We start from the raw sequence: 57671 nt of genomic DNA on the forward strand, positions 1-57671 counted from the left end.
ACTACCCATGCGCGCTTAACACCTGTGAGTAATAAGGCTTGAGCTATCGGGTTAATTAACTCAGGGATATAAACGCCGAGTAACATAACATCCGGTTTTGCAGGGTTGACTAATGGGCCTAAAATATTAAACAGTGTTCTAATCGCCATGGCTTTACGAACAGGAGCGGCATGTTTAAAGCCACTATGGTAAGCCGGTGCATATAAAAAGCAGATATTGGCTTGTGCCAAACATTGACTAGCCACTTCAGGTGACATGGTTAAGTTAACACCTAAGGCTTCTAGTAAATCAGCAGAGCCCGACATACTCGAAACACTTCGATTACCATGTTTAGCCATTTTCAAACCACAAGCCGCTGCTAAAATAGCTGCTGTGGTGGAGATGTTAATGGTATTTGCACCGTCACCGCCTGTACCCACACAATCAGCAACGCTGTTGGTTTGGCTTGGAAAAGCGGTAGCATTTGCTCGAATAGCGATAGCAGCACCAGCAATTTCAGCCGGTGTTTCACCTTTTATTTTTAATGCAGTCAGTATCGCGGCTAATCGTTCAGGGGCAACATGGCCGTTGATCACCTGTTCAAATACATTTTGGCTTTGCTGTTGCGTTAATGAATGACCGTCAACTAAGGTATTAAGTGCACTATGAGTCATGTCATCGTTACTTACTGCCTGAGCATTTTGTAAAGCTGTGCTACTAAGTTCAGTGGTTTTCATGAGTATTCCCCTGTGCTTTATAAAGGTTTTTATTCGCTAAAGCTGATAAATGACGTAGGCTTTGTGCTAATAAGTTGGTGCCAAATGTGGTGAGTATCGATTCAGGATGAAACTGAAAGCCAATGGCGGCATCCGTGCTATGTTCAATGGCCATAGGTAAAATAACTTCTTCATTGTTGTGCAGTAAACTAACCTGTGCGGTCATAGTTAATTGTTTAGGCATAACACTCGCAACCAGCGAATGATAACGCGCCACAGGTAAAGGGCTAGCAATATTGTTGAAAGCGCCTAATTGGTTGTGGATGATGTTTGATGATTTACCATGCACGACTTCAGGTGCGCGCGCTATAACGCCACCATAATATTGAATTAATGCCTGATGTCCCAAGCAAATACCCAGTATAGGGAATGTTCCCGCGCAAAGTGTTAGTAACGCCATTAAACAACCGGCATGTGTTGGGTCGCCAGGCCCAGGTGACAGTACAAGAATAACACCTGCGCTGTTGCTTTGCTGTTTCTCTTGCAGCTTTTTAAAAATAAAGTCAGCACTTAAGGTATTGCGATAAATAGTGTGCTGATAGCCCAAACAACGAAATTCATCCACTAGGTTATAGGTGAACGAGTCAAGATTATCTAACATGACTATCTCTGGAAGAGACTCTGGCAGAGCGTCTGTTACAACGTCAGATGATTTCATGATTTAACCTCCGGCTGTAATGTTTCGCTATTTACTATCGTTGCAGGTCTTTTTTGATGAGAAATTATCAATACTTTACCTTCTGCCTCTTTAATCGCGCTAATCACCGCTTGCGCTTTTTGTCGGGTTTCGTTGGTTTCTGATTGCGGATCAGAATCAAAAACTACGCCGGCACCGGCTTGAATTTGTGCGCGCTTATTTTTTACAAATGCTGAGCGAATAACAATGCAGGTATCCATATCACCTTCACCCGTTAAATAACCCACGGCTCCGCCATAACTACCACGGCGCTTGCCTTCAACTTCACGTATCAATGAGGTTGCTTTTACTTTTGGTGCGCCTGATAAGGTGCCCATATTCATACAAGCTTGATAAGCATGCAGCGCGTCTAATTCATCTTCTAACGTACCGCAGACACGAGAAACCAAATGCATGACATGGGAATACCGATCAACCTTTAATAATTCAGCTACGTGACGAGTGCCAGGTTGGCTAACGCGTGCAATGTCATTACGGGCTAAATCAACCAACATAATGTGCTCGGCTAATTCTTTTTTGTCTAATCGTAAGTCTAATTCGATACGGCTATCCAAGTCGGGTGATAAGCTGCCATCAGGATTAAACCCCCGTGGACGGGTACCGGCAATAGGATAAATTTCAACTTGTCTGTTACTCTGTTGATATTTAAGCGCTGACTCTGGAGAAGCACCAAAAATACAAAACTCACTATCTTGCAAATAAAACATGTAAGGACTTGGATTACTCTGTTTTAAGGCTTTATAAGCATTAAGGTTATTTGAGCAAGTTAGGCTAAAGGTGCGAGAGGGAACTACCTGAAAAATATCACCGGCTAAAATGTTCTCTTTTAAGTCATCCACTATCTGGCAAAAAGCGTCATCGTCGATGTCACATTTTAGTGTATTATCCTGACTTGCACTGACTGTGGAATTAATGTCTGGAGATTTAAGCTCAAATGTCGCTGTTATATCAGTACATAAACTGGCTTTTATTTGTTTGATTCTAGCTAATGCCGCTGTTTTGGCCGTTTCATAACCTGTGCCGGTAAATTGGTTAGTAATCACTTCACTTGAGCGTTTTTCATGATCAATAATAATCAGCGTTTCTGCTAGGTAATAAACAAAGTCAGGACAGGAGTTTTCGCTATCCTCAACTTCGGGCAACGACTCACTTATGGCCATCATATCGAATGCAAAGGCACCACCCAGAAATACGGCGAACGGGTGTTTGTTGATGTTTTTCAGTTGATTAAACAAGCGCAAACTTTGAAATGGGTTAACAGCCAGTAGGCGTGAACGTTCATCGAGTTGTTCAGTTACTTGTGCAAAGCTTGCGGTGAAAGCCTGATTGTTACCGGTAATTGATGCGACTGATGCTAAGGCTTGTTTAGCAAAGGTAAGCGCATTTTCGCCGTTTTTACTTAAGGCAGTAAAGCTGACTATATGACCATTACAAACAATTTTAACCGCGGTATCTGTGAGCAGTAAACTTTTCAATTGATGCTTTTTATCAATTTCCGCTGACTCTAGTAACAGGGTGTTTTCTTTGTCAGCGCAAAGCGTGTGAAAGACCGCAAGTGGGTCACTTTGATAACTTAAGGTATCAGTAATAGTAACTACAGCACCAGATTCTTGATTGTTGTGTGCCGCTTTTAACGGTATTTCTTTAGTATTTGTTTCAGTGTTTTGTTCGGTTGTTTTTTCGGTGTTACTTTCTTGTGTATTGCTCATGGGTATTCCTACAAATAATCTATTTAAAAAAGGTCATCCAGCGTAAATAGGCAGAAGCCACCATAAGAACCAACGTTTACCTTTAATGCGCAACATAGTTATTCTCTTGTTATGTTAATTAATTCAAAATTTAAAAACAAAAAACCCGCAATAGGGTGCGGGTTTTCGAAGTTTTTACGTACAAGTAAACATCACAACCCAGTTATCTAGAGTTATGCCACCACCAAATCAAAGAAATAGTTTTTTTTACTTGTATCATTATCTGTTTTATCTCAGTAAAATCGTTGTTATTCACTTGCCTAATTAGCGACTTGCACTTGTTTTAAGCAGTTTTAAGTCCCTATAGAAGAACCGATTCACGTAATGATGTCAACTACTGATTCTACAAATGAGAAAGATTTTTCAAACTTGCGCGTTGATCTGCACAGCCATACTAATTGCTCTGATGGCGCATTAACGCCAAAAGAGCTAATAGAACGGGCAGTTAACTTTCAAATTGACGTATTAGCCATCACAGATCACGATACAGTTAAAGGTCTTGATAGTGCAAAACAAACTATTATAGACAAAAATATTCCATTAACTTTGATTGATGGCATTGAAATATCGACGCAATGGCAGGGTTTTGAAATTCATATCGTTGGTTTAAATATTAATACTGAGCACGAGGCATTGCAGACGTTAATTTCAGCACAACAGCAACGTCGAGAAGCGCGCGCTATTTCGATGGGCGAAAAATTAACCAAGTGCGGTTTTAACGACGTTTATAGTCAAGCTAAAGCATTAGCGGGTGAAGGCTCTATTACCCGAGCACATTTTGCTAAAGTACTTTTACACCGCGGTATTGTGAGTAAAATGCAATCAGCCTTTGATAAATATATTGGTAAAGGTCAGCGGGCTTATGTTAATCCAAATTGGTGCAGTATCGAAGAAGCCGTAACCGTTATTCATGCTGCGGGTGGTGTTGCTGTGATGGCGCATCCGATCCGGTACGACTTAACCGCTAAATGGTTACGGCGCTTAATTGTTGATTTTAAAGCAGCACAAGGTGATGGCTTAGAAGTGGTTTTACCGCAGATGAACAACGAACAGCGTAAAATAATGTTAAGCTATTGTGCAGAATATGATTTACATGCTTCGATGGGATCTGATTTTCATCAACCAAGTCGCTGGAGTGACTTAGGGCGAAATTTAGTGATGCCTGAGCAGGCCAAACCTATTTGGCAACTTTGGCAAACACAAGCAATGAGTTAATTGTCTATTTTAGTCGTTGGTAGTTAATCACTTTAAAGTACGTGAGAAATTTTATTCACAGGTCAGTGTAATTAAGCGGTATAGCTAATTTTAATTAATCACTTAATTTAACGCCACCTTTCATGATAAACCTGTTATTTAGTTGGAGCTCATTATGAGTCAGTTTTTTTATGTTCACCCTGATAACCCGCAAGGTCGTTTAATGAAACAAGCGGCTGCCATTATTCGCCAAGGTGGCGTCATTGTGTATCCAACCGACTCTGGTTACGCTTTAGGCTGTCATATCGGTGATAAAAAAGCCTTAGATCGAATCTGTAATATTAGAGATATTAATAAAGATCATAATTTCACCTTAATGTGCAGCGACTTATCAGAATTGTCAGAATATACTCGTGTTGAAAACAGTGTTTTTCGATTGCTGAAAAATAATACCCCGGGGCCTTATACCTTTATTTTTAAAGGCTCCAAGGAAGTCCCTAAACGGTTATTAAATCCAAAGCGTAAAACTATTGGTATTCGCGTACCTGACAATAATATTGCCCAAGCATTATTAGCTGAATTAGGTGAGCCAATCATGTCGACTACCTTGATCATGCCCGGTGATGCAACCGCAGAATTTGATCCTGAGCATATCCGCGATATTTTAGAACACCAAGTTGACTTGATTATGAATGGTGGGCATTTAGGCGAAAAGCCAACCACTGTGATTGATTTTTCTAATGATGAAGTTGAAATTATTCGTTTTGGTGAAGGCGATCCAACACCGTTTCAATAAAACGGCTTAGCATAATTAACGATTAGCCATGATCTTTTGAATATGAGCCTTTACTTGCTGATCTATGAAACAAAAATTTTTAATGTTGAAAGCTACTGATGTCCGATAGTACAGATAAATTATCTAATAAGATTACCCAAGGTAATAGTCCAGCGTCTGGTGTTATGTTGCAGCAAGTATTACCCTTTGCCTTGTTACGCGGTGAGGCCATCATTGAAAAACCACAAGATTTATTTATTCCCCCTGACGCTTTAGAAGTTATTCTAGAGTTGTTTGAAGGGCCGCTCGATCTTTTATTGTATTTAATTCGCAAACAAAAATTTGATATTCTAGATTTACCTATTTTCCCTATTACCACGCAATATATGGCTTATGTCGATTTAATGAAAGATATTAAGTTGGAACTAGCCGCTGAATATTTGCTTATGGCAGCGATTTTAGCCGAAATTAAATCACGCTTATTATTACCCAAACAAGCCGTGACAGAAGATGAGGGTGATCCAAGAGCCGAATTGGTTAGAAAATTACAAGCATATGAAGTGATCAAAAAAGCGGCTGAAAACCTTGATGAATTACCGCGAGTTGACCGAGATAACTTTGTTGCCAATGTAGAATTAGCCGAAAACTTTGTCCCTGAAATACTGAATAGCCAAGTGGATTTAGCTGAGTTAGTAACGGCCCTGCAAGGAGTCATAAAACGCAACCAAGCTTATGAACATCATCATATTCATAAAGAGTCATTATCGACTAGAGAGCGTATGGCAGATATTTTGGCAACGCTTACACAGACTAAAAATGAGCAAGCTTATCAAAATTTTAGCGACTTATTTACCGTGAAAGAGGGTAAGCAAGGTGTTGTGGTAACATTTCTAGCCATTCTTGAACTCATCAAAGAGTCCTTGATTGAGTGTGTTCAAACGCAAGTTTATGGTGAGATACGCGTTTGTCTTCCTCGGCATGCTCAGTTCTAGCAAAACCTGCAGCAGCACTTATAGCAAAATTTATAACCGAATTTATAATAGAATTTATAATAGAACTTATAAAAGAATTAAGGGCGAGATTAGCCGCAATGATAACCGATAAAATACGCCACAAAGACATCGACGATGCCAAGCTACAACGCTTGGTTGAAGCCGCATTATTTATTGCCGATAAGCCGTTGTCGGTGCAATTACTTAAACGTGATTTTTTAATTGAATATCGTATTAGTAATCTTCGTATTCGTGATATAATCATTGCCATTCAGGCCCAATATAAAGGCCGTGGTGTTGAACTTAATAAAGTAGCCTCAGGCTATCGTTTTCAAACACCCACAGAGCTTAGTGATGATTTAGCGCATTTATATAAAGAAAGAGCACCGAAATACTCACGTGCTATTTTAGAAACATTAGCGTTAATTGCTTATAAACAACCGATAACTCGTGGTGAAATAGAAGACATTCGCGGTGTTGGTGTTAGTAGTCAAATCATTAAGACATTAACGGAAAGAAATTGGATTAAAACTGTAGGTCATAAGGAAGTGCCAGGTCGACCTGTATTGTATGCAAGTACGCAAGAATTTCTTGATTACTTTTCGCTAACATCACTCGACCAATTGCCAGAGCTAATGCCGATGGCAGATTTTACTAGTTAAGGTGTTTAACACTTAGCTATAATCACCATTAGAATAACTAAACACCGGGGTTATTTACCCTAAACTTAAAGAGACAGAGACGTAATAGTAGCCGGTTTTATACCCTGTTATCTGTGAAGTTACTGACGTAAGAGAGTTAAGACCTATGTCTGAAAAATTACAAAAAGTATTAGCACGAGCAGGTGCTGGTTCACGTCGTGAAATGGAAACCTACATTAGCGCTGGTCGTGTGAGTGTTGAAGGTAAAACCGCTTATTTAGGCGATCGTGTTGAAGGCAATGAACTTATTCGAGTTGATGGCCATCAAATTAAGCTTAAGGCATTAGAAGAAGACTTTTGCCGGGTACTGATGTACAACAAGCCAGAAGGTGAAATGTGTACCCGCAAAGATCCCGAAGGTCGCCCAACAGTATTTGACCGTTTACCTAAGTTAGATGGTAGTCGTTGGGTTGCGGTAGGTCGTTTGGATATTAACACCTCAGGCATGTTACTTTTTACCACTGATGGTGAGCTTGCCAATCGTTTAATGCATCCTTCAAAACAGGTTGAACGTGAATATGCCGTGCGTATATTTGGTGACGTTAATGAAGCTATGTTACAAACCTTGCGCCATGGCGTTAAACTAGAAGATGGCACGGCGAAGTTTCAAAAAATCACTTACCGAGGTGGTGAAGGTCGTAACCATTGGTTCCATGTTGTGCTGTCTGAAGGACGTAACCGTGAAGTTCGTCGTTTGTGGGAAAGCCAAGATGTACAAGTAAGTCGCTTGATCCGTGTTCGCTACGGTGACATGGAAATGAAGCGTCAGTTACCTTTAGGTGGTTGGACAGAATTAAACTTAAAAGATGTTAACTACTACAGAACACTGGTTGATTTAGCGCCTGAAATACAAAGTAAAGTTAAGGTTGACGAAAAAGCCATGGATAACGCGAAAAGTCGCAGAATTCGTCGCTCAGTGAAAAAACATCAACACCGCAGTAAACAAGCCACTAGACGTAAACGTTAAAAATTGTATTATGTTAGTGCTGAAAGTTAGTGCTGAAAAAAATGACAAGTTCAATTAACTCTCGAACTTGTCATTTTTATTTGTGCTGAGCTATTAAATATCATCTTAGCAATCGTTAGAAAACAATTAGAAAATAGGCTATGGTACGCTAAAGACCAAGTTGATTAATTATCTGCTTATTTTTAATGGTTAAAATGAAAAGCTACTGACTAAATTTTAGGCCTCGTATTTATCCATTTTTCCTGATGAGTCAGCTGATGATTTAATGAGTCAAACTTAATGAGTCAAATTGGTATAATGCAACTTCCCATTACCCGCTGTTAACGTTTCAATGTAACAACAAGCGATTTTCTTAGTATTTGGTTTATATAGGATATTACGTGCAAGCAACTCTTGAAAGAATTTATGTCGAAGACTCTGAGCAATTACATCTAATTTGTCAACGCTATTCCCAAGCAAGTGTACTGGCTATCGATACTGAGTTTGTGCGTACACGAACGCTCTATCCAAAATTAGGGCTGATTCAAATAAACGACGGTAAAACCTTAGCCTTAATTGACCCAGTCGCTTTACCAGACTTATCACCTTTTTGGCAATTACTTGAAAATCCGAATGTGCAAAAAGTGCTGCATGCCTGCTCTGAAGATCTTGAAGTTTTTCTTACCGCAGGTAATTGTCAGCCTTTAAACTTAATTGACAGCCAAATTATCATGTCATTTTTAGGTCATGGCATATCCATGGGCTATGCCGCTATGATCGCGCATTACACGGGTATAGAAGTGGACAAGTCTGAATCTAGAGCCGATTGGATGAAAAGGCCGCTAACACAAAAGCAACTGAGTTACGCGGCGGCTGATGTTGAACACTTGTTTGATATTCTGCCTAGATTAATGGCAGATATTGAACAGTCGGGTTGGCTGGCGGCAGTAAAAGAAGAAAGTGATGTCATGGTTGAACGTAAGTTTAAAGCTATTGATGAAAGCCAGTTGTATCTCAATGTTAAAATGGCTTGGCGTTTAAACCCACCGCAACTTTATCGACTGCAGCAATTAACCATTTGGCGTTATCAACAAGCTAAACTAAAAGATCGGCCCATTGGCTTTATTGCCAAAGATCATACTTTATTGGCCTTAGCGCAAATTAACCCCAGTAATGTCGGTGCTATGTCGAGCATTGAAGGTGTTGAATTACTTGATATTCGCCATAAAGGTAATGCTATGCTGACGGTATTAAAACGTGTAGCTGAAGCACAAGATATTAAATTACCTAAGCAAATAACTCGTCTTGACGAATATCCTGGATATAAACAGAACTTTAAAAAAGTTAAAAATTATATTAACGAATTAAGTACACAAACCAACTTATTGACAGAGAACTTAGCGTCTAAAAAACAAATAAATCAATTTCTTTCTTGGCATTTTAAGCTCAATGATGCAGAGAACAATCCCAACATGGTGGATATTATGCGCGGTTGGCGTAAGCCCTTGTTAGGTGATAAATTGCTCGCATTTGTTGAGAATGACTTTCAATAACTTAAGTATCAGTTAGGCATAAATTGCGCTTAACTGCTGCTTGAATTACGCTGAGTAAAACATCATATAACAAGTAAAGATGCTGTCGTCTTGTGATGATAACTTTACTCAAAGTTTGCTAAGATAAAGTCAAGTTAGCAAGCTTTCATAACCCATTTTTAATCATAGGTCTCCATTATGCTGTGTAGTGTTTATAAAAGTTCCAAAAAAGTACAAACCTATCTCTTTATTAATAAACGAGATGATTTTTCTGATGTGCCTGAAGCCTTAATGAAAATGTTTGGTAAGCCCGTGATGGTTACTGTGCTTAACCTTGCAACAAAAGTGAAGCTGGGATTTTCTGACCTTGATAAAGTAAAAGTAAGTTTAGCCAAACAAGGTTATTACTTGCAACTAACGCCTCAGGAAGAAGATATGTTAAAAGCGCACAAAGTTAATATGCAAGGTAGTGATGATAGTCAAGGAGGTGAATCATAATGCGCTCTATCAACGCGATAAAATCAGTGAAAATATTATTACTTTCACTTTGTTTAGCCTTATGTTCACAAACTAGCTTTGCTGCTGACAAAGCACCGACAATCTCAGAGACTAAAGTCAGCTTTGAGCAATATATTGTTAAGCTCAAGCAAGAGGCGCTAGCTAAGGGCTTTGAGCAAGCATTAATCGATGAAGCTTTTACTAATGTTGTGTTTCATCAACGTGCGGTAAAAGCCGATCGCAATCAGCCTGAAACGGTTGAAACACTTGATACTTATTTGCCAAAACGCTTACCCGATTGGAAAATAAAGCGTGCTAGAGCAAAATATAAAGAACACGAAGTGCTGCTAAAAAAAGTAGCGGCAGAATACGGTGTGCAACCGCGTTTTATCGTCGCACTTTGGGGGCTAGAAACTAACTTTGGCAAAATAATGGGTAACTATAATGTTATTTCTGCGTTATCAACTTTAGCCTATGAAGGACGCCGCGAAGTTTTCTTTAAAAAGCAGCTTTGGGCCGCGTTACAAATATTAAAAGAGGGCCATATTGATAGCGCCAATATGAAAGGCTCTTGGGCCGGTGCTATGGGGCAAAATCAGTTTATACCCACTTCTTTTGTCGGCTATGCCGTTGATGGTGATGGCGATGGCAAAAAAGATATTTGGGCTAACCAAGCTGATGTCTTTGCTTCAATGGCAAATTATTTGAAAAAACAAGGCTGGAGTGATCAACTTACTTGGGGCCGCCAAGTTAAACTACCCAGTGGTTTTGATAACTCGTTAGCTATTCCTAAAAATACTGGCGGTCGCAAAAACTGGCTAAAAGCTTGGGCTAAAAGTGAAAAAACCTTGGCACAGTGGCAAGCTTTAGGCATTCGACGCAGCGACGGTACTAACTTACCTGTCGTCGATATTAAAGCCGCCTTAGTTTTTCCTGATGACGAAAAAGGCCGAGCTTATTTGGCTTATAACAACTATAAAAGCTTGATGCATTGGAATTTATCTTACTACTTTGTTAGTTCAGTTGGACATTTATCAGATCAGATTAAATATCCACCTATTCAATAAAAAGTATTAAAAATAAAGTAGTAAAGAGTACGCATTAAAAATAATAGAAAGTAATAAACAGCGATAATTAGCCCTATGAGTAAAAAAAGTAACCGTTCGATAATAAAATCAAAAAAAATGCCGGTCGAACGTTTTTGGGAAACCAAATCATTAGATGAAATGAGCAGACCCGAATGGGAGTCATTATGTGATGGTTGTGCTAAGTGCTGTTTACATAAATTTATTGACGATGAAAGCACCACAGACGAAATGGATCTGATGCCGACAACGCATATTACTGAAAGCGAGCAAATGAGTTACTCGAGCATTGCTTGTCATTTACTTAATGATAAAAGTTGTCAATGTTCTAAGTACGAGCAACGTACTGAGCTTGTGCCAGATTGTGTGCAGTTAACCCAAGATAACTTAGATGATGTATTCTTTATGCCAACAAGTTGTACTTACCGTCGTTTAAAAGAGGGCAGAGGCATGCCGTCATGGCACCCGCTGTTACATAATGGTAAAAAATCAGCTATGCATCAGGCGGGCATGTCAGTTCGTGGCAAAATTGTTAAAGATAACGACGTTCAATTAGAAGATTTTGAAGACTACATTGTTCTATGGCCGCTACACGATATAGATTAAATCGGATCATACCTGGCTATTTATATTTTGCTGATTAGGTTAATAGCCAGCTAAACAGTTGACGGACTAAAGTTAGACCTACAAAAGATCACAAAAAAATTCAACGCGTCATGATCACACTCAGGCATGATGTAGGTTGCACTTTAGTTCATCAGGTTAAATGAAATTTGCCCTTTTTTTGGTTTAAACGCCGAAGACAAAAATAATACTTGCTGCAGATAGCTGTGATCCCATGACGTTAACCACCCGCTTAACGGTTGACGGACTAAAGTCCGACCTACAAAAGATCACCAAAAAATTCAACGCGCATGATCACACTCAGGCATGATGTAGGTTGGACTTTAGTCCATCAGGTTAAATGAAATTTGACCTTTTTTTGGTTTAAATACCGAAGAAAAAAATACTACTTGCTGTAGATATTTTTTGCTCATCAAGTTTATTGCCAGCTTAACGGTTGACGGACTAAAGTCCGGCCGACAAAAAAATCAATGAACACTAGGTTACCCGCTGTTGTAGAAGCTAAATAAAGATAGAAAAATTTGGCAGTAAGTCTTATTTAATAAAAAAGTATCAAAAACATTCCAAATAAAGTTGGAACCTGACTTTGTGGTGCGCAAGAGCGGAAGAAAAATTTTGAAATTTTTTATATAGGTAAAAGTCGACTGTACACCCTTGATTTGACTTAAGCAGGTCGAAAGTTAACTTGATTATCATTGGCATAGCAGCCATTCCAAAAATTGATTTTTAGACTTATATCATGATCAAAAAATAAAATACAATTGTAGAACGAGAATAATCTCTATGACTGCTGCAACCTCATGCTGCCGGTGGTAACCCCTATCAGAACGCTAACTGATGCCACGAAGCTAATCTATTCTTCAATTAAAATTAACTAATCTAATGATAACTTAGATACGTAAGAGGACTTTATATGTATATTTATATATCGCTAATTAGGTAGATATATTAACGTTAATAAAGTAGTATTCTATCTTTAAATATATGAAATATATGAAATATATGAAATTAATAAAAGTGATTGAATTACTTGGCAGGTAAAAAAGTCACCAAATAGTGAGAGTTGTACTGTCGTTGAGCTTTAATTTCAAACTCTATCATTTTTTATTGATTCATATGTTTATTTTAAATTCAAAAAATTAACATCAAGGAGTAGTTAATTTGAACCATCTATCTTTAAAGAGCATTTCACCTTTTGTTTTAGCACTAATAATCACAGCCTGTGGCGGAGGAGGTGGTTCATCGTCAACCCCTTCTACACCTGAACCAGTAAAGAATCAGTCACCATCAGCAAATGCTGGTGCGAACCAAATAGTAAATGAAAATACTGAGGTATCCTTATTAGGTGCAGGCTCTGACTCAGACGGAACTATTGCTAGCTATATCTGGACACAAAGCAGTGGAACAGACGTAATATTGAGCACTAGTGACTCAGCTAGCACTTCGTTTATAACACCGGAAGTTACCAATAACGAAGTATTTACTTTTACACTAACGGTAACCGATAATGAAGGTGCAACTGAGACCGATACCATTACGATTAATGTTAATAATGTCAATATATTGCCATCAGTTGACGCAGGTGAAGACCAAAGTGTTTATAAAAATGATGTAATAATGCTTAGCGGTATTGGAAGCGATACAGACGGAAGCATCGCACAATCCAACTGGATTCAAACGGGTGGCACGAGCATTACCCTAGAGAATAGTGATACCGCTTCAGCTTCTTTTATCCCAAGCAATCTCACCGCAGACGAAACGTTAATCTTTCAATTAACCGTTATTGACAACGATGGTGGAGAAGCATTTGATTCCGTAAATATTACTGTTTTTACAGATTCAATACCAGAGTTGTCAGCAGATAAAATCCTTGTAGAAGTAGAGCAATCGAGTAGAGAAACAATAAGTTTTACAGCTATAGATGATTTAATGACAGAAGATGACCTATACAACAGTTTAACCTTAGAATGTGATAGAGATCCAAATGAAAGCTTTGATATCAATATAAACTACAATCAAATTAGGTTTAGAACGATGGATTCAAAACCTAATTATGAAGAAGATTGTGTTGTCTCAGTTACCGATACTATAGGGCAAACTGCCAGCGTAACCTTTACCCTGAAAAAACTTGAAGATACGCCAGCTGAGATACTATCATTTGATGGTCCTCAAATACTAATGTCAGGGCAAACGGTTGAAGTAACAGTCATTGGCGATGGCAGTAAAATAGAATTACCACTAGAAATAACGGACAGCAATTTCGACCCTATTGAGGGTATGCTAACCGCATCTTATGAAAATAATAAGATTACAATTATAGTTGCAAGCGACGCACAAACCCCCGATGAAGGTTTTGTTTTTTATATTGTAGCGAATACACGGTCTGAGCTAGGGTCAAGAGGAAGAGGTAATACCCATGGTATTCGCTTAGTCAAAAGTACAACACCTTATGACAATTTAAAAGTGGCTTTTGAAAGAGCTAAAAACGAATTCAAACATTCGCAAGATTATTACCATCTAAAAATGTTCACGCTTGATTATGCACAAAACAATCAACTAATCACCGTAGATGAATACGAAGAGCAGGTTGCGATAACTTATGCACCTTCAGCGCCATATGAGTTCAATCAAGCTGAAAGAGCTATTAATAATCTAGTAAACTACTTACCTAGCGAAGTCACTGACTTAGCCGTCAAACTAAATAATGTTGATCCTAACTTCTATGAGTTTGATTATTTTTATTGGCAAACTGCCGAATTTATTGAACTTTATGGCAAAAGTAATTTTCCAGCGCCACCTGAATACAATAGTAAGAAGTTACTCAGCGACAATAGCTATTCAAACCTAATAGGTGATACGGCTATCGGAGCTTACGTAGATGATGTTTGGACGTTTAATGCCGGCTATGAATATTTGCAAGCCGTGGTTGATATGAAGTATTGGCTGAATGTAAATGATGCATCACAAACCAGTAGCGCTGTAACCCGTGAAATGGCGATGCAACTGCGTGACCGCGCTAAAGAAGATAAATTAAAACTTGGTTTAGCAAATGACGCAATGCAAGAGCGATTAGTTTATCCACTTGGCTTTCGTTCAGAGAAAAAAATTACACCACCAATTAATGTAAATAAAAGTTCAGTGATGGCGCAAAGCAGCGTAGATCCAATATTTAATGATCCCTACTTTAAAGACCAATTATGGATGAAAAATCAACCTGTCTATAAAGGCGCGCAAAGCCTGTTGAAGTTAAAGGATACTTTCACTGAAACTCGCACCTCTCGTATTGCCGTTATTGATGGTAACTTTATTCCTACGGATGAAATTAACTTTGTTGAAGGTTTTGATGCGATTGAAATGGATAATGAACCATTTGTGACTTTTGAAGAAGCTCAAGCGGGTGATTATGCCTTTCATGGCATGGCAGTATCATCAGTTATCGGCGCAATTAGCAACAATAATTACGGCATTGCTGGCGTTTTAGCAAACGTAGAAATAGTACCTATTCGCGTTTTTGAAAATGGTCGATTTGGTAGTAGTAATGATGCGGCTAATGGGATACGTTGGGCTGCTGGCTATAGCTTTGAAGGTGTGCAAGACATTAGCTCACCGGTTGATGTTATCAACCTTTCTTTAGGGAGTGGCGGCGAGTGTAATAGTGAGTACCAAACAGCCATTGACTATGCGTTGGCAAAAGGCGTTATTGTCGTTGCCTCGTCAGGCAACGATAGCGATAAAGTTGCCAATGCGCCTGCCAATTGCCGTGGCATTGTTGCTGTTGGCGCCAATGATATTAATGGTAACCGAGCTGATTTTAGTAATTACGACATCAATGGCATCATTGACGCAAGTGCTGTCGGTGTTGAAGTACCTGTTTTAGATATTATTATTGGAGACACCGCCTTTGAAGAAACCATCAGTTTATGGGACGGAACGAGTTTCTCAGGGCCCATCGTTGCTTCAGTACTAGCTTTAATTAAACAAAACTTAGAAGGGTTTCCTACAGCCCTCGCTCAACAACATATTAAAAATAGCTCAGGTAATTTTAACCGAGAATGTGCTGATTGTGGGCCGGGTGTTGCTAATAGCGACGCCGCGGTGAATTCAGCTATTGCTCAACCCGTAAAAGTAACAGCTGAAATCGTCAATAAGTACCACGACTACACTGATGGGTATAAGCAAGGTTACTTGAAAGCGCAAATAGATAATGGAGCTGATGCTTGTACCTGGTGGGGCGTTACGCTCGATAACGATATAGTGTTTGACGACGAATACGCATTGAAGCTTTCAAGTGCTAGCCAGGGTTATGCTTTATCTGGGGTAGATAATCAGTTCAACGATGGATCCCTTGGTGATGTGACGCTGGAGCTATGTAGTAATAGTTCTTGTATTGCTACGTTAGAAACCACGAACAATCTAACTAAACCAGGAATTTGCCAGTAAATAACCATTAAATGAAAGCAAACTAATAGACGTTTATGTTAATGAAAACGTCTATTAGTTTATAATTTTAATTCCCCTGGAACCTAAATGAGTTTAATGCATGAATCGAGGGTAATAGCTCTATTTTAATATATTTTTGTTAAAAATAACGAGAGGTTACCTTTAATTCCAATACTAATGACGTCCACTTATAGCGAGAAGTGGAATATTTAAGATCTGCACTCCTACCTTCCGTTTTGCGCACAAAGTGATCGTTAGTAATTCAAAAGTATATGACCTGCTTTGGTAGCTTAGTTGTCTGTTAGTCTAGATGACTCAATGTGGTTGTTCAGCCGTATCCAATCTAGATAAAAGTTAACTTCAATTTTTTGAAAGGTATTTTCATACCTAAATGTAATAATTCCAGTTTCCGACTTTATTTAACGGTTTCCAACTTTATTTAGAACCCACAGCTGTAAAAGCCGCTTTGACTAAAATACTCATTTTCTCCCTAAAGCTTTAAGCAATTCACTTTATAACCGAATAAGGGTTGTTCAACAGAGCCAAATAAGTAAACCCGGTTTGCCATGAAAAAATTCACCTAACGCAAGATAACGACAAAGTTTGTGAACATATCGGTCAACTCTAATGTGCATAAAAAGTGCTAACTTGTCGTGCTAATCAGGAGTTAAGCGTCGGTATACTTGCACATAATTAACCGCTAGGCTGGATGTTGTAGACCAGGTTTTAGTGAATAAGTTATATGCCATGCCAATGCCGGTTACTAACTGTAATCGACCGTTTGCAGCCATGTTATTTAATTCAATCGGTTTAACAAAAGCATGCCAGCTGTGGGTGCCAATGGGTAAATATCGCATAATATATTCAGCACCAACAATGGCGACCAAGTAAGATTTAATCGTGCGATTGAGTGTTGCCATGATGACACAGCCATTTACTTTACATAATTGACTACATTGCTTCAGTAAGTCTTGCTGATTGGGTATATGTTCAATGACTTCAGCATTAATCACTACATCGTAGCGATTTTCATCGTTTGTACTAGTGTGTTGAGCATGCTCGTGACGATACTCAATATCAAGTTGAGATGTTAAAGCATGACGTTTTGCGACTTCAACACTCATTTCGCTAACATCGATGCCCACCACGGTAGCGCCTGCTTTTGCCAAAGGCTCACAAACTAAGCCACCACCACAGCCCACATCTAAAATATGTAAGCCTTGCAGAGGATTTAGTGTGTTGGGGTCACGATTATAAAATGTGCAAATTTGCGCTATAAAATAAGCTACTCGCACCCGATTAAATTCAAGTGCGGTTTTGTACTGGCCGTGTGGATCCCACCAACTTTCAGCTAATTTATCAAATTTGGCAATTTCTTTAGGACTATAATTACCGGTAGAAGTGCGTTCAGTGCTATCATTTTGGACGGGATTAAGCTTACTTTTGTCTAGCATGGTAATATTATCCTTTTAATCTAATGTTAATTAACACAAGGCATATTCATGGAAAATCAATTCAATGTATTAGGCACGCGTTTAGAGTTATGTTGTAGTAATACGGGCTTCACCCGAAAAGGGTTCTGTTATGTACCCGAAAATGATTTCGGTAACCATAGTGTCTGTGCGGTTATGACCGACGAATTCCTAGAATTTTCAAAGGCACAAGGTAATGATTTAATCACGCCTAATCATATGTATAACTTTGCCGGCTTAAAAGCGGGTGACAAATGGTGTTTGTGCGCTGTTCGCTGGTATCAAGCGATTGCAGACAAGGTTGCACCACCGATTATACTTGCGTCAACTAACCAAAAAGCGCTAAAAGTTGTCTCATTAGAGGTTTTAAAAGCTCATGAGTATGCTGAGTAATCCTCTATACTCTTGCTAATATAAGTGTTTAGTACTTATGTTCATCTTCTCCTCTTTTGCTGTTTGACACTGTTATTGAGTGAATGATCCAGCGCTTAGCATTTTAGCTATTTTCAGATCTAAACAAGGAAGTTTTTTACCTATTTAAACCACTATTTCAAACCCTTTTTCTTGACTGGTAAATCCCCAATAAAAAATTACAATGCTTTTTCTGATCTTTCGATAACCTATATCAAACAGTTTACGCTATGTTAAGCCTGTAATCTTTGCTAGCTTATTCACTAATTTTTCATTGGTTTGTCGATAATATCAAGCAACTGATGAAAAAACACATGGCGGTAGTCGACTTAATGTCGGTTGAAAATTAACCAGCCAATTTAGCGCATCAGTAGCGAACTTAGCAAAATAAAAATGTGCTACAAATATCATCAGCGACTAATATCATAGGCGATAAATTAATCGCATTCATCTGATGGCTATTAATTAGTCAAGGTCTGACTTATAAAGCTTATAGACAGTATTATTGATTGTATCTAGTATGCATAAGGCCTTAGGTTAATGGGGTATTAGGTTAACCTAGCAGTAGCGAGCATAAGCCTTGTTTTTATAAAAAACGTTATCTTAAAATAAAGCCTATTTAATAGGAGAGGTAAAGCCTACCGGTTTTAACGTTAATACTGAACATGACACTTCACTTAATATTGACTCAGCCGTGTTGCCAATAAAAAGTCCAGCAATACCGGTACGACATACCGTGCCCATGACGAGCAGATCAATGTTTTGCTCGGCGATGTATTTAGGGATTTCTTCTTGAGCAGTCCCCTCAATCAATTCTGTTATGGGCAAGTCGCCATCAACAAAGTGATTGTTGATAAAGTCATCAAAACGTTTTTGTCTATCCAATTGCTGCTTCATGATTAATTCAAGGCGATCAACTTCAGAGTTATGGCCCCAGCTTTTTAAATAATCTTCATCAGGCAATTGCCAAGCATGTATAACATGTAATTCTGCTTTTTCTGACACCGCTAAATGGGCGGCCCATGTTAAAATGGTATTATTAAGCGCGAGTCCTTCTTCGCTTGGCGCATAAACATCTATAGCCGCCACTATGCGCTTAATGGGCTCATCTGTTTTTGTACCAACCGCTAGTAGCGGACAAGGGCATTTTCTCATGAGGTGAATGGTGGTACTACCAAAAAACCTTCTACGACTTTGCTCACCCGTTCTGGCCGCTAATATCACCAGATCATAGTTTTCTTGCTGTACTTTTTTAATCACGGCGATAAAAGGTACGCCGATTGCATTTTGTGCGTCAACAGCAATAGCAGGGTGATAAAACTTTTCAATATTCTTTTTTAAAACTCGCTGTTGATCTTTTTGTAAATTGTCCATTAGCTCCTTCGAGGGCAATAGGGTAACCAATGCGAGCTGATCTTTAGGAAGTTCTTCTACCACACTAAAGAAGGTGATGTGTGAGTGATGACTTTTTGCTAATTTCATTGCTTGTGAAACAACTGCAGCTTGAATTGAGTTTGCCGGGGTTACGAGTAATAACTTATTTAAAGAAACCATTGTTTTCTCCTATCATGATCAAATTCAGTAACACTGTGATTAAGTTGTCGTTATATCTTCGGTGCTTATGCTCTTTTTCAACTTGCTGAAATCTCCAGATTGAACTGGAGTCGGTATATATGCTCAGGCTTAATATATGGGTGAGACCCAATTCTCAGGTTTTAAGGTGATGACTGAAGAATTAATCGCTTGAAGTACCGATTCAGAGGTATTGCCAATTAAAAATCCAGGAATACCAGAGCGGCCAATAGTGCCCATAACGACAACATCGATGCCCTTGTCATTAACAAAAGCAGGAATAATAGTTTTTGGATCACCTTTGGCTAATATTTGCTCAAACTTGCACTGGGTATACTCGTTTACCAGGATATTAAGGCTCTCTTGGTATTCGCGTTCTTCATGCTTTAATAAGCTTTCAATTTTAGCGGGTGACACTCTGGTGAATGCGCCATGTTTGAGAGCTTCTTCACCATATAACGACCAGCATGACAAGATTGTTAATTTGGCATCTTTATACTGACTTAATGATGAGGCGATATCGATTATCATGCGATTTTGGGCACGACCTTCTGAATGCTGTTCCATTGATAGGTCGACGGCAGCTAATACCTTTTTAACTGTATCCTGCTGCGCTTCTTTAATTAACCAAACTGGTTTGGGGCATTTACGCATGATATGAAAGTCATTGCTGTCAAAGCTCTTTTCACTTTTATTTGCCACTTTGATCAGTAAATCAGCTTTGTTTAAAATAACGGCTTTAACGATTTCGATAAAGTTTTTACCTTTGGCGACACTGACTGAAATGTCTACACCAGTGCTTTGTAATTGCTGTGCTAAATCAGTTAATTGGTCGAGTCGCTGGGCGATAATAAATTCGGTTAGCTCTGCAGGACCGACAATATCGGCATAACTACTGAGGATAGTTTCATGCGGTTCAACTACGTCAAATAAAGTTATTTTTGCTCCGGTTTTACTGGCCAGTTCAATGCCTCGCAATACGGCGATATCCAGTTCAGGCTTAGTTTGCTCATTAACTTTTATGATTATATGTTTAAAACGTTTCATAGGGTTATCTCCTGCTGTTGATTAGACAAATTGGCTTAAGTTAAAAAGGTATAGAGTAGAGCGGCTAGCATAACAATCATGACAGTGCCTGGCGTATCAAGCGTTAATTGTTTGCTTAAACGCCTTGATACGCTTAGTGACCATAGGTGTAGATGACCCAGCGTCATGTCGATATATAGAGCAATACTGGCGTTTAAATTAGCAATTTTTTGCCAAGTTTTAGCGCTTAAACTTGCTAATGCTTGATAGACAATTAACAGATCGCCGGCCGGAGGTACGGGTAATTTAGCGCGTAGTTTTGTGCTAGCAAAAATGATCAACAAACCGGTAAACGCTGGCCAAACAGAAGACCAATTTAGCGTTGAAACGATTGTCTGAAACTGCCTGAATTCAAACGGTGGCGTGTAAAAATAGCTTAAACACATCAAGGCTGAAAGCGCTGTTGGCAAGATAAGTCGCCAATTGGGTTTAGCGCTCGATGCCTTTAATATCGCCTGCTCTCTCATCAGTTCGATAAACCGGCACATTAGCAATGTGGTACCTATAGCGGACATAACCAGTAACGTGGAGAACAATGGCCAGCTCGAAGTGGCATCTTTGAGTGCTGCTTTGGCTAAGGCACCACTGCTTAGTGGCAAGCCGATTAATGATAGCGCTGGCACTAATACCAGTAGCCACAAAAACGGAGTGAGCTTATGGCCGGGTTTTAATGTTGAACTGAGCCCAACACAAAAAAACAAGCTTGCCTTGGCAAAACCATGATGCATAGCAAAAAGTACTATGGCAGGCAACAATAATGCCCAGCTGTCAGGGGTCGCTAAAGCAAAACCAATACTGGCGACTATAATGCCGAGCTGACTAACCGTTGAGTAAGCTAATACGGTTTTAGCATTGTCTTGCAATGCGCCATAAATGGCAGCTAAGAAAGTGGCGCCAAATCCAAGCACCACCATAGGTTGGGCCAAGACATTGATGCTTGCATCACCTAAGGGCAGAAAACGTATCCAACCTAACAAACCTACTTTCACCATAACCGCACTGAGCAGGGCACTAGCGGGTATAGGTGCCACGGGGTGCGCTTTGGGCAGCCAGACATGCAAAGTGGCCAAACCGGCTTTAACGCCAAAACCGATAATCAATAATGTTGAAACCCAAACAACAGGTAACTCGTTTATGCCAAATTCAGCGTAATAAGTCTTCCCGACTAAGCCAAGAAATAACACTATTTCTGAAAATATCACCCACCGGATATAAGTTGTTGCCGCCGACTTTGCTTCGTCACTTTCTGAATGCAGGATCAGCGGGTAAGCAGAGAAACTCATCAGTGCAAAAAAAGCAATAAAGGATGAAATTTCTTGCGATAACACTACGCCAAGGTTGCCTATCATGGTTAGGATAAAGAACAGGTAAAAACGGTTTCGTTTGTCATCGTTAGCCATATAAGTTTGAGCATAAAGCGTGGCAATAAACCAAATGGCTGAAGTTAATAATAAAAATGACTGCTCGACCCAATCTTCATTAACCACAAGTAGCGCCGCTAATAAGGCGGGTAGTGGGGCAAGCGGGATCAAGCGAATGACTTTAGCGCGTAAAGTTTTAAACGCCATCGCAAACAATAATACAGTGGGTAAAATCAATACCCAAAGGTGACCCGTACTGTATTTAAGTGCTATGCCTGAAATATCCGGAAAAATGGCTTGGTATTCCCGCGAGGCAATTAACGCAGACCAAGTGAGTGGGCTATAAGCACTTGAGGCAAATAAGCCAACAGCTAAGGCGAGAAAAGCGGTAATTAAAGGTGGTAGCAGTAGCATCCAATGTGTTTCTAAACGCAACTTAGGTACTTCTTTGGGCCATGGCTGATCTTGCTCTTTGAACCAAATGGCATGAATGATAGGTAAAAAATAGCTGGCATTTAGTAGGCTACTAATCGCCAGTACGCCGAGCACCCAATAGGCCTGTGCCTCTAATGCACCCACACCTAAATACCATTTAGACACAAAGCCGGCGATAGGTGGCACACCAATCATGCCAAATGCAGCTATGGTGAACGCTGCCATCGTAAGGGGCATACGTTTACCTGCACCATTCATTTGGCTGATTTTATGAACACCCAGGGTTTCTGCAAGATTACCTGCACAGAAAAATAGCGTGATTTTCATTAAACCCTGATGCACTAAGTGCACTAGGCCACCAATAGTGGCTATTGGTCCTGCAATCGCAGTACCGAGCGCGATATAAGAGACCTGACTTACGGTTGAATAGGCTAAGCGTCTTTTAAGATCGTCCTGACTCAAAGCCTTAACTGAGCCGTAGATGATGGTGAAGCCAGCAATAACGGCCAGTAAAACGGTTAGTCCTAAATCACTGGCAAATTCGACACCATAAATATCATAAACAACGCGCACGATACCAAACGCGCCGGCTTTGACAACGGCAACGGCATGCAACAAGGCACTTACTGGTGCCGGTGCGGCCATTGAAATAGGTAACCAAGCATGCAAAGGGAACAAAGCTGCTTTGACACCTAGCCCAGCAATGAGTAAGACAAAAATGATCTGTAAATGGCTGTTGTTTAATCCGGGCAACTCAGCCAACAAACCTGCTGAGGTAAAGTCGAGTGGTCCAGCTAGCACTTTTAGCCAGACCACACCGGTTAACAGCAATGCGCCACCTATCATGGTATAGACAAGATAGGTGCGCGCCGCTTTAATCGACGCCGCATTGCCTTTGTGGGCAATTAGTGGGTAGGTAACGAGTGTCAGTAATTCATAAAAAATTAAAAAGGTGACTAAATTTCCAGCAAGCGCTAAGCCTATTGTGGCACCAACACATAAGCTAAAAAAGGCAAAAAATCGGCTTCGATTAGCGCTATTTTTAAAATAGCCAATGGCATAAATAGTGGTAAACAACCATAACAGGCCTGACAAGCTGACAAATAATAATGACAGGGCATCACCGTGAAGAACAAAGTCAATATTAGGTAACAGTGGTAGGCGCGTTTCAAAGTCTAAGCCATTGACAACACCTGACAACAACATGGCGATTAGGCTAAGTGTCATCAGTGCGCCGCCAATATTTAGACTTCGACGCTGCAAGGATCTATGCTCAGGTGTCGCCATAACGGCCAAACCAATTAAAAGAGGACAAAGGACAATGAACGCAGGTAATAGTGTGCTCATGTTCATATACCATTTACCTCAGTTACTGTATTACTGATATTAAGAATAAACTCTGCATTTAAACCTAAGGCTAAGGTGATCAGCGCAAGTATTAGGGCGACTGTTGTCATAACGCTTGATACGGGCACTGACACTGACGATACTGGCGCTGTCGATTTTGCTGTGGGCGACTCAGCAACAGCAGGGTCTGTAGAAAAGGCCAAACTTAATACTTTGAATAAATACATAGCTCCTAAGAGTCCGCCTGTAATTACGACGATCACCCACCACCACTGACCACTTTCGAAAGCCGTGGTGAGTAGTAACCATTTGGCGATAAAGCCAGCACTCGGCGGTAAACCAATAAGGCTGATGCCCGCGATAGCAAAGACTAAAACATTAAGTGGCTCGCGCACCGCGATACCCTTGAGTTGAGCAATCTCGCCATTACCTTGCGCTAAGATCAAATTGCCAGCCGCTAGAAACATTGCCGCTTTTGCGCACGCATGTGCAACGATGAAATAGACTGCTGCCTGTGATGCAGAGCCAGTAAACGAGCTAACCCCCATTGAGTATTCACTTAACGGAAACAATAAAAATATGTAGCCAAGTTGGGCAACCGTAGAATAAGCAATAAGCAGCTTTAATTGTGTGGCACGAAATGCGCACCATGAGCCATAAATAATGCCTGTACCACCCAAAGCACCTAACACTTGAGAGGCACCCAAGGTGGTGGCTTCGCCTAACACGTCAAACCAAAACTTTATTAAGATATACAACGAAGCCTTAACTACTAGCGCAGAAAGTATCGCACTAACCGGTGTTGGGGCATTTGCATGTGCGGGTGGTAACCAAAAATGCAGTGGAAACAAAGCTATCTTGAGCAGAAGTCCAATGGTGATTAGGATCATCGCGACCTTATCAGGAAAACTATGGCTGGCTGTTTCAGCTATTTGCATTAAATCTAGCGTGCCATGACTACGATAGAGAATGGCAATGGCGAACAAGTAAAAAAGTGAACCTAATAGACCGACTAACAAATACCTTAATGCGGCTTGTAAGGCGGCGCGATTGCCTTGCAGGGCAACCAAGGCAGCGGCAGAGAGTCCGATAATCTCTAGACAGACATAAATGTTAAAAGCATCTGCTGACATAAACAAGGCATTAAGCCCTGAGATTAAGAACCACCACAAGGGCCAAAAACGTAAGCTTTTTTCGCTAGCGTTATATTTATCTGAAAAATATGAGGCGCTATACAGAGTTATTAATAGTGTAAGTAAGCCCGTTAGTGCGAGCATCAAGATTGAAAAACCATCAACAATGAGATCTATGCCAAGAGGGGCTCCCCAACCACCAATGACATAACGCTCACTTTGATCAGTTTGTTCATCTAAAAACAGCAGAGTTGTTAACACAACGAGTAAAAATTGCGTTAGTGAAAAAGATATATTTATCAGGCCTTGTAGCCGATTTCGGCCGATAATAAAGGCTATTATTGCTGCCAATAACGGCAAAAACACTATGGCTGGCAAGAGCAGCGATGAGCTTAGGTAATTCATCACTTGCTTTGCTCTTGGCTAGACTGATCAATGTGATGAATTCGCACCATTAGATTAAGGGCGAGTGCGGTGCCTGCTACGGCGATAACAATACCGGTCAATACCAGAGCATGAGGCAATGGGTCGACCACCAATGGATTGCGTTTAGCTAAGGCAATCAAGAACATAAAGATACCCACGCCCATGACATTGAGCGCCAGTATTTTTCGCATCACATGGCTAGCCACCACCACACCAAAAAAGCCAATAGCAAAAAGTGCTAAGCCAGCCATAGAATAAAGCAATGCAGAGGTCATTTTATAGTCCGGTGTTTATGGTCGGTAACTGATATATTTTCACTAGCAATAAAGCTGCTATAAAGTGAGGCTAATGCAAGGGTTATTGAGACAGTAGCGCAAGTTTCTATTAACAGTATCAGCAGGCCAGAAAATGCTAGGGGATAAGTGAGTAAGCTGCCTTCAAACCAAATAAGGGCTGTGCCGATAGTGATAAATACCACTAAACTAAGCACTAACAAAACACGCGCCATAAAAGAGGTGTAGTTAACCTGATAAGTATCACTTTGAAACATCAGCACGCTAGCACCTGCCAACAAAGCGCCAGCTTGGAATGCACCACCAGGCTGATGTGCACCCGCCCAAAGCAAATAGCCGGCAAAAATAACCACTGCGGGTGTAATCCAACGCTGCAGTGCCAATAGCACCAAATTTTGTTTACTTACTTCGATGCGTTTAAAGAATGGAGCATGGTGATCACGCGTGGGTAAAATAGCCAGTACAACCACCAGTAGCACGGCGATTTCAAGCAAGGTGTCGTAGGCGCGAAAATTGAGTAACACAGCGGTAATTGGGTTAGTAACACCACTAAGCTCGATATTCTGAGTAATTAAAGGGGCTAGGCCAGTGTTATGTCCCTTATCGCTAAGTACTATTGTTATCGTTACGGCTAATAAAAGCCCGGCAACCACTATTGAGGCAATTAAGCTTAATGTACTTTTATCGACTGCGGGGCCGTCATATTTAATATCTAATTTGTTAAACATGCTCTCTAGTATCCTTTTGGCTTTTCTTAGCGTTAGTCACATTTGGCTCAATTGCTTTTGTGCGGTGAGGCCTAATTCGATTCCATGCAGCCAGCAATAAAGCGCCGGTGATGCCTGCACCAATAGCGGCTTCGGCAATAGCGACGTCAAAGGCGCCAAGCTGTCCCCAAGCAATAGCGGCTAAAAGGCCTAAACAAACAAAAAATACGATACAGCGAAAAAGTGACAGAGAAAAAATACTCATCCAACCAAGGGTAAGCATACTAAAAATTAATAGAGCATCAAAAATCATCACTAGGCTCATCATTTATTCTCAACTGAAGGTGGTGCTGGTGTTTTTAAGGATTGCTCGTTAATCACTTGAGAGGCGATTAAATAGCTGCAAGCGGCACTAGAGAATATAACCAAGCCCCAAACAAGCACTAACTTTAAGCCATCAGTCAGTGAAGACAGCTGTGGTAATAACCCAATTACCATCAATCCAAGACCTAAATTGTCAGCTTTGGTTAGTGCATGTAGGCGACTGAGTACATCGGGGAATCGTATTAAACCCACCGTGCCAGCACAGAAAAAAAACAATCCTGCTAAGCAAAATATCACACTAAAAATATCCGCTAAATTCATTGAGATTTACCTCTAAGTTGGGTGAAAGTTACAATCGTTATCGACGTTAACAACGCAAGTACCAGGGCGACATCAAGCAGATAAGGCTGATCTTGAATAACCGACAGAAGTGCCAATATAGCAACACCGATAGTGCCCACTAATTGCGTTGTCAAAATACAATCTGCATAACTTGGTGCGCGCAAGACAAACAGCAAACTTAACAGCAGTAAAATAGCTAACACTATGCTGGCAATGACTAATAGGGTTATCATCAATTTTCACCATCAATAAGCGGTTGAACGCTAGTGCCTAAAAGCTGTTTAATACGTATTTGGCAATCGTCTATTTCGGCCTGATTGAAGGTGTTCATATCTAGCACATGAATGGTGAGCTCTTGAGCATTTTGTCTAGCGCTTACGGTACCGGGCAATAAACTTAGCACCTGCATAAAGGTAAACACTTGCGAGTCGTTAGCTAAATCTGTGTGATATTTTATAAAGCCAGGTGAAAGCTTTAGCTTAGGGCTAAGTGCTAATTTAGCGATAGACCATCCGCCTCGCAGAGACTGAACATAGAAGTAATATAAAAATGATAGAATACTGAATGGTTTTTTTAGCCACTGATGTCGTTTTTTTTGTTGTGGCGCTAAATAGAGGCTAAGCACGCTAGCCATGGCAATAAAAACAATACCTAGGCCCAGAGAATTTTGCTGCCAACGGGTAAGTAAGCCCCAAAATAGGCTAAATAAAGCGAACCGAATAAAGAATCTCCAGCTCAATACTGAGCGAAAGCTGAACGAAGATGGTGAACTCGACAATTCATTATTTTGCTTGATAATTTTCATTTTCTTCCCTAAACATCTAAGTCAATATTCACTTTATAAAAAGTTACCTTCAAGTTTATAATAGGTTGATATAAAGTTAATGTGGCGTTTATTTCAGATACATTGATAAAAATGAAGTTTCGGTCACAGCAGAGAAAATAAAAAGTCGAATTAAACGACATATTAAGTCGGATTTATCGATAAAAATATTCCAACTTAAATTAATGTAGCAGGGAGGCTTTAAATAACAGCGATGAAATTAAGGCTCAGTTGTCGCTAATTATTGTCGCCTCAGATGAAATTAACTTGGCTATTCATATTTGGCCAACAGGTTTTAAGAGCTAGCTGTCAGTAAAATAGCTTTCAGTTAAAAGTAACAACTGTGAGTTTGTTTTTTCTGTTAGGTTTTTGTGCATCAAGTTATGCGTTTGCTTAAAGGACTGAAGTCCGATTTACAATTTACAAAGAACTTTTTGCCCCCATTACATTAATCATCCGCTGAACGCTTGACCAATGTAGGTTGGACTTTAGTCCATCAGGTTAAATGAAATTTAACTGGTTTTGGAATAAATGGTGAGCGAAAAAAATAATAGCCCGCTGCAGATTTTTTTGACCCCTAGTGTTAATCATCAGGCTAATCCCTTGACGGACTGAAGTCCGACCTACAAAGGGCCAAAAAATGCCTATAAAAAAAGCGTTTTTATTGGGATAAAATAAGTAGGGGGGATGGTGATTACAATTATAATTCAATTAAGCACATGATTGGATGTGCATAATATTTGAACAATGTTACTTGGTTAGTCAATATGTACTCCAACTTGAAGTAGCACCGCTATTAGTAAAGCTTAATCACCGAAGATGCAGGTTCTTGCCGTTTTACAAATAGCTAAAACGGCAGGGTGGCTGACTTTACGCTCGGCCGAAATCGCATAAAATCTATGTTTTACATCATCAGTTTGGCCAATGATTTGCACACCAAAGTTCTGACAGACCTCATCGGCTATTGCTGTTGGCATAAAGAAAACACCAAGACCTCGTTGGCCGAATGACTTTATTAAAGCACTGTCATCAAACTGGCCAACAACATTAGGAAATATCTTCTGCTTATGTATCCACTGATCAAATAACTGTCTGATGCCAAATTGTGTTGTGGGTAGTAACATTGGCGCGTGGTGCAGAGATTTTGGAAAGTTTGGTGCTAAGCTTTCTTTCAATTCAGGAACGCCAAAAAACGTCAAGCCAGATTCGCCAAGGTAATGATTAAAAACACTGGTTCCCAAGGTATTGTTAGTTGGAGCATCACTGATAACCATGTCTAATTTGTGCATAGACAGGTCGGCCAATAGACCTAAAACAGGACCTTCTGTGCTGATTAAGTTAAGACCGCCAGGTATCAGCAATGCCGGTTCAATAATTTTACAGACAATAGTTTTAGGAAGCGAACTGGCGACACCGACCATAAACTCAGTCTGGTTGCATGAAGCAGCACTTCGCATCACACCACCGAGTTCATGGCCTAATTTGAAAATTTCATCAGCGTATTTCAGCGCAGTTCTACCCGGCTCTGTTAACACCAAATTTCTGCCCTGTTTTTCAAACAAGGCGCAGCCCATGCGAGCTTCTAATAGCGAGAGTTGGCCACTAATGGTATGAGGTGTTATATGTAAGCGTTTACTTGCCTTAGCTATACTGCCTTCATGTGCTACAGCCCAAAAGTAACGCAAATGTTTATAGTTAATAAGCTCAGACAAAAGTAAAACACCTCAAGGCTTTTAATAGTGAAAATTGCAATTTAGCAGGGTGATGACAAGGATATTGTCAATTTAACAATAATTTATACTAAGGCTTTTATATTGCAACGTTTTAATTTTTATCACCGCCATATTTTCTTAACAAAATATGGCGGTTACTAAGACCTTAAATGATATAAAACGAACTATTAGAAAATATATATTAAATAGTTTGCGTTAATTTCTCCTTTAAAAGTCCTAGTATGACGCTAACTTTTTCTCAATATAAACCATTGTTCATGGCTTATGTTGACGATTAGATTCAGTACGCCTAATGTTTTTTCTCCGCCATTATAGTGCTCAAAAAGACGGTGAAAATGCTAGCTAAAGCCAATTTATTGTAGCAATAATCACGAATTTACTGGTGCTAGGTCTTTTAAATAACGTTGACCATTTTCAACATAGTGCATAGCCGATTTAGTGAACATATCTTGGGTTGACTCATCAAGCACTTTAATGACTTTAGCCGGCGAGCCTAAAACGAGATGTCCGTCCGGCACTTGCATGTTCTCAGTAACTAAACTGTTAGCACCAATTAAGCAATTTTTGCCAATGTTAGCACCATTGAGTACCACCGCATTCATGCCCACTAGGGTATTATCTCCTATGGTACAACCATGCAACATGACTTTGTGGCCTACAGTAACATTGCGCCCTACAGTCATTGGGAATTGAGCGTCAACATGTAAAATTGAACCGTCTTGAATATTGGTATTCTCACCAATGCTAATGCTGGCTACATCAGCACGAATAACCACGTTAAACCAAATGCTAGTATTTTCGCCTAGGGTAACGTCACCTATTAGTGTGGCATTGGGGGCTATAAAATTACTCTTATTTAACTTGGGTACTAAGTCAGCCAATCGATAAATCATCTGTTTTTCCTTTTTTCGAATTTATGCCTTTATATTAATCTATTCCCGTTAGAGAGCAAATTAGACTTTTAAGTGATAGTTATAATGCTTGAGTTATACTAAAAATAAACTAGCTTAATGTATGAAGATTAAGCAATTAATGGTAAAACATTACAAGTAGTTAGTAATAATAATAATTTTAACGTCCAGTCGGATGAGATACTTAGCAAATAAGCTCAACACATAAGACTATGTGCTGAGCTTATTATTAGGTGTTCTATGTCTAAATAAAGGTGATATATGATTATTGGTATACCGAAAGAAACATTGTCAGGTGAAAACCGAGTCGCTAGTGCGCCAACCGCGGTAGTGTCATTACTCAAGCTTGGTTTTGAGGTGAAAATACAAAAAGGTTGTGGTACTAAAGCAAGCTTTACGGATCAAGAATTTATTGATGCCGGTGCCAGTGTCGCGGTTAAGAAAGATGTTTGGCAGTCTGATATTATCTTTAAAGTAAACCCTCCTACACTTGACGAAATTGCTGCCATGAAGGAGGGGGCTTATCTCGTTGGTTTTATTGCTCCTGCACAAAATGAGGATATTTTAGCGGCGTTAAAAGATAAAGAAATTACCACCTTAGCCATGGAAATGGTGCCAAGAATGACCCGTAGTCAATCAATGGATGCGTTAAGTTCGATGGCCAACATTGCTGGTTATCGTGCCGTTATTGAAGCGACACATCAGTTTGGTCGTTTTTTAACCGGGCAAATAACCGCTGCGGGTAAAATGCCACCCGCTAAAGTCATGATTATTGGTGCCGGTGTTGCCGGTTTAGCTGCCATAGGGACAGCAAGTAGCTTAGGGGCGATTGTGCGAGCATTCGACACCCGACCCGAAGTTAAAGAACAAATAGAAAGCATGGGTGCTGAATTTCTTGAGCTTGATTACGAAGAGCCGGAAGACACAGGCTCTGGTGATGGTTACGCAAAAGAGATGAGCAAAGCTTTTATTGATGCAGAAATGGCCTTGTTTGCTGAGCAAGCCAAAGATGTTGATATTATTATTACCACCGCTATGATCCCAGGCAAACCAGCGCCTAAGCTTATTACAACCGCAATGGTTGAATCGATGAAAACGGGCAGTATTATTGTTGATTTAGCGGCAGCTGGCGGCGGTAATTGTGAATTAACCCAAGCAGGTAAAGTCGTTAATGAAAAAGGTGTGAAAATAATTGGTTACACCGATCTTGTTTCTCGCTTACCGAATCAAGCATCACAGTTATATGCAAATAATTTAGTCAGCTTAGCGAAACTCTTGTGCAAAGAAAAAGATGGTACGCTTAATATTAATTTTGACGATGTCGTCATTCGCAATATGACCGTTGTTAAAGCAAATGAAATTACTTTTCCACCACCGGCTATTCAGGTCAGTGCTGCGCCTGTTAAGCCTAAAAATGAAGCCGTTAAAGCGCCTGAAGTTAAAGTTAAAGAACCGGTGAGCCCGGTTAAAAAATATAGCCTGATGGCTGCTGGTGCTCTACTTTTTGCTTGGGTTGCGAGTGTTGCCCCTGCGGATTTTCTTTCTCATTTTACCGTCTTTGTCTTGGCCTGTGTTATTGGTTACAACGTGGTGTGGAATGTTAGCCATTCGCTGCATACACCCCTGATGAGTGTAACCAATGCCATCTCTGGCATTATCATTGTTGGCGCAATTCTACAGGTGGGTAATAGTAATCCACTAATACAAGTGCTCGCCGGTGTCGCAATACTTATTGCCACTATCAACATTGTTGGTGGCTTTGTTGTCACTAAACGTATGCTAAAAATGTTTAGAAAATAAGGGACACTTTAATGGAATTTTCTCAAGGTTTAATCAGTGCAGCTTACATTATTGCTGCGTTATTGTTCATTTTTAGCTTGGCAGGACTTAGTAAACAACAAACGGCTGAAACAGGTAATTGGTATGGTATTGTCGGTATGGCCATCGCGCTTATTGCCACCATTGCCGATCCTCGTGTCGACAATGTTTGGATTATTTTAGTGACTATGGTGATCGGCGCTATCATTGGCCTGCGGCTAGCGAAAAAAGTTGAAATGACCCAAATGCCAGAATTAGTGGCAATACTGCACAGTTTTGTTGGTTTAGCGGCGGTATTAGTTGGCTTTAATAGCTATTTTGAAATGGACCATTCGGTAATGGCTACCTTTAGTGACAGTCAGCAAATGGCGGTTAATATTCATTTAGTTGAAGTGTTTCTTGGGGTATTTATTGGCTCGGTCACCTTTACCGGTTCAATTGTCGCGTTTGCCAAGTTGCGAGGTATTATTAACTCGGCCGCACTCATGTTACCTCAGCGACATAAGTTAAATTTAGTGGCGGGTATCATAGCCATTATTTTGCTAGTGACTTTTGTTCAACAAGGTGGTGGTGATAACACATTATATCTGATGACCTTTATTGCCTTAGTTTTTGGTTGGCATTTAGTCGCCTCAATTGGCGGTGCAGATATGCCAGTGGTGGTGTCCATGCTCAATTCATACTCAGGTTGGGCAGCCGCAGCGGCAGGTTTCATGCTTAATAATGATTTGTTAATTGTGACCGGCGCATTAGTGGGTTCATCAGGGGCTATTCTTTCTTACATTATGTGTAAAGCCATGAACCGCTCTTTTATCAGTGTTATCGCTGGGGGTTTTGGTACCAATGTCGTTATAGACACAGAGACCGATTACGGTGATCACATTGAAATTAACGCAGAATCGGTAGCCGATATGTTGAACGGCGCAAAGTCGGTTATTATTACGCCTGGTTACGGTATGGCAGTAGCGCAAGCACAGTATCCGGTTTATGAAATGACTCAAGCTTTAAAAGCCAAAGGTATTGATGTGCGCTTTGCTATTCACCCAGTGGCAGGACGCTTACCTGGGCATATGAATGTGTTATTAGCCGAAGCTAAAGTGCCTTACGATATTGTGCTTAGCATGGATGAAATTAATGATGACTTTGCTAAAACTGATGTGGTTTTAGTCATAGGTGCAAACGATACGGTAAACCCTGCAGCGTCTGAAGATCCCACTAGTCCGATTGCGGGAATGCCGGTACTAGAAGTTTGGCATGCGAAAAATGTTATTGTTTTTAAGCGCTCAATGAACACAGGTTATGCTGGCGTACAAAATCCATTGTTTTTTAAAGACAACACTCAAATGTTGTTTGGCGATGCAAAAGACTCGGTTGAACAAATATTTAAGGCTTTGTAATTTGCTAGATTAAAGCGTCAATAAACAAGTGATGTTAAAAATGCCGATAAGTGATTGTCGGCATTTTTTATGGATGCCACCCAGTCCAACAATATAAAAAATGCTAAAAATTGACCTTAGCTACAAGGTTACTCACCATAAACTTCTTTTTACGATACGAGTTGCCATTGCCATTGATTTTAGTCGCTTTCTTAGTGATAAAGTTATATATCTCGCAGACAATTTTGTTAAGCTACTGAAGATAAAAGCCATTACTCAGTTCATTGTGAGTCAATCAATCGCTTCAGTTGTCTTATCGATTGATTTTTAGCCTGAGTTGATGCTTTTGTACTAAGTTTTTAGCGATAGCTATTATTTACCTTACTAGCTTTATCTAATAACAAAACTTTATCTACATAATAAAAAGTTTTCTTCCAACAACAAACAATTAATAGCAAATTTAATATAGCTAAACATAAGCAGAGTGAATAGTTTTTGCCTATCTAATCTGCGCTATTACTAAGCATAGAACCTTCGGAGAATAATGTGGTAGAACCAAGTGTAATTGCACCCAGTGTCATTGAATTATGGGTAGGCACTATTAACGGTTATTTATGGGGCAGTATTTTAATTTATCTGCTGAGTGCTTGCGGGATCTGGTTTACTTTTCGTTTGAAAGGGCTACAAATCACGCGATTTTTTCACATGTTTACTATTTTAAAAACCAGTCGTAAAAGTTCTAGCCAGGGTATTTCTTCTTTTCAAGCGCTGTGCACATCGTTGGCGGCGCGGGTGGGTACGGGCAACTTAATGGGCGTAGCCGTGGCTATTTCATTGGGTGGTGCCGGTGCTGTTTTTTGGATGTGGTTGATTGCTTTAGTCGGTATGGCAACAGCATTCGCTGAAAGTGCTTTAGGGCAGCTCTATAAAGAACGCGACAGCTTGGGTAATTTTCGTGGTGGCCCCGCGTATTATATGAGTAAAGGTTTAAAGAATAAAAAATTAGCTATTACCTTCTCACTTTGTTTGTTTTTTGGTTATGGCTTTGTCTTTAGTGCTGTGCAGGCAAATTCTATTACCAGTGCATTTAATGGCTCGTACGGTTTTAATCCACTTTACACCGGTATCGTTATTACGATTGCCGCGGGTTTTATTATTTTTGGCGGATTAAAAAATATTGCCCGTTTTGCTGAGCTCACGGTGCCTTTTATGGGCTTACTTTATTTACTGGTTTGCTGCACTGTTATTGGCTTGAATATCGAAAAAGTGCCGATGATTATTAGTGATATTTTCGCGTCAGCCTTAGGTTTAAAAGAAGCCGGTAGTGGTCTGGTAGGGGCGGCGATAGTACAAGGGGTTAAACGTGGTTTGTATTCTAATGAAGCCGGTATGGGTAGCGCGCCCAATGCTGCCGCTGCTGCAGAGCCTTTTCCTCCGCATCCTGTTTCACAGGGTTATATTCAAATGTTGGCGGTGTTTTTTGACACGATTGTCATATGTTCATGTACGGCAATCTTGATCTTACTTTTTAAAGATACTGGCAGCCAAGCGCAAGGCATTCAATTAACGCAACAAGCCCTTAGCCATCAAGTAGGGGCTTGGGGAAGCGACTTTATTACTATCGCCATATTGCTGTTTGCCTTTACCTCGATAGTGGCAAATTTCGCCTATGCCGATAATAATTTAAAGTATTTAAATATGGATAATTTCCTCGGACGATGGTTTTTACGTATTGGTTTTCTGTTGATGTTGGTCTTTGGCTCTGTAGCGACCTTACCTGAAGTGATCGCTTTAGCCGACTTGTCGACAGGATTAATGACCATTTTTAATGTTACGGCGTTATTTATGCTTTCTAAAGTGGTGGTGCAAATAACCAAAGATTATCACCGCCAACAAGATAAAGGCTTATTACCGACTTACCAGCCTGATGAAGAGGAGCAACAACGCTTTAATTTAACCCAAGGCATTTGGAATAAAAAGTAGCTGATAAAATTGGTATTGATTTAATACAAGCAAGTGTTAATAAAGCTGCTATACTGCGCGACTTAATATTTTGGCGTACTGCTTTAAGGCAGGTGCGTTTTTACGATAATACAGAAATGGTGATGTTATGAGTGTGGATGCAATAGGTTTATCGGCTAATTTACTAAAAGCGGTAAAAGCATGCGGTTATAAAAATTTAACGCCGATTCAACAACAAGCTATTCCTGTTATTCGTACCGGTGTTGATGTTTTAGCCAGTGCTCAAACAGGGACCGGGAAAACAGCGGCTTTTACTTTGCCTATTCTTGATAGTTTAGCGAAAAAAGTGAAGCCTAATGTGGATGGATTTGACACCACAACGACTGTTAAGGCACTCATTTTAACGCCAACACGTGAGTTAGCGGCGCAGATTTCAAAAAATGTAAAAACCTATGGTGAGTTTTTACCCTTGCGCTCGGGTGTCGTTTTTGGTGGTGTTAATATGCCACCACAAACTAAAATGCTTAAAACGGGTGTCGATGTATTAGTGGCAACACCAGGACGTTTAATTGAGCATCTTGAACAGCGCAACTTAGATTTGTCTCAAGTGCAGTTTCTTGTGCTTGATGAAGCAGACCGTATGCTTGATATGGGTTTTTATAACGACATAGAACGTATTGTGGCAATGATCAAGGCAAAACATCAAACCTTGATGTTTTCTGCAACATTTTCAAATAAAGTTAAAACGTTAGCAAAGAAAATTCTGAAAACACCAAAAACCATCGAAGTAGCACGTCAAAACTCTACCTCAGGTAAAGTAAAGCAATCGGTTTATTGGGTTTCTGAAACCCGTAAAGCTGAGCTATTGTCGGAGCTTATTGGGGTTAATAATTGGCAGCAAGTGTTAGTTTTTGCTGGTACTAAAGAAAGTGCCAATATTTTAGCGAATGAGTTGAAACTTGACGGTATAAAAACCGCTTTATGTCATGGTGATAAAACTCAAGGTGCGCGTAATAAAGCACTAGAGCAATTTGTTGATGGCAGTGTTCGGGTTCTAGTCGCTACTGATGTTGCTGCGCGTGGCCTTGATATTGCTAATTTACCTTATGTGGTTAACTATCATTTACCTTTCTTGCCTGAAGATTATGTACATCGTATTGGTCGCACAGGCCGAGCAGGTAAATCAGGTACGGCTATCTCATTAGTTAGCCCTAAAGATGAGCAGTTTCTTGATAATATTGAAGCCTTAATTGAGCGTAAATTTGAGCGTATTGTTGTACCGGGTTATGAATTAGACCGACCTTTACCTGCACATTATGACGCCAAAGAAGACGCGCCATTAAAGAAAAGCCGCTATAAAGCTACACAAGATAAGAATCAATTACTGGCGCGTAAAAAGGCTGAAGCCACACCAGCAGCTAAGCGCAGAGCAAAAGAGAAAACTAAAACTCAAAAAAATGCTCCAGTAAGTAAAACAGCAAATAAAAGACGTAAATAGTCTTTTTAAGTGCTTTGCTCATAACGCAGGTTAGTATTTATGCAGTTTGATAACACTGATATTGACGTACCTTTTAACTATCGACATCACTGCTGGTTTTGTGCTGAACCAGCAGGGCATTCTTTCACTTTTCCTCATTCAGAGCATTTAGTTTTTGACTGCTCGCATGAGCCATTGACCTTACCTAGTTGTGCAGAGTGCGCGCGTGCGGCCAACCAAGCCGAAGTGCGCAGCATTTGGCAAGTTGAAAAAATTGTCAAAGAGTATTTAATTCAAAAATATCGTAAAGACCTTGCCATTGGCCTTAATTGGACACAAAACGAATTAGCCAATGCTGGTTTTGAAGAGGGCAGCTTTGCAGGATTTCAAAAAAGCGCTTGGTTTATGTATGAAGTAGCAAGAGACAGAGTGAATTTTCATGGCTGGCCGTTAGTGCTTAATGGCATTGAAATGGTTAACGAAGATGTAGACCTAGCGTTTTGTTTTGATGGTGTGAGTTATCCGAGTATCGAGCAGGCGATGGAACATTATAGTGTTAACTTTGCACTTGATTTGGCGTTCTTACGCCGAGTAATAGCAAAGGTTGGCCCAAAAAGTTTTGCCAAAGCGGTAAGGTTTTGCCGCTTATATGTGGGTGCAACAGCGAATGAAAAGTCACTTGCGTTACGTGAATTTAGTTAATAGTTTTATTACTATTACTACTCAGGTAGTACTGATTTTATAGTGAGTATCCGTAAACCCTCAACCTAGACCTTTCCACTTTAAGCTGACTGAATAAAATACTTAGGTTAGCCTTTGAAAGCGAGATTAAACTTTTGTGGCAGATTCATTTTTTGTGAATATAGCGCCTGATCCGCACGAAGAAAAAAACTGGAAACATCGTCAGCTCTATTCATAAAAGCTAAGCCTAGGCTACTGGTTACATTATACTTTGTTAATAATATATCTTGCGACATTGTGTGGTAAATTCTTTGCTCGATGACGTTTAACGATGGTTTGGTAGCATCAGTGACGATAATCGCGAATTCATCACCACCAAAGCGGAAAACATAGTCAGTATCTCGAACACTTTGTCGTAATGCCTTGGCAAAATGTATTAAGACGTTATCGCCCATGGCGTGACCAAAGGAGTCGTTAACGGCTTTGAACTTGTTTAAATCACAATAAATTAAGCCAACTAGCGTCTGTCGGCGAGTGGCTTGGGCCATAGCGCGTTTAATTTGTTCGTCAAAACTACGTCGGTTGCCTAATTGGGTTAAGCTATCTTGCATCGCTAATTGCATTGCTTGGTGATATTGCACAGCATTATTTAAAGGGTTGATTAATAACTCATGCAGTTCAGTCAAGACTTTATCATTAGTCATACTGATGGGAATGTTAACTGCATAAGTAATTATGCCAAAAAATTGACCATTGATTTTTAACTCAAACTGACGTTCTGCTTTAGCCTGCCGACTGTCTTTGGCTGTCGCATTTATATCAGGGTGTTTAAAATAAACACCTGTAAAATCAAGGTACTTTGCCACTTCAACTGCAAAAATATTGATAAGTTCTTTTACATCTAACGTGGTTTGTAACTGCTTAAGCAAGGCTAAATTACGTTGGCTCTGTTGTTCACTTTGTTGAAATAATGTGAAGGCATTAAATTTAGAGTTAGGGTGATCAACAACATTAACTGTAGCCATAGTTTTCCTTGTAAATTTTGACGTTAAACTTTATTTTCATATCCGTAACTATTTTAAAGCAAAAATCATACCTACTATTTAAATTAACAAATTTTTTATGGATATTTTAATGAGGTTTTAATGGGAATTATCAATTTACGTCGTTTATAGCCATAGCTAGTTGATGCAATTGTAAAGCAAAAATAAAATTAAATATTAAGTTAAGTAACCGTTTTTAAGCGTTTTTTTATAAAAAAATAATAAAATACTTTAGACAAAACAGCCTGCACAAGGCTACACTTAGCAGGCAAATACGATGTAAACGCTTTCAATTTGTTCTATTTTGCGTTTTATAGCAGCCTCATTTGAATGTGCCGGTGAATATACCAATAATGCCATGGGTATTAATTATAATTTCAACCAGTGCAATTCTGCAACTTTCAGTTTCATCACCTTCGAAGGAATACATGTGACAGGTCACTTTGAATTACTCGCTATATTGTCCAGTGCCGTTTTAATTGTTTGGCTTTTTCGACGCTTGCAATTGCCAGCGATTTTGGCGTATTTAGTGGCAGGTGTGTTGGTGGGTGACCATGGCTTAGCTATCGCTCAAGAACATGTTAATTATGAACATTTTGCTGAACTCGGTATTGTATTTCTACTGTTCACCCTTGGGCTTGAATTTTCATTACCTAAATTAGTTTCTATGCGGCATCTGGTGGTTACTGTGGGTAGCTTACAAGTGATTATTTCACTGGTGTTATTTATGTTGGTGGCGATGTTTCTAGGGCAAAGCATTGATGCAGCAATAACCATAGGCGGTATATTAGCACTTTCTTCTACTGCTATTGTTATTCGCCAGTTAAGTGAAAGTGGTGGCATGAAGAAAAAGTCAGGGCAATTATCTGTGGCAGTGCTGCTGTTTCAAGATGTTGCCGTGGTGCCCTTGTTAATTATTATCCCTTTATTAGCCCAAGGCGGCGATTCTTCTTTTATTATGGCGCTATTATTTGCACTAGTTAAAGGGGTATTTGTTGTTTCACTATTATTATTCGCTGGTAAATGGATATTACCTAGATTATTCAATTTAGTTGCTCAAGTTAGAACTGATGAATTATTTGTATTAACCACATTACTGGTGACCTTAGTCGCATCAGCATTAACGCAGTGGTTTGGCCTTTCGATGGCGTTAGGAGCCTTTTTAGCGGGTATGATGTTAGGAGAGAGCCAATATAAACATCAGCTTGAAGCTGACATTAGACCCTATCGTGATATTTTACTGGGTTTGTTTTTTGTCACGGTTGGCATGAAGCTTAATATCAATGTTGTTTTTTCCTCTCCTTTGATCATTATTTCGTTGTTAGTCTGCTTTATGGCGATTAAAGTGTTGGTGATTGTTTTACTAGCAAAACGGGCTGGAGAGTCTTCTAAAGATGCTTGGGCTGCCGGTATTATGTTGGCGCAAATGGGTGAGTTTGGTTTTGTTTTAATTGCTTTAGCTAGCCAAGTTGAAGTGTTACCTGAAACCACAGCATCTATCTTACTGGGTACGGGTGTGCTAAGTATGGCAATAACGCCTTATATGATCAGTCATGCGCGCGGCTGGGCACTTTGGTTGAGCCGTGAAAAGCCACTGGACAGCCAAGTGTTAGAAGAATTACCTCAAAGTACCACACTCAGTGATCATGTTATTATTTGCGGCTTTGGTCGTATTGGACAAACCGTTAGCCGCTTCTTAAAACAAGAGTCGATCGACTTTGTCGCTATTGATATTGACCCCTTACGGACAAGCAAAGCAAGAGAAGCTGGCGAAAACGTGCTTTTTGGCTCTTCTAGGCAGGCTGAATTGTTGCATGCTGCACAGTTATCAAAAGCTAAGCTGGTTGTTATCGCCTTTGGTGAAGATAAACAATCACTTGATGTTATTCAAAAAGTACGTTCTTTATCCCCTAACGTGCCTATTTTAGTGCGTACCCGCAACGACGATCAGTTAGACGAATTACATGCGGCGGGTGCAAATGAAGTGGTTCCAGAGAGCCTAGAAGGCAGTTTAATGCTAGTGTCTCAAGTTTTGTCATTATCAGGCGTGCCTTTTTCTCGCATTGTTCGCCGTGTGCAAAAAGAGCGTAAGAACCACTACAATCATTTACATGGCTTCTTTCAAGGCGAACATACTGATATGAGCCCTGATAGTATTGACCGTATTGAATTTGCGCATGCGATTATATTAGCCGATGATTCTTTTGCTAATGGCCGTTCAATTGCTTCATTAAAACTAGGTGATCGCCGTGTTATTGTGGTCGCATTACGTCGCAATAACATTGAAAGCGAAGAGCCTGACGTTGACACGATATTACAATCACAAGATACCTTAATTGTGCGTGGCAAACCCAGACGGGTAGAGCGAGCTGAACGTTTTGTCCAAGAAGGGCATTAGCTTATTTGACGGTAGTATCAGTTGTTAAAGCAAAAAGCTTGTTTAAGGCTTTTTAATTAACATGGCTTAGATATCAAGAAATTGGCGAATTTTAGTTTCTTGCTCAAGTGCGTCATTAAAGCCGAGGTTTATTAACTCCTTACAATAGTTTTTTTCAAACAATAAGTAGCTGACTAAGCTAGATTCCGCGTCATTGCTAACCCCCATGCTGCGTAATAATAGTCGAATCGACAAAGGCAGTTTATCGTAATATTTCACCGCAATATTGTTAAAGTTATGACTAGGATTAAGCAGATAGGATTCAATGTTTTTTAAACCGGAAATGTTTTTTTTCTTTGCATCTGGAATTAGCGATAAGGTGTTGTTAACCCTCTCCATGCGTTCAATATCACTTTGCAGGGTATCTGAGAAAACAGAATCAAGTAAGTGACTTGCGATTGCCGCTGTTGTTGGTGGATGTGGGTTATTTTCAACCGCATGAAGCGGCTCTTTTGGTTGCTCGACACCAACAATAAATATTTTTTCTGCTCCTAAGTGGATGGCAGGACTTAACGGAGACAACTGGTGAACTGAACCATCGCCTAAATGATGGCGTTGTATTCTTTCTGACGGAAAAACTAACGGAATGGCCGCTGATGCCATTAAATGTTGGCTGTTTAATTGCGTAGGCTCGCCCCGTCGCTTTGCTCTAAACCAAGGCGAAATAGACGCTTCTGATTGAAAAAAACTAATCGAGTCACCGCTGGAATAACTTGATGCTGTCACCGATACTGCGGAGAGATAACCGCGTCTAATATTGGTATCTATTCGGCTAAAATCTACTACGGTTTCAAGCAGTTGTCTAAGCGGCGCGTTGTTTAATAAGCTTCGGGCACTTTTATTGGCATAATCTGCCTGAAAGTTACCTAAAACCCCACCGATTAAGTGACTAAACACACGTAGGGGATCGGTATGATAAATTCTTTCAGGATCGAGATTTTTCCAGATCCACTCCAACTTCTTGACCGCCAATTGAAAACAGGAGGCATAACAAGCTAATGCGGTTGAGTTGATAGCACCTGCTGACGTACCACAAATAATTGGAAAAGGCACACCATGATTGCGTGGCATAAATTTAGCTATCGCAGACAAAACACCGACCTGATAGGCGGCACGTGCGCCTCCACCGGTTAATACTAAAGCGTTATTACTGTTGATGTAGCTACGTTTATTCGTCATTAATTAAACCGATGTTATTAAAGTCGAGCGTGATTTTAATCAGTTTTCTATAGGGTGGCTAGTTGAAATGAATAATATTTGTTTGCCAGTGCAGGTTAATAGAAAAAAGGCCAGCAAATGCTAGCCTTTTAATGACACAAGAATTATTGACTAGTAAAACATTTAACTGATAGCCATTGAACTTGTAGTCATTGAAATAAAAAATTTTTCATGTACTTAATTCAATGGTTATCAGTTTGAGTTAAACGTCTACAGGAAAATAAACCACTAACCACCAACACGTTCGTTTGCAGCGTCGATTAATGGTTGCGACCCATGTTGAATAAGGGGTAGATTTTCAGAAACAACGTCTCTTGGTAATTTTCCAATCATCAAAGAGCCTATCTCAACTGAACCCCTGGTAGCAGCAAATTCTAACAAGTTTTGACCATTACACTTAATATCTGAAAAAATATCACGAATTCTTAATCTATTCGCCTTTAAGAATGAACGCATACGTCTTTTGTCGTCTGCAGCAACATACTCACATATACTTAGTGCAATGTCAGCAGCTTGCGCTTTTGGCGTTGATACAATAGACGTCATTGTTAAAGCAGTAATGGTAGTAACTAGTAATAATTTTTTCACTTTAATAACCTTTTATAATACAAATAGAGTTAATAAAAGAAAAAACCACAGGATGTACCTAATAACACGGTGACTCCGCTGTCATAGATAAAGATAGTACTATCCTTAGACCGGTGGTTTTGCGTAACACGTTTTCGCGTGTTTTGCCTTTTCTTTGTTAGTGTAATTATCACTAAAGTCGTAGTTAATTGCAACCCAAGGGTTACAACTTATTGGTATTTAACACCTAGTTGACTTAATTATTTTACAAATGGCGATTTTATAAGCTTTACCTATAACGTTATTGATTTTGAAGATGTTTTTATAAGAATGTAGGGCGTTAATTCAAAGGTTCTAGGCGTTATCCACAGTAGCTATTGTGTGCAACTAATACCTTGCTTGACGGTTGATATTTAGGGGCGGTTTGGCAGTATGAAGTTGTATTACTAAGCCTGGTGAATTTTGTGGAGAGGGGAGCGAGTTAGAAGCATGGCGGTAATAGCAATCTCACTAATTTTCTGATTATTTACCAAGTTAAAACACCCCTCTACTGCGTTATTTACTTAATAATTAGAGCGACTAGTTATCAAACAAATGTCTTGTATTTCGCTTTTTGATCTTCGTATAGAGAAGACCAGTTAATTAATGCAACAGGTGAAATGCATTTTTAGCTTAAATCGTGATAACTAATTAAATATTAATATTTCTCATATATCAATATAAGCGATGACCATGATGGGACTTCGGCGAATTATAACGCCAAACTGAATACAAAAAGGGACCGCAGCCCCTTATTTTATATGTTTTTATTAATTATCAACTGCAGGTTATCACTTTATAATTGCATCTCAGGCACGTCGCCTTCAACAACAAGTTCACCTTCAGTTAGTGATATTATTTCTGCGACTGACACGCCAGGTGCACGCTCTAATAAGTAAAATTTACCATTTTTTATCTCAATAAAAGCCAGATCAGTTAACACCTTTTTAATGCAGCCTTTACCAGTTAACGGTAGTGTACAATTACTTAACAACTTAGATACACCATGTTTAGAGGCATGGGTCATGGTCACAATAATATTGTCTGCACCGGCGACTAAATCCATCGCACCGCCCATACCTTTAATTAACTTACCAGGGATCATGTAAGAGGCAATATTACCATTTACATCAACCTCAAAGGCGCCTAAAACGGTTAAATCAACGTGACCGCCTCTGATCATGGCAAATGATTCTGCTGAATCAAAAATTGATGCGCCTTTTGCCATTGTCACTGTTTGTTTACCCGCATTGATCAGATCGGCGTCAATTTCTGCTTCGGTGGGAAATTGTCCCATGCCTAGTAAGCCGTTTTCAGACTGCAGCATGACTTCGATCCCTTCGGGAATATAGTTTGCCACTAAGGTTGGAATACCTATACCTAAGTTAACGTAGTAACCGTCTTGTAATTCTTGTGCTACCCGCTGTGCTAGTTGTTCTCTTGTTAAAGCCATAAATTACTCCTTACTAACACTGATTATTCTGAGTCGCTACGAACAGTGCGCTGTTCAATGCGTTTTTCGAATGTACCTAAGATTAAGCGATTAACATAAATGCCTGGCGTATGAATGTGATCAGGGTCTAATTCGCCTGGCTCCACAATCTCTTCTACTTCTACTACGGTTATTTTGCCTGCGGTTGCCGCCATAGGATTGAAGTTACGCGCGGTTTTTCTAAACACTAAGTTGCCATAACGATCGGCTTTCCACGCTTTTACAATAGCAAAATCGCCTTTAATTGCCGGTTCTAAAATGTAATGCCGACCGTCAAATTCACGTTCTTCTTTGCCTTCGGCTACTGGTGTGCCATAGCCTGTCGCCGTAAAAAAAGCTGGAATACCAGCACCGCCAGCACGCATTTTTTCTGCTAAAGTGCCTTGTGGTGTCAATTCAACTTCGAGCTCACCGTTCATCATCTGACGTTCGAACTCAGCATTTTCACCAACATAAGAGGCGATAATTTTTTTGATTTGACGGTTAGGTAATAAAATACCGAGACCAAAATCGTCTACACCGCAGTTATTTGAAACTAGGGTTAAGCCTTTAGTACCTTTACGCTGAATTTCACGTATTAAATTTTCAGGAATACCACATAAACCAAAACCACCAGCAATTACGGTCATATTGTCTTCAAGACCGGCCATTGCTTCTTCATAGCTTGACACTACTTTGTCAAATCCTGCCATTATTTGCTCCTCAATATTAATGTTTAATTTATATTTTATTCGCTGATGTAGGTAATGCTCACGATCAACGCCAGGTAACTTTTTAGTTAACTTTTTAGTCTATATTTTAGATTATTTTGCACGATAGGCTATCGAGACTTTTGATAACGGCGCCTTGCTTAATTTGTCGCTAATAAACCATCCTGCAGCCAGTAATTTGTCAAAATCAATATTAGTTTTTATACCTAAGCCATTGAGCATATATAACACGTCTTCAGTGGCGACATTTCCCGATGCACCCTTAGCATATGGGCAACCACCAAGACCTGCAATAGCACTATCGACTACCTTTACGCCCATAGCAAGCGCCGCGTAAATGTTGGTCAAAGCCTGTCCATAGGTATCATGAAAGTGCACAGCCAACTTATCAATGGGGACTTTAGCACTAACAGCCTGTAACATTTTTTGGACACTGGCTGGCGTACCAACACCAATGGTGTCGCCAAGTGATATTTCGTAACAGCCCATTTTATATAACTTTTCTGCAACTTCTGCTACTTTTTCTGCTGCAATATCACCATCGTAAGGACAGCCAACGACACAAGACACATAGCCACGCACACGAATGTTGGCGGCTTTTGCAGCTTGCATAATGGATTCAAAACGTTGCAAACTTTCATCAATCGAGCAATTAATATTTTTCTGACTAAAGGCTTCTGATGCTGCGCCAAAAATAGCGACTTCATTAGCATTCACCGCCATTGCTGCTTCAAAGCCTTTCATATTTGGCGTTAATGCGGCGTAGGTAACACCGCTTTTGCGCTTAATACCTTTGAAAACATCACTAGAAGTGGCCATTTGTGGCACCCATTTAGGCGAGACAAAACTGCCGCTTTCAATGTAGCTGACACCGGCGTCGGCTAACTTTTCAATTAACGCTATTTTATCTTCTGCGCTAATCTGTAGCTTTTCATTTTGTAGACCATCACGTGGACCCACTTCAACTATTTTTACTGAGTTTGGCAATGAAAAGTGAGCAATATCGGTCATTATGCCTCCTCTGCGGTAAAGGCGATTAATTCAGCGCCACCGTCAACCATATCACCATTTTTATAATAAAGAGTATCTACAATACCATTGCTTGGTGCACGAATGGTATGCTCCATCTTCATCGCCTCCATAATCATCAAGGGTTGATTGGCAATCACGTTATCACCGGCTTTTATTAACACTGACACCATAGTGCCGTTCATGGGGGCAAGTAAACCACCATGGTTATCATCAGCACTATTATCGCCACAGTCAGGCAATATATGGATAAAATTAAACACACCATTTTGATGGAACAGGCTAATTTGGTTAGCATTTTTTGCAATCGTTGCATGACTGCGGTAGCCGTCAATACTAGCGTATAAAGTCTCGTTTTCAATACGACCTTGACAATCAACGGTTTGGCCATCAACCGAGATTAAGTAATAACTACCACTACCTTGACGCTTTTGCTCGACTATAATCGGGTATTCCTTGCCATTATGAGCCAATACCATGTGATGAATATTCGCTTCATTTAAGCGCCAAGCATTCGTCATATTCCAAGGTGAGAACGGGTCGTTGGTTTTTGCGGCCTTTGCTTGTGCTTGCTGTGCTTGTGACAACACTAAATAAAGCGCCGCCATCGGCAGTTCGCCAGCAAGGGATTGCTCGTTGTCATGAAATATTATGGCTTGGTTTTTTTCAATAAAACTGGTGTCGATATCCGCGTTAACAAATGGCGCACAAGTGGCTAAATTATAAAGAAAATCGATATTGGTTGTCACACCACTAATACGATACTCCGACAAGGCTTTCGCTAGACGTTGTAAGGCTTTTTCACGGCTTTCATCCCAAACAATTAACTTTGCAATCATAGGATCGTAAAACACGCTCACTTCATCACCTTGACGTACACCGGTATCAACACGAACAAACTCACTTTCAACAGGGGGTTGTAAAAAGTCTAACGTGCCAGTGGCAGGTAAAAAGTCATTGTCGGGATCTTCAGCGTAAATACGGGCTTCAAAAGCATGGCCGTTAATTTTCAGTTCGTGTTGAGCTTTAGGTAATACTTCACCTGCCGCAACACGTAATTGCCACTCTACTAGATCTTGACCAGTAATTAATTCAGTCACCGGATGCTCTACTTGTAAGCGAGTATTCATTTCCATAAAGTAAAATGAACCATCAACATCAAGTAAAAATTCAACCGTACCGGCACCTTGATAACCAATAGCTTGTGCTGATTTTATAGCCGATTCACCCATTTGGGTACGTAGCTCTTCGCTCATACTAAAGGCTGGCGCTTCTTCAATCACTTTTTGATGACGACGCTGTACTGAACAGTCGCGCTCAAAAAGATAAACCGCGTTTTGGTGATTATCACAAAACACTTGAATTTCAACATGGCGAGGTTGAGTTAAGTACTTTTCAACCAACATTCTGTCATCACCAAAAGATGACTTTGCTTCGCGTTTAGCGGCGGCAAATCCTTCAGCAAACTCATTTTCATGCCAAACTTGGCGCATACCTTTACCACCGCCGCCAGCGGTAGCTTTGAGTAATACCGGATAGCCCATATCATCAGCGGCTTTTTTGATCACAGCCTCCGATTGGTCATCACCATGATAACCTGGCACCAAAGGCACTTGGGCCTTTTCCATAATATTTTTAGCGGCAGACTTTGAGCCCATAGCTTCAATAGCAGCAACCGGTGGGCCAATAAAAGTAATACCTTCTTTGCTACACATGCGACAAAACTCAGCATTTTCAGAAAGAAAGCCGTAACCTGGATGAATGGCTTGCGCGCCAGTACGTTTCGCGGCTTCAATTACTTTCTCTGACAATAAGTAACTTTCGCGTGAAGGTGAGCCACCAATATGGATCGCTTCATCAGCCATATTGACGTGTAATGAGTCAGCATCAGCATCAGAATAAACCGCGACTGTTAATATGCCCATTTTGCGTGCGGTTTTAATAACACGACAGGCGATTTCACCACGGTTGGCAATTAGTATTTTAGTAAACATAAATTTTATCCTTCGCCTTTATTTGTTGATGTTTTTGACTCGGCTTGCCAAGCAGGTTGGCGCTTTTCAAAAAATGCCGTTAGGCCTTCTTGACCTTCTGCGGAAACACGAATGGCTGCAATACGTTCACAGGTGCTTTTAATCAGTGCTTCGTCAATATCTTGGTAAGCTACATCAAAGGCTAGCTGCTTTGCTTGTCGCACGGCTAATGGCCCATTAGCTAATAGTATGTTTACCATTTCAGTAACTGCGCTATCTAATGCGGTTAACGGGTATATTTCATCGACTAAACCAAGTTGCTGTGCTTTGTCAGCAAAAAATCGCTCAGCAGTTTGAAAATAACGTCTGCTGGCTTTCTGGCCGATTGCGTTAACCACATAAGGGCTAATGGTGGCAGGAATTAAGCCTAACTTTACTTCACTTAAACAAAAGCTGGCTTTGTCGCTGGCAAGGACAATATCGCAACAGCTTGCTAGCCCAACAGCGCCGCCAAAGGCAGCACCTTGCACTTTAGCAATGGTAGGCTGTGGCAAGAAATTAAGGTTTTTCAACATTTGGGCGAGGGCGTTAGCGTCCGATAAATTCTCTTCATAAGAGTAAGATGCCATGCGCTGCATCCAAGCTAAATCAGCGCCGGCAGAAAAGTTTTTTCCGCTTGACGCTAACACCATGACATTAATGTCATGGCATTGTGCTATGGCCTGAAATAGGTGATTTAGTGCAAAAATAATACTGTCATCAAAGGCATTATGCTTTTCAGGATTATTTAAGGTAACCGTTGCTACGCCGCGGTTGTCAACATCGAACAATACCTGTTGACTAGGACTTTTTATTTGGTTATATGAAAGCATCATCAATTCACCCCTACATTCTAAACAGACCAAATTTGGTCTCTTTTATAGGTTTATTAAGTGACGCTGAAATAGCTAAACCAAGCACCTGACGCGTATCGGCAGGGTCAATAACCCCATCGTCCCATAAGCGCGCTGAGGCATAATATGGATGACCTTGATGTTCGTAATTATCAATAATGGGTTGCTTGAAGTTTGCTTCTTCTTCTGCGCTCCATTGTTCACCACGAAGGTCTTTTTGATCGCGTTTCACTTGGGCTAATACGCCAGCCGCTTGTTCGCCACCCATCACTGATATACGCGAGTTTGGCCACATAAATAGAAAGCGTGGATCGTAAGCACGGCCGCACATGCCATAGTTACCTGCACCGAAACTACCACCAATTAAAATGGTAAATTTAGGCACTTGTGCGGTTGCAACCGCGGTGACCATTTTCGCGCCATGTTTAGCGATACCGCCAGCTTCATATTGTTGACCTACCATGAAACCGGTAATGTTTTGTAAAAATACTAATGGAATTTTTCGTTGGGCACACAGCTCAATAAAGTGCGCGCCTTTTTGTGCCGATTCGCCAAACAAAATGCCGTTATTGGCAATAATGCCGACTTGGTAACCATAAATACGGGCAAAGCCGCAAACTAAGGTGGTGCCATAAAGCGCTTTAAATTCATCAAATTCACTGCCATCAACCACACGGGCGATAATTTCACGCACATCATAAGGTTGACGAGAATCTTTGGGTACAATGCCATAAACTTCTTCTGTGGCATAAGCGGGTTCAACAACTTCTTTAATGGCCATTTGTACGGGTTTAACCCGATTTAAATTACCAATAGCGCTGCGAGCAATTTCTAAAGCATGGTGATCATTTTGCGCATAGTGATCGGCAACACCAGAGGTACGACAATGCACATCAGCGCCACCTAAATCTTCAGCACTGACCACTTCACCCGTTGCCGCTTTAACTAATGGTGGGCCTGCAAGGAAGATAGTACCTTGTTCTTTTACGATAATAGATTCATCAGCCATAGCCGGAACATAAGCACCACCAGCGGTACATGAACCCATCACTACTGCTATTTGTGGAATGCTTTGCGCTGACATATTGGCTTGGTTAAAGAAAATACGGCCAAAATGTTCTTTATCGGGGAAAACGTCATCTTGATTCGGTAAGTTTGCACCACCTGAATCGACCAAATAGATACAAGGTAAGTTGTTTTCTTGCGCGATAGCTTGGGCTCGTAAATGCTTTTTCACCGTTAACGGGAAATAAGTACCACCCTTTACGGTCGCGTCATTGGCAATAATAAGACATTCTTGACCACCCACACGGCCAATACCTGTGATGATACCTGCAGCGGGAACGTTATCGTCATAAACTTTAAAGGCGGCTAATTGTGATAATTCAAGAAATGCAGAGCCCGGGTCGAGTAGGGCATAAACTCGATCTCTAGGTAATAATTTACCACGTGATAAATGACGTTCTCGACTGCGTTCACCACCACCCAATTTGATTTCTTCTAACTTAATTTTTAAATCATCGACTTGTAGTTGCATATGGGCAGCATTTTCGATGAAGTCAGGGCTGCGGGGATTAATTTTTGATATTATCTTAGCCACGGTATAACCTTATTTTTTGTTGAACTCTTGCTTGGTCAGCGCATATTGATATTGTTTTCGATTCACTAATATTAAATCTGTGCTTAATGAGTGATGAGTATTCAATAGCAATAGTCACTGAAGTATTTTATAGCTTGTGCTTTTTTTTGAGCCTTGGGCTAAGCTCGAAGCTAATAGCGCGAGTTCAATAAAAAACACCTAGCATAGTTGCCTATCTGGGTGTTTTTAGGTAGAAATCGCGTCATTAGCAACGAAAAAGCCAAAACCAGCGTTAAACTGATTCGTTAAACAGTTCGCGGCCAATTAGCATACGGCGAATTTCTGAGGTGCCAGCGCCAATTTCATATAACTTAGCATCACGCAACAAACGCCCAGCAGGGAATTCATTAATGTAACCGTTACCGCCAAGTAATTGAATGGCGTCTAAAGCCATTTTTGTGGCCAGTTCTGCAGAATATAAAATAACACCCGCGGCATCTTTACGGGTTGTTTCACCGCGATCGGCTGCCATTGCACATAAATAAGCATAAGATTTAGCCGCATTCATTTGGGTGTACATGTCGGCAATTTTGCCTTGAATTAACTGAAATTCACCAATGGCTTGACCAAATTGCTTTCTGTCATGAATGTAAGGCACAACTAAGTCCATACAAGCGTCCATAATACCTAGCGGGCCGCCAGTTAATACGATGCGTTCATAATCTAAGCCTGACATTAATACCCGAACGCCTTTGCCTTCGCCGCCTAAAATGTTTTCAGCCGGCACTTCACAATCTTGGAAGACTAATTCACAGGTATTAGAGCCGCGCATACCTAATTTATCTAGTTTTTGATGACGTGAAAAACCCGGATAGTCACGTTCAACGATAAAGGCAGTAATACCTTTAGAGCCAGCACTGGTATCAGTTTTAGCATAGATAATAAAAACATTGGCATCAGGACCATTAGTAATCCACATTTTGTTGCCATTAAGAATGTATTTATCGCCTTGCTTTTTGGCGGTAAGTTTCATACTGACTACATCAGAACCAGCGTTTGGCTCTGACATGGCTAAAGCACCAATATGTTCACCTGAACAAAGTTTAGGTAAATATTTTTCTTTTTGTTCATGGCTACCATTTTTGTTTAATTGGTTTAAACAAAGGTTAGACATGGCGCCATAACTTAGGCCTACAGAGGCAGAAGCACGAGAGATTTCTTGCATAGCCACCATGTGTGCTAAGTAACCTAAACCAGAACCACCGTATTGCTCATCTACTGTCATGCCTAACAAACCTAGGTCGCCAAATTTGCGCCATAAGTCCATGGGGAATTCGTTATCTTTATCGACCTGTGCCGCACGAGGGGCAATTTCATCACGAGAAAAAGCGTTCACCGTGGTGCGGATCATGTCAACAGTTTCACCTAGGTTAAAATTCATTGATGAGAAAGTAGAAATCATAGTAGTACCCTTAATAATGGTTTGTCGTGTTAACGCTTTTATTATCACGTTAACTTTTACTTTATTTGTTACGCGACTTAGCGCTTTTATCTATTGCTGCTTATTGACTGACTAACGGTTATTTTTCGATAAGCGCCAAGGTATTTTGGCAATTTTTTTCTAAACCAGTTAATTCAATCAACACCGCTTTAATATCTTCTAATTGCTGGTTTAAGTCATTCTTTTTGTTGGAAATTAATTCCATGATTTGTATTAATTGCGTTGCACTTGAAGTGTCAGCATCGTAAAGCTCAAACAAGCGACCCGTTTCTGCTAATGAAAAACCTAAGCGTTTACCACGTAGAATTAACCTTAGTCTAACTCTATCTCTCTGGTTATATATTCTTGTTTGTCCTTTGCGATTTGGTAGTATCAGGCCTTGGTCTTCGTAAAAACGAATACTGCGGGTGGTAATATCAAACTCTCTTGCTAACTCGCCGATAGAGAAGGTGATTGGGTTCTTATCGCTCATTATGGTTACTCATTCTTGTTGCTCTAAGTTAACGCGCTTTTTATTTATGGGATACTTTACAATAAGTTTACGTTAACGTAAAGTGCGAGTGTAAAGTTAGCTAACTGAAGTGCTTTTACATAAGAGATAATAGCCGTGTGCGGTTTAAGTCCGCGGTTTAAGTCAATGGTGTTATTTAAAGCATAATCGAGCACATGATTTTGCTTTAAATAACGATGACAAACTTTGTAAATACTAGCGTTATTATATTAAAAAGTATAAAGAGTACGTTTGTGTAAAACTAAATTTACGTTAACCTAATTTGTAATTCTTATCGATTATTGAAAAACTATCTAACCAACAAATGTCGAACAAATGCTAAACAACACTTTATCGGAGAACCCTATGTCTACTCAAGATCCAATCGTTATCGTTGCTGCAAAACGTACCCCTATGGGTGGTTTTATGGGCGGTTTATCAGCCGTTAGTGCTACCACTTTAGGTGCAACTGCCATTCGTGGTGCTATGGCGGCCGCTAATCTATCTAATGATCAAGTTGATGAAGTGATCATGGGTTGTGTATTACCTGCGGGCTTAAAACAAGCTCCCGCAAGACAAGCTGCTTTAGAAGCTGATTTAGCTTTATCAACCGCCTGTACCACTATTAATAAAGTTTGTGGCTCAGGTATGAAAGCGGCTATGCAAGCACATGACGCTCTATTAGCTGGTTCTATTGATGTTGCCGTTGCTGGTGGCATGGAAAGCATGACCAACGCACCACATTTATTACCTAAAGGCAGAACTGGGATTAAAATGGGTCAAGGCCTAGTACTTGATCACATGATGACCGACGGTTTAGAAAATGCCTACGACGGTATTGCCATGGGTTGTTTCGCACAAGCAACGGCAGATGAATCTGCCTTTACTCGTGAAGATATGGATGCTTATGCTATTCGTTCATTAGCACGTGCTAATGCTGCAATTGCTGATGGTGCATTTGTTAATGAAATATCGCCAGTGACGATTAAATCGCGCCGCGGTGATTCAGTGTTTGAAATTGATGAACAACCAGGTAATGCTCGTCCAGATAAAATTCCTAGCTTACGTCCCGCCTTTAAAAAAGACGGTACCATTACTGCTGCTAACTCAAGCTCTATTTCTGATGGCGCGGCGGCATTAGTGATGATGAAGTTATCAGAAGCACAAAAACGTGGCTTAACGCCTTTGTGTAAGATAGTTGCTCACGCGACGAACGCACAAAAGCCAGCAGAATTTACCGTTGCGCCAGTAGGTGCGATGCAAAAAGTTCTAGCTAAAGCTAACTGGACAGCAGCAGATGTTGACTTGTTTGAAATTAACGAAGCCTTTGCTATGGTGACTATGCTAGGCATTAAAGCCCTAAACTTAGATGTTGAAAAAGTTAATGTTAACGGCGGCGCTTGTGCATTAGGTCACCCGTTAGGCGCCAGTGGTGCACGTATTATGGTGACATTAATCCATGCCTTGAAAAACAGAGGCTTAAGTAAAGGTATTGCTTCATTATGTATCGGTGGCGGTGAAGCAACTGCGATTGCTATTGAAATGATGTAACCATTACTTAAATTGAAAACCCACTTATTTGTGGGTTTTTTTGATCTTAGGGTACTAAAGGCTATTAGCTGCAATATAGTCAAAGCATTTTAAATAAAAACAAACACTTACTTAACTGATATTTAATTTGGTAAGCGTTTGATTTATAATTTAAATAAAAGATATCTAATCGTCTGAACTGCTAGATTTTACACAAACAGCTTGCGCTGATGGCTCGGCTGGCTTACAGCAAATATTGAATAAGTTAAAAAGTTAATGATATTTTTAACCTCTTAAGTTCATTTTACGTTTGAAGCTGTTGTTAGTGTTAATTACATTACGTGATTTTTTTTGCCAAGGAGACCAAACCAAAACAAGCCCTCGAACACAAAACCGAGCATGATAAATAAAAATATACCTGTTGAGCTGCCATAACTATAAGAGCTAAGCGCAGCCGTTATTAGTACTGTAAGAATTATAAACCTATATATTTTGTTCACACTAATTCCTTTTATATCATTGTAACTAGCATCCCATTAGAGAGCTAAAATAGCAAAGCGAAATCTTGGAAGTCCAGTCAACTATATTTTTCCGTTTTAAGTGGTTATCTATTTTGCTTTTATTAAGGGCACATATTTGTTGTAAAAATATGAAGTTAAAATCAAGTCGAATATAAATAAACCTATAACAACAGTGTAATGGTCGATAAAAGTGGGGAGAATTAGAATTATTAGTAATGATGGCAGTATTAATAATAGGGCTTTAAAAGGCACACAGATAGGCTCATTACAATTATTACAGTTATGACTAACTATAGGACTTAGGGCTAACTTTCTAAAAAAACTAACCGATTTCTCATTACAATATGGACAATTAAATTTATTCACCGTACCTCCATGTACATTGTCATACTTGAATAGCTTTTAACCTGCTTTAATTTATTATCGTTACTTCACCACTGTTAGAGTCATAGTTAACGGTAAGAGTGTCTTGCTTGTTATAAGTATAAGTACAACTTCCATTATCATGTGTTGCTTCAAAGTCACTAGAGTCGTTACCTAACACTAGAGCATCTGGTGAATCTAGCACTGCTCGCCATACATCCAAACAATCATTTTCACTGTTTAATGTTAAACTAACACCTCTTGTATCAGCAGGGTAACCATAACTATTTACACTTAAATCTCCTCCTGCGAGGGGATCTGAAATCGCTATAAAATCTTGTACAGCCTGATTTTTTCCTCGTATTAACCAAGCAATATGTACTTGGTTTACACCACTTTTAAAAGCAGCTGAAATACCTAAAAATACAGCTTCATCGGCATCCTCAGTTAAATCAATAAACTTAGGCACTGCTGTAGCGGCCAATATACCCAAAATAACGATAACGACTACCAACTCAATTAACGTAAAGCCTTTTTGCTTATACAAACTTAAAATCCCTTTAAAATATTAATGTTTATCTCGAAAATGAGAAAAGTTAACGCCTGACTAAGAGGCAAAAAATAGTTTGCTAAAATGTTGAGCGCCGAAAAAATTAAACAGTTTGTTTCATAATTTAATAGACTGTTATATAAGGATTATATTTAGCAATAGATATATAATCGTAGATAAAACAGCAATACTTAAAGTTACATAAGACAAGTGAATTAGCCAATACCTGTTAGATTTAAAACTATTATGTCTATCCCAATTTTGAGCTGCTTTAGGTTTGTTTAACTCTCTTGCTAATAAGAAAATTTTTAGCATTAATAGGTAATTCATACCAACAAAGTAATACTGTTAAAACAAAAGATATTAGCGACTTTAACCAACCCCCCCAGACGAAAAATGAGACGTAATCCACCAAACCTATTTGAAAAACACGGCTCTTAGAAGCTAATATGTGTAACTTAACATTCAAGACGTTAATGCTTTTTTGTAACTTTTCGTCAATATACATAACTTAATATTAACATTCAACACGTTAATTTTACTTATTGAATTATTTATTGAATGACTTATTGAAGATAGCGGTGTAGAAAGGCTGATTAAACTCCGCTTAAAACACAAAAGGGGACATGCAGTTAAGCTTTTTTATATACAGCGCATGTTTGAGGTTAAAGTTGAATAACTTTGAAATCTGTATTTTTCTCACATATCAAAGCAATTATGCGAACATGACGCTAAACGCACTATTGATTGTTATTTATACTGGATGAAAGCCTATATCATTTTTATTGGAAAAACTCATTCAAACCACTGCGATGAAAAAGCAGTTGAACAGTTTCTTAGTTATCTTTGAAATAACTTAAGCCTTGCCTTTAAGCCTCAGGTGTTAGCGTCAAATTTGGTTTATTATTTATATATTAAATGATGGGAGGGGGCAGGTTTTTTACTTTGCATGACTTACGCTCAAATCAGCTAAGTTATTGTAAAATAAAAAGCCTAACTCTTTATGTTTCAAACGACTATGTAGCTAAAATAGCTGATTTTTCACACGCCCAGTTAGGTCTTAACTTAATATTGTCGGGTTAGGTAAAGCTTACTATTACATTTATCAGTTCAATTGCTGACTGTGCCACATTAGCAATATTTTTTAGTGCTTATTATTTTACCTAGATATTACCTAGATATTACCTAGCTTAATAGCGCAATAATTTGTTCGCCATAAAGCTCAAGCTTTGTTTTACCTATGCCATTAATCTCTAATAGTTGATTTGAGTTTTTGGGGTTTCTGCGTGCGATATCCATCAAGCTAGCGTCGTGAAAAATAACAAATGATGGCACGCCTCTTTCTTTAGCCCACAAGGCTCTTTGTTGCCTAAGCTTTTCAAAGTTAGCTTGTTCTTCTGTTGTTAAATCATTCTCAATAGCGGGTTTTGATTGTTGAGCTTGCTTGGATTTTGTACTCTTTTGCGCCTTAAGTTGTATCGCACATTCCCCTTTTAATAAAGGCCGCGCTTTTTCGGTTAATTTTAACACGCCATAATCCATTTCAACGGCTAAATAGCCCATTGAAATCAGCTGCCTAAATACCGTCTGCCATTCATTTGCGATAAGTTCACTGCCAATATTATAAGTTGAGAGTTTATCGTGGTTAAGGCTGGTTATTTTTGGTGTCTTTTTACCGGTAAGTACATCAATTTGATGGCCAACGCCAAACCTTTGGCCTGTTCTATAAACCGTAGATAGCGCTTTTCTGGCGGCACTTGTGCCATCCCAAGTTAGAGGAGGATTCAAACAATTATCACAATTACCGCAAGGTTCTGCTAATGTTTCACCAAAATAATTTAACAGCACTTGTCTGCGGCATGAGCTAACTTCACAATAACCCAGTAAGGCATCTATCTTACGCTGCGTGAGATATTTAAACTGTTCATTGCCATCACTTTGGCTGGCCATTTGTTTCAGTTTAATCACATCTTGCATACCATAAGCTAACCAAGTGTTAGCTGGCAGTCCATCTCGACCGGCTCGTCCGGTTTCTTGATAATAGGCCTCGATACTTTTA

Annotated in this window: 48 protein-coding genes and 1 riboswitch (2 of these 49 running past the window's edge); of the genes, 19 read left to right on the forward strand and 29 right to left on the reverse strand. The window is 39.9% G+C overall.

Translation table 11 applies throughout. The features are described from left to right. The 3 genes in view from trpD to H4J61_RS08775 are tightly spaced (at most 49 nt apart) and all read right to left on the reverse strand, a layout consistent with a single transcriptional unit that may run on beyond the window. Positions 1-653: the 5' portion of an anthranilate phosphoribosyltransferase gene (gene trpD, locus H4J61_RS08765; protein WP_182184821.1), read on the reverse strand. 385 nt of this gene lie to the left of the window's left edge; only the first 653 of its 1038 coding nucleotides appear in the window; the start codon lies at positions 651-653; its stop codon lies off the left edge, out of view. Positions 654-702: 49 nt separating this feature from the next. Then, positions 703-1413, reverse strand: coding sequence for an aminodeoxychorismate/anthranilate synthase component II (locus H4J61_RS08770; protein WP_182184770.1), 711 nt, complete (start codon positions 1411-1413; stop codon positions 703-705). Continuing rightward, complete coding sequence (locus H4J61_RS08775) at positions 1410-3161, reverse strand: anthranilate synthase component 1 (RefSeq protein WP_182184771.1); 1752 nt, start codon at positions 3159-3161, stop codon at positions 1410-1412. The genes H4J61_RS08770 and H4J61_RS08775 overlap by 4 nt, the downstream gene beginning before the upstream one ends. A 363-nt stretch (positions 3162-3524) precedes the next feature. Between H4J61_RS08775 and H4J61_RS08780 the strand changes: the two genes are divergently transcribed. From H4J61_RS08780 to H4J61_RS08825, 10 genes are all read left to right on the forward strand, one after another. Beyond that, on the forward strand, positions 3525-4415 hold the full coding sequence (locus tag H4J61_RS08780) for an RNase RNM (protein WP_220460844.1): 891 nt from the start codon (positions 3525-3527) through the stop codon (positions 4413-4415). 154 nt (positions 4416-4569) lie between these two features. Beyond that, a complete protein-coding gene (locus H4J61_RS08785; protein ID WP_182136364.1) occupies positions 4570-5190 on the forward strand; it encodes an L-threonylcarbamoyladenylate synthase in 621 nt (206 codons plus the stop codon). 98 nt (positions 5191-5288) lie between these two features. Then, entirely contained in the window at positions 5289-6161 is an 873-nt protein-coding gene (locus tag H4J61_RS08790; protein WP_182184772.1) for a ScpA family protein, read from the forward strand. A gap of 98 nt (positions 6162-6259) precedes the next feature. After that, positions 6260-6823 (forward strand): SMC-Scp complex subunit ScpB, encoded by a 564-nt coding sequence (scpB, locus tag H4J61_RS08795; protein ID WP_182184773.1) that lies wholly within the window; start codon positions 6260-6262, stop codon positions 6821-6823. A 145-nt stretch (positions 6824-6968) separates the two neighbouring features. Beyond that, positions 6969-7829, forward strand: coding sequence for a 23S rRNA pseudouridine(2605) synthase RluB (gene rluB / locus H4J61_RS08800; RefSeq protein ID WP_182136367.1), 861 nt, complete (start codon positions 6969-6971; stop codon positions 7827-7829). A gap of 380 nt (positions 7830-8209) precedes the next feature. Next, the gene (rnd, locus tag H4J61_RS08805; RefSeq protein ID WP_310650048.1) at positions 8210-9361 is read left to right on the forward strand and encodes a ribonuclease D; all 1152 of its coding nucleotides are present in this window, start codon (positions 8210-8212) and stop codon (positions 9359-9361) included. Positions 9362-9538: 177 nt separating this feature from the next. Beyond that, a complete protein-coding gene (locus tag H4J61_RS08810; protein WP_182184774.1) occupies positions 9539-9838 on the forward strand; it encodes a YcgL domain-containing protein in 300 nt (99 codons plus the stop codon). Further along, on the forward strand, positions 9838-10905 hold the full coding sequence (locus tag H4J61_RS08815) for a lytic transglycosylase domain-containing protein (protein WP_182184775.1): 1068 nt from the start codon (positions 9838-9840) through the stop codon (positions 10903-10905). Before H4J61_RS08810 ends, H4J61_RS08815 begins: the two co-directional genes overlap by 1 nt. Before the next feature lie 75 nt (positions 10906-10980). Beyond that, positions 10981-11529, forward strand: coding sequence for a YcgN family cysteine cluster protein (locus H4J61_RS08820; protein ID WP_310650049.1), 549 nt, complete (start codon positions 10981-10983; stop codon positions 11527-11529). 1179 nt (positions 11530-12708) lie between these two features. Then, on the forward strand, positions 12709-15987 hold the full coding sequence (locus H4J61_RS08825) for a PKD domain-containing protein (protein WP_182184776.1): 3279 nt from the start codon (positions 12709-12711) through the stop codon (positions 15985-15987). Between the two features lie 656 nt (positions 15988-16643). Here the strand turns inward: H4J61_RS08825 and ubiG are convergent. Continuing rightward, a complete protein-coding gene (ubiG, locus tag H4J61_RS08830) occupies positions 16644-17441 on the reverse strand; it encodes a bifunctional 2-polyprenyl-6-hydroxyphenol methylase/3-demethylubiquinol 3-O-methyltransferase UbiG (RefSeq protein WP_182136372.1) in 798 nt (265 codons plus the stop codon). Between the two features lie 48 nt (positions 17442-17489). Between ubiG and H4J61_RS08835 the strand changes: the two genes are divergently transcribed. Next, a complete protein-coding gene (locus H4J61_RS08835) occupies positions 17490-17852 on the forward strand; it encodes a DUF2237 family protein (RefSeq protein WP_182184777.1) in 363 nt (120 codons plus the stop codon). 633 nt (positions 17853-18485) lie between these two features. Here the strand turns inward: H4J61_RS08835 and H4J61_RS08840 are convergent. The 12 genes from H4J61_RS08840 to H4J61_RS08895 form a co-directional block, all read right to left on the reverse strand. Further along, positions 18486-19424 (reverse strand): universal stress protein, encoded by a 939-nt coding sequence (locus tag H4J61_RS08840; protein ID WP_182184778.1) that lies wholly within the window; start codon positions 19422-19424, stop codon positions 18486-18488. A 129-nt stretch (positions 19425-19553) separates the two neighbouring features. After that, a complete protein-coding gene (locus H4J61_RS08845) occupies positions 19554-20489 on the reverse strand; it encodes a universal stress protein (RefSeq protein ID WP_182184779.1) in 936 nt (311 codons plus the stop codon). Between the two features lie 35 nt (positions 20490-20524). Continuing rightward, a complete protein-coding gene (locus H4J61_RS08850; protein ID WP_259363217.1) occupies positions 20525-23671 on the reverse strand; it encodes a complex I subunit 5 family protein in 3147 nt (1048 codons plus the stop codon). A gap of 2 nt (positions 23672-23673) precedes the next feature. Further along, positions 23674-25209 carry a complex I subunit 5 family protein gene (locus H4J61_RS08855; RefSeq protein WP_182184781.1) on the reverse strand — a complete coding sequence of 512 codons (1536 nt, stop codon included), beginning with the start codon at positions 25207-25209 and terminating at the stop codon, positions 23674-23676. Next, positions 25209-25505, reverse strand: a complete 297-nt coding sequence (locus H4J61_RS08860; protein ID WP_182184782.1) for a cation:proton antiporter subunit C — start codon at positions 25503-25505, stop codon at positions 25209-25211. The genes H4J61_RS08855 and H4J61_RS08860 overlap by 1 nt, the downstream gene beginning before the upstream one ends. Next, positions 25502-26251, reverse strand: coding sequence for an MnhB domain-containing protein (gene mbhE, locus H4J61_RS08865; RefSeq protein WP_182184783.1), 750 nt, complete (start codon positions 26249-26251; stop codon positions 25502-25504). Before mbhE ends, H4J61_RS08860 begins: the two co-directional genes overlap by 4 nt. After that, positions 26244-26555, reverse strand: coding sequence for a hydrogenase subunit MbhD domain-containing protein (locus H4J61_RS08870; RefSeq protein WP_220461232.1), 312 nt, complete (start codon positions 26553-26555; stop codon positions 26244-26246). The genes mbhE and H4J61_RS08870 overlap by 8 nt, the downstream gene beginning before the upstream one ends. Beyond that, the gene (locus H4J61_RS08875; protein ID WP_182184785.1) at positions 26555-26875 is read right to left on the reverse strand and encodes a monovalent cation/H(+) antiporter subunit G; all 321 of its coding nucleotides are present in this window, start codon (positions 26873-26875) and stop codon (positions 26555-26557) included. Before H4J61_RS08875 ends, H4J61_RS08870 begins: the two co-directional genes overlap by 1 nt. Further along, entirely contained in the window at positions 26872-27129 is a 258-nt protein-coding gene (locus H4J61_RS08880; protein ID WP_182184786.1) for a monovalent cation/H+ antiporter complex subunit F, read from the reverse strand. The genes H4J61_RS08875 and H4J61_RS08880 overlap by 4 nt, the downstream gene beginning before the upstream one ends. Beyond that, positions 27129-27701 (reverse strand): Na+/H+ antiporter subunit E, encoded by a 573-nt coding sequence (locus H4J61_RS08885; RefSeq protein WP_182184787.1) that lies wholly within the window; start codon positions 27699-27701, stop codon positions 27129-27131. Before H4J61_RS08885 ends, H4J61_RS08880 begins: the two co-directional genes overlap by 1 nt. An 824-nt stretch (positions 27702-28525) precedes the next feature. Then, positions 28526-29431 carry a transcriptional activator NhaR gene (gene nhaR, locus H4J61_RS08890; protein ID WP_182184788.1) on the reverse strand — a complete coding sequence of 302 codons (906 nt, stop codon included), beginning with the start codon at positions 29429-29431 and terminating at the stop codon, positions 28526-28528. Positions 29432-29820: 389 nt separating this feature from the next. Beyond that, positions 29821-30345 carry a gamma carbonic anhydrase family protein gene (locus H4J61_RS08895; protein WP_182184789.1) on the reverse strand — a complete coding sequence of 175 codons (525 nt, stop codon included), beginning with the start codon at positions 30343-30345 and terminating at the stop codon, positions 29821-29823. A gap of 279 nt (positions 30346-30624) precedes the next feature. Here H4J61_RS08895 and H4J61_RS08900 point away from each other — a divergent pair, with 279 nt between their 5' ends. From H4J61_RS08900 to H4J61_RS08920, 5 genes are all read left to right on the forward strand, one after another. Continuing rightward, complete coding sequence (locus H4J61_RS08900; protein WP_182184790.1) at positions 30625-32163, forward strand: Re/Si-specific NAD(P)(+) transhydrogenase subunit alpha; 1539 nt, start codon at positions 30625-30627, stop codon at positions 32161-32163. A gap of 11 nt (positions 32164-32174) precedes the next feature. Beyond that, a complete protein-coding gene (gene pntB, locus H4J61_RS08905) occupies positions 32175-33578 on the forward strand; it encodes a Re/Si-specific NAD(P)(+) transhydrogenase subunit beta (RefSeq protein WP_182184791.1) in 1404 nt (467 codons plus the stop codon). Between the two features lie 525 nt (positions 33579-34103). Next, positions 34104-35540 carry an alanine/glycine:cation symporter family protein gene (locus H4J61_RS08910; protein WP_310650050.1) on the forward strand — a complete coding sequence of 479 codons (1437 nt, stop codon included), beginning with the start codon at positions 34104-34106 and terminating at the stop codon, positions 35538-35540. Positions 35541-35667: 127 nt separating this feature from the next. Then, positions 35668-37017 carry a DEAD/DEAH box helicase gene (locus tag H4J61_RS08915; RefSeq protein WP_182136387.1) on the forward strand — a complete coding sequence of 450 codons (1350 nt, stop codon included), beginning with the start codon at positions 35668-35670 and terminating at the stop codon, positions 37015-37017. 39 nt (positions 37018-37056) lie between these two features. Further along, the gene (locus H4J61_RS08920; protein WP_182184792.1) at positions 37057-37698 is read left to right on the forward strand and encodes a hypothetical protein; all 642 of its coding nucleotides are present in this window, start codon (positions 37057-37059) and stop codon (positions 37696-37698) included. A 107-nt stretch (positions 37699-37805) separates the two neighbouring features. Here H4J61_RS08920 and H4J61_RS08925 read toward each other — a convergent pair whose 3' ends face one another. Next, a complete protein-coding gene (locus H4J61_RS08925; protein ID WP_182184793.1) occupies positions 37806-38702 on the reverse strand; it encodes a GGDEF domain-containing protein in 897 nt (298 codons plus the stop codon). Between the two features lie 448 nt (positions 38703-39150). On the opposite strand from H4J61_RS08925, the gene H4J61_RS08930 reads away from it, so the two are divergent. Further along, positions 39151-41118 (forward strand): cation:proton antiporter, encoded by a 1968-nt coding sequence (locus H4J61_RS08930; RefSeq protein WP_310649802.1) that lies wholly within the window; start codon positions 39151-39153, stop codon positions 41116-41118. 66 nt (positions 41119-41184) lie between these two features. On the opposite strand, the gene H4J61_RS08935 is transcribed toward H4J61_RS08930, so the two are convergent. From H4J61_RS08935 to H4J61_RS08980, 10 genes are all read right to left on the reverse strand, one after another. Next, positions 41185-42336, reverse strand: a complete 1152-nt coding sequence (locus tag H4J61_RS08935) for a patatin-like phospholipase family protein (RefSeq protein WP_182184794.1) — start codon at positions 42334-42336, stop codon at positions 41185-41187. Positions 42337-42603: 267 nt separating this feature from the next. Next, positions 42604-42921, reverse strand: a complete 318-nt coding sequence (locus H4J61_RS08940) for a DUF3718 domain-containing protein (protein WP_259363218.1) — start codon at positions 42919-42921, stop codon at positions 42604-42606. 107 nt (positions 42922-43028) lie between these two features. Next, positions 43029-43121: riboswitch (cyclic di-GMP riboswitch) on the reverse strand. A gap of 656 nt (positions 43122-43777) precedes the next feature. After that, positions 43778-44434, reverse strand: coding sequence for a 3-oxoacid CoA-transferase subunit B (locus tag H4J61_RS08945; protein WP_182184795.1), 657 nt, complete (start codon positions 44432-44434; stop codon positions 43778-43780). Positions 44435-44457: 23 nt separating this feature from the next. After that, a complete protein-coding gene (locus tag H4J61_RS08950) occupies positions 44458-45165 on the reverse strand; it encodes a CoA transferase subunit A (protein WP_182184796.1) in 708 nt (235 codons plus the stop codon). Between the two features lie 111 nt (positions 45166-45276). Beyond that, on the reverse strand, positions 45277-46194 hold the full coding sequence (locus H4J61_RS08955) for a hydroxymethylglutaryl-CoA lyase (protein ID WP_182184797.1): 918 nt from the start codon (positions 46192-46194) through the stop codon (positions 45277-45279). Further along, the gene (locus H4J61_RS08960; RefSeq protein ID WP_182184798.1) at positions 46194-48206 is read right to left on the reverse strand and encodes an acetyl/propionyl/methylcrotonyl-CoA carboxylase subunit alpha; all 2013 of its coding nucleotides are present in this window, start codon (positions 48204-48206) and stop codon (positions 46194-46196) included. Before H4J61_RS08960 ends, H4J61_RS08955 begins: the two co-directional genes overlap by 1 nt. 5 nt (positions 48207-48211) lie before the next feature. Then, entirely contained in the window at positions 48212-49060 is an 849-nt protein-coding gene (locus H4J61_RS08965) for an enoyl-CoA hydratase/isomerase family protein (RefSeq protein WP_182184799.1), read from the reverse strand. A 10-nt stretch (positions 49061-49070) separates the two neighbouring features. Continuing rightward, positions 49071-50678, reverse strand: a complete 1608-nt coding sequence (locus H4J61_RS08970; RefSeq protein ID WP_182184800.1) for a carboxyl transferase domain-containing protein — start codon at positions 50676-50678, stop codon at positions 49071-49073. Between the two features lie 271 nt (positions 50679-50949). Then, the gene (locus H4J61_RS08975) at positions 50950-52119 is read right to left on the reverse strand and encodes an isovaleryl-CoA dehydrogenase (protein ID WP_182136397.1); all 1170 of its coding nucleotides are present in this window, start codon (positions 52117-52119) and stop codon (positions 50950-50952) included. Positions 52120-52237: 118 nt separating this feature from the next. After that, the gene (locus tag H4J61_RS08980; RefSeq protein ID WP_182136398.1) at positions 52238-52630 is read right to left on the reverse strand and encodes a MerR family DNA-binding transcriptional regulator; all 393 of its coding nucleotides are present in this window, start codon (positions 52628-52630) and stop codon (positions 52238-52240) included. A 384-nt stretch (positions 52631-53014) separates the two neighbouring features. Between H4J61_RS08980 and H4J61_RS08985 the strand changes: the two genes are divergently transcribed. Then, a complete protein-coding gene (locus tag H4J61_RS08985) occupies positions 53015-54199 on the forward strand; it encodes an acetyl-CoA C-acyltransferase (protein WP_182184801.1) in 1185 nt (394 codons plus the stop codon). A 912-nt stretch (positions 54200-55111) separates the two neighbouring features. Here H4J61_RS08985 and H4J61_RS18075 read toward each other — a convergent pair. After that, positions 55112-55609, reverse strand: a complete 498-nt coding sequence (locus tag H4J61_RS18075) for a type II secretion system protein (protein WP_182136400.1) — start codon at positions 55607-55609, stop codon at positions 55112-55114. A gap of 706 nt (positions 55610-56315) precedes the next feature. Between H4J61_RS18075 and H4J61_RS18140 the strand changes: the two genes are divergently transcribed. Beyond that, positions 56316-56462 carry a phage integrase N-terminal SAM-like domain-containing protein gene (locus H4J61_RS18140; RefSeq protein ID WP_404842442.1) on the forward strand — a complete coding sequence of 49 codons (147 nt, stop codon included), beginning with the start codon at positions 56316-56318 and terminating at the stop codon, positions 56460-56462. 335 nt (positions 56463-56797) lie between these two features. On the opposite strand, the gene recQ is transcribed toward H4J61_RS18140, so the two are convergent. Then, positions 56798-57671, reverse strand: the final stretch of a protein-coding gene (gene recQ / locus H4J61_RS09000; protein ID WP_182184802.1) for a DNA helicase RecQ. The gene runs 923 nt beyond the window's last position; the window shows 874 of its 1797 coding nt (coding positions 924-1797); its start codon lies beyond the right edge, outside the window; the stop codon is at positions 56798-56800.

The organism is Colwellia sp. MB3u-4 (assembly GCF_014077065.1).
GTDB lineage: Bacteria > Pseudomonadota > Gammaproteobacteria > Enterobacterales > Alteromonadaceae > Cognaticolwellia.

Excerpts from the sequence above, each read along its gene's own strand:
- H4J61_RS08980 (WP_182136398.1), bottom strand. The coding sequence starts at position 52,630 with ATGAGCGATAAGAACCCAATCACCTTCTCTATCGGCGAGTTAGCAAGA.
- H4J61_RS08915 (WP_182136387.1), top strand. The coding sequence starts at position 35,668 with ATGAGTGTGGATGCAATAGGTTTATCGGCTAATTTACTAAAAGCGGTA.
- H4J61_RS08935 (WP_182184794.1), bottom strand. The coding sequence starts at position 42,336 with ATGACGAATAAACGTAGCTACATCAACAGTAATAACGCTTTAGTATTA.
- H4J61_RS08835 (WP_182184777.1), top strand. The coding sequence starts at position 17,490 with ATGGAAAATCAATTCAATGTATTAGGCACGCGTTTAGAGTTATGTTGT.
- scpB (WP_182184773.1), top strand. The coding sequence starts at position 6,260 with ATGATAACCGATAAAATACGCCACAAAGACATCGACGATGCCAAGCTA.
- H4J61_RS08895 (WP_182184789.1), bottom strand. The coding sequence starts at position 30,345 with ATGATTTATCGATTGGCTGACTTAGTACCCAAGTTAAATAAGAGTAAT.
- H4J61_RS08810 (WP_182184774.1), top strand. The coding sequence starts at position 9,539 with ATGCTGTGTAGTGTTTATAAAAGTTCCAAAAAAGTACAAACCTATCTC.
- H4J61_RS08940 (WP_259363218.1), bottom strand. The coding sequence starts at position 42,921 with ATGACGTCTATTGTATCAACGCCAAAAGCGCAAGCTGCTGACATTGCA.
- H4J61_RS08770 (WP_182184770.1), bottom strand. The coding sequence starts at position 1,413 with ATGAAATCATCTGACGTTGTAACAGACGCTCTGCCAGAGTCTCTTCCA.
- H4J61_RS08840 (WP_182184778.1), bottom strand. The coding sequence starts at position 19,424 with ATGGTTTCTTTAAATAAGTTATTACTCGTAACCCCGGCAAACTCAATT.
- H4J61_RS08815 (WP_182184775.1), top strand. The coding sequence starts at position 9,838 with ATGCGCTCTATCAACGCGATAAAATCAGTGAAAATATTATTACTTTCA.
- H4J61_RS08775 (WP_182184771.1), bottom strand. The coding sequence starts at position 3,161 with ATGAGCAATACACAAGAAAGTAACACCGAAAAAACAACCGAACAAAAC.
- H4J61_RS08925 (WP_182184793.1), bottom strand. The coding sequence starts at position 38,702 with ATGGCTACAGTTAATGTTGTTGATCACCCTAACTCTAAATTTAATGCC.
- H4J61_RS08785 (WP_182136364.1), top strand. The coding sequence starts at position 4,570 with ATGAGTCAGTTTTTTTATGTTCACCCTGATAACCCGCAAGGTCGTTTA.
- rluB (WP_182136367.1), top strand. The coding sequence starts at position 6,969 with ATGTCTGAAAAATTACAAAAAGTATTAGCACGAGCAGGTGCTGGTTCA.
- H4J61_RS08955 (WP_182184797.1), bottom strand. The coding sequence starts at position 46,194 with ATGACCGATATTGCTCACTTTTCATTGCCAAACTCAGTAAAAATAGTT.
- H4J61_RS08860 (WP_182184782.1), bottom strand. The coding sequence starts at position 25,505 with ATGACCTCTGCATTGCTTTATTCTATGGCTGGCTTAGCACTTTTTGCT.
- H4J61_RS08880 (WP_182184786.1), bottom strand. The coding sequence starts at position 27,129 with ATGATAACCCTATTAGTCATTGCCAGCATAGTGTTAGCTATTTTACTG.
- H4J61_RS08920 (WP_182184792.1), top strand. The coding sequence starts at position 37,057 with ATGCAGTTTGATAACACTGATATTGACGTACCTTTTAACTATCGACAT.
- H4J61_RS08820 (WP_310650049.1), top strand. The coding sequence starts at position 10,981 with ATGAGTAAAAAAAGTAACCGTTCGATAATAAAATCAAAAAAAATGCCG.
- H4J61_RS08975 (WP_182136397.1), bottom strand. The coding sequence starts at position 52,119 with ATGATTTCTACTTTCTCATCAATGAATTTTAACCTAGGTGAAACTGTT.
- H4J61_RS08965 (WP_182184799.1), bottom strand. The coding sequence starts at position 49,060 with ATGATGCTTTCATATAACCAAATAAAAAGTCCTAGTCAACAGGTATTG.
- H4J61_RS08885 (WP_182184787.1), bottom strand. The coding sequence starts at position 27,701 with ATGAAAATTATCAAGCAAAATAATGAATTGTCGAGTTCACCATCTTCG.
- H4J61_RS08850 (WP_259363217.1), bottom strand. The coding sequence starts at position 23,671 with ATGAGCACACTATTACCTGCGTTCATTGTCCTTTGTCCTCTTTTAATT.
- H4J61_RS08960 (WP_182184798.1), bottom strand. The coding sequence starts at position 48,206 with ATGTTTACTAAAATACTAATTGCCAACCGTGGTGAAATCGCCTGTCGT.
- H4J61_RS08790 (WP_182184772.1), top strand. The coding sequence starts at position 5,289 with ATGTCCGATAGTACAGATAAATTATCTAATAAGATTACCCAAGGTAAT.
- H4J61_RS08870 (WP_220461232.1), bottom strand. The coding sequence starts at position 26,555 with ATGAGCCTAGTGATGATTTTTGATGCTCTATTAATTTTTAGTATGCTT.
- H4J61_RS08875 (WP_182184785.1), bottom strand. The coding sequence starts at position 26,875 with ATGAATTTAGCGGATATTTTTAGTGTGATATTTTGCTTAGCAGGATTG.
- H4J61_RS08945 (WP_182184795.1), bottom strand. The coding sequence starts at position 44,434 with ATGGCTTTAACAAGAGAACAACTAGCACAGCGGGTAGCACAAGAATTA.
- H4J61_RS08950 (WP_182184796.1), bottom strand. The coding sequence starts at position 45,165 with ATGGCAGGATTTGACAAAGTAGTGTCAAGCTATGAAGAAGCAATGGCC.
- H4J61_RS08985 (WP_182184801.1), top strand. The coding sequence starts at position 53,015 with ATGTCTACTCAAGATCCAATCGTTATCGTTGCTGCAAAACGTACCCCT.
- H4J61_RS08780 (WP_220460844.1), top strand. The coding sequence starts at position 3,525 with ATGATGTCAACTACTGATTCTACAAATGAGAAAGATTTTTCAAACTTG.
- ubiG (WP_182136372.1), bottom strand. The coding sequence starts at position 17,441 with ATGCTAGACAAAAGTAAGCTTAATCCCGTCCAAAATGATAGCACTGAA.
- H4J61_RS08855 (WP_182184781.1), bottom strand. The coding sequence starts at position 25,209 with ATGAATTACCTAAGCTCATCGCTGCTCTTGCCAGCCATAGTGTTTTTG.
- pntB (WP_182184791.1), top strand. The coding sequence starts at position 32,175 with ATGGAATTTTCTCAAGGTTTAATCAGTGCAGCTTACATTATTGCTGCG.
- H4J61_RS08900 (WP_182184790.1), top strand. The coding sequence starts at position 30,625 with ATGATTATTGGTATACCGAAAGAAACATTGTCAGGTGAAAACCGAGTC.
- mbhE (WP_182184783.1), bottom strand. The coding sequence starts at position 26,251 with ATGTTTAACAAATTAGATATTAAATATGACGGCCCCGCAGTCGATAAA.
- H4J61_RS08845 (WP_182184779.1), bottom strand. The coding sequence starts at position 20,489 with ATGAAACGTTTTAAACATATAATCATAAAAGTTAATGAGCAAACTAAG.